Origin of the sequence: Desulfocicer vacuolatum DSM 3385 (assembly GCF_900176365.1) — a bacterium.
Taxonomy (GTDB): Bacteria; Desulfobacterota; Desulfobacteria; order Desulfobacterales; family Desulfobacteraceae; genus Desulfocicer; species Desulfocicer vacuolatum.
The window spans coordinates 1-57,671 of record NZ_FWXY01000012.1; the positions used below are offsets into that span (position 1 = coordinate 1).

54 protein-coding genes and 2 tRNA genes (1 of these 56 running past the window's edge) are annotated in these 57,671 nt (G+C 46.2%); 38 read left to right on the forward strand and 18 right to left on the reverse strand.

Going from position 1 to position 57,671, the window contains the following annotated elements:
• Positions 1-61: 61 nt before the first annotated feature.
• From B9A32_RS11630 to B9A32_RS11660, 7 genes are all read right to left on the reverse strand, one after another.
• Complete coding sequence (locus tag B9A32_RS11630; RefSeq protein WP_084069614.1) at positions 62-1,129, reverse strand: lysylphosphatidylglycerol synthase transmembrane domain-containing protein; 1,068 nt, start codon at positions 1,127-1,129, stop codon at positions 62-64.
• A gap of 39 nt (positions 1,130-1,168) precedes the next feature.
• Positions 1,169-2,575: a sigma-54-dependent transcriptional regulator gene (locus B9A32_RS11635; RefSeq protein WP_084069616.1), complete on the reverse strand. Its 1,407-nt coding sequence runs from the start codon at positions 2,573-2,575 to the stop codon at positions 1,169-1,171.
• A gap of 131 nt (positions 2,576-2,706) precedes the next feature.
• On the reverse strand, positions 2,707-3,999 hold the full coding sequence (locus tag B9A32_RS11640) for a dihydroorotase (RefSeq protein WP_084069617.1): 1,293 nt from the start codon (positions 3,997-3,999) through the stop codon (positions 2,707-2,709).
• Positions 3,983-4,921 (reverse strand): aspartate carbamoyltransferase catalytic subunit, encoded by a 939-nt coding sequence (locus B9A32_RS11645; RefSeq protein WP_084069619.1) that lies wholly within the window; start codon positions 4,919-4,921, stop codon positions 3,983-3,985. Before B9A32_RS11645 ends, B9A32_RS11640 begins: the two co-directional genes overlap by 17 nt.
• Positions 4,922-5,157: 236 nt before the next feature.
• Positions 5,158-5,811, reverse strand: coding sequence for a signal peptidase I (gene lepB, locus B9A32_RS11650; protein ID WP_232367139.1), 654 nt, complete (start codon positions 5,809-5,811; stop codon positions 5,158-5,160).
• A 20-nt stretch (positions 5,812-5,831) separates the two neighbouring features.
• Positions 5,832-6,992 (reverse strand): homocysteine biosynthesis protein, encoded by a 1,161-nt coding sequence (locus tag B9A32_RS11655; RefSeq protein WP_084069623.1) that lies wholly within the window; start codon positions 6,990-6,992, stop codon positions 5,832-5,834.
• A 111-nt stretch (positions 6,993-7,103) separates the two neighbouring features.
• Positions 7,104-8,480 (reverse strand): M23 family metallopeptidase, encoded by a 1,377-nt coding sequence (locus tag B9A32_RS11660; protein ID WP_084069624.1) that lies wholly within the window; start codon positions 8,478-8,480, stop codon positions 7,104-7,106.
• 231 nt (positions 8,481-8,711) lie between these two features.
• Between B9A32_RS11660 and kdsA the strand changes: the two genes are divergently transcribed.
• From kdsA to ahbD, 17 genes are all read left to right on the forward strand, one after another.
• Positions 8,712-9,521, forward strand: coding sequence for a 3-deoxy-8-phosphooctulonate synthase (kdsA, locus tag B9A32_RS11665; RefSeq protein ID WP_084069625.1), 810 nt, complete (start codon positions 8,712-8,714; stop codon positions 9,519-9,521).
• On the forward strand, positions 9,521-10,042 hold the full coding sequence (locus tag B9A32_RS11670) for a KdsC family phosphatase (RefSeq protein WP_332308511.1): 522 nt from the start codon (positions 9,521-9,523) through the stop codon (positions 10,040-10,042). Before kdsA ends, B9A32_RS11670 begins: the two co-directional genes overlap by 1 nt.
• Positions 10,009-10,602: an LPS export ABC transporter periplasmic protein LptC gene (gene lptC, locus B9A32_RS11675; RefSeq protein WP_084069626.1), complete on the forward strand. Its 594-nt coding sequence runs from the start codon at positions 10,009-10,011 to the stop codon at positions 10,600-10,602. The genes B9A32_RS11670 and lptC overlap by 34 nt, the downstream gene beginning before the upstream one ends.
• Before the next feature lie 105 nt (positions 10,603-10,707).
• Positions 10,708-11,268 (forward strand): LptA/OstA family protein, encoded by a 561-nt coding sequence (locus B9A32_RS11680; RefSeq protein WP_084069627.1) that lies wholly within the window; start codon positions 10,708-10,710, stop codon positions 11,266-11,268.
• Positions 11,269-11,270: 2 nt separating this feature from the next.
• Positions 11,271-11,993: an LPS export ABC transporter ATP-binding protein gene (lptB, locus tag B9A32_RS11685; protein ID WP_084069628.1), complete on the forward strand. Its 723-nt coding sequence runs from the start codon at positions 11,271-11,273 to the stop codon at positions 11,991-11,993.
• Position 11,994: 1 nt separating this feature from the next.
• Complete coding sequence (gene rpoN / locus B9A32_RS11690; RefSeq protein ID WP_084069629.1) at positions 11,995-13,431, forward strand: RNA polymerase factor sigma-54; 1,437 nt, start codon at positions 11,995-11,997, stop codon at positions 13,429-13,431.
• 12 nt (positions 13,432-13,443) lie between these two features.
• Positions 13,444-14,010 (forward strand): ribosome hibernation-promoting factor, HPF/YfiA family, encoded by a 567-nt coding sequence (gene hpf, locus B9A32_RS11695; RefSeq protein WP_084069630.1) that lies wholly within the window; start codon positions 13,444-13,446, stop codon positions 14,008-14,010.
• Between the two features lie 29 nt (positions 14,011-14,039).
• The gene (locus B9A32_RS11700; RefSeq protein ID WP_084069631.1) at positions 14,040-14,498 is read left to right on the forward strand and encodes a PTS sugar transporter subunit IIA; all 459 of its coding nucleotides are present in this window, start codon (positions 14,040-14,042) and stop codon (positions 14,496-14,498) included.
• 139 nt (positions 14,499-14,637) lie between these two features.
• A complete protein-coding gene (rapZ, locus tag B9A32_RS11705) occupies positions 14,638-15,519 on the forward strand; it encodes an RNase adapter RapZ (protein WP_084069632.1) in 882 nt (293 codons plus the stop codon).
• Positions 15,516-15,935, forward strand: coding sequence for a PTS sugar transporter subunit IIA (locus B9A32_RS11710; RefSeq protein WP_084069633.1), 420 nt, complete (start codon positions 15,516-15,518; stop codon positions 15,933-15,935). Before rapZ ends, B9A32_RS11710 begins: the two co-directional genes overlap by 4 nt.
• A gap of 49 nt (positions 15,936-15,984) precedes the next feature.
• Entirely contained in the window at positions 15,985-16,743 is a 759-nt protein-coding gene (tpiA, locus tag B9A32_RS11715) for a triose-phosphate isomerase (protein ID WP_084069634.1), read from the forward strand.
• Positions 16,744-16,749: 6 nt separating this feature from the next.
• A complete protein-coding gene (secG, locus tag B9A32_RS11720) occupies positions 16,750-17,055 on the forward strand; it encodes a preprotein translocase subunit SecG (RefSeq protein WP_084069635.1) in 306 nt (101 codons plus the stop codon).
• Positions 17,056-17,064: 9 nt separating this feature from the next.
• Positions 17,065-17,149: transfer RNA gene (locus B9A32_RS11725), tRNA-Leu, on the forward strand.
• A 152-nt stretch (positions 17,150-17,301) separates the two neighbouring features.
• Positions 17,302-19,047, forward strand: a complete 1,746-nt coding sequence (locus B9A32_RS11730) for an AAA family ATPase (protein ID WP_084069636.1) — start codon at positions 17,302-17,304, stop codon at positions 19,045-19,047.
• Complete coding sequence (gene ahbC / locus B9A32_RS11735; RefSeq protein ID WP_084069637.1) at positions 19,044-20,252, forward strand: 12,18-didecarboxysiroheme deacetylase; 1,209 nt, start codon at positions 19,044-19,046, stop codon at positions 20,250-20,252. The genes B9A32_RS11730 and ahbC overlap by 4 nt, the downstream gene beginning before the upstream one ends.
• Positions 20,253-20,254: 2 nt before the next feature.
• Positions 20,255-21,229 (forward strand): porphobilinogen synthase, encoded by a 975-nt coding sequence (hemB, locus tag B9A32_RS11740; RefSeq protein ID WP_084069638.1) that lies wholly within the window; start codon positions 20,255-20,257, stop codon positions 21,227-21,229.
• Positions 21,230-21,618: 389 nt separating this feature from the next.
• A complete protein-coding gene (gene ahbD / locus B9A32_RS11745; RefSeq protein ID WP_084069639.1) occupies positions 21,619-22,734 on the forward strand; it encodes a heme b synthase in 1,116 nt (371 codons plus the stop codon).
• A 108-nt stretch (positions 22,735-22,842) separates the two neighbouring features.
• Here ahbD and B9A32_RS11750 read toward each other — a convergent pair whose 3' ends face one another.
• The 4 genes from B9A32_RS11750 to B9A32_RS11765 form a co-directional block, all read right to left on the reverse strand.
• Positions 22,843-24,942, reverse strand: coding sequence for a 6-phosphofructokinase (locus B9A32_RS11750; RefSeq protein WP_084069640.1), 2,100 nt, complete (start codon positions 24,940-24,942; stop codon positions 22,843-22,845).
• 72 nt (positions 24,943-25,014) lie between these two features.
• Positions 25,015-25,746, reverse strand: coding sequence for an amino acid ABC transporter ATP-binding protein (locus tag B9A32_RS11755; protein WP_084069641.1), 732 nt, complete (start codon positions 25,744-25,746; stop codon positions 25,015-25,017).
• A complete protein-coding gene (locus B9A32_RS11760) occupies positions 25,743-26,756 on the reverse strand; it encodes an amino acid ABC transporter permease (RefSeq protein WP_084069642.1) in 1,014 nt (337 codons plus the stop codon). Before B9A32_RS11760 ends, B9A32_RS11755 begins: the two co-directional genes overlap by 4 nt.
• A 345-nt stretch (positions 26,757-27,101) precedes the next feature.
• Complete coding sequence (locus B9A32_RS11765) at positions 27,102-27,929, reverse strand: transporter substrate-binding domain-containing protein (protein ID WP_084069643.1); 828 nt, start codon at positions 27,927-27,929, stop codon at positions 27,102-27,104.
• A gap of 596 nt (positions 27,930-28,525) precedes the next feature.
• On the opposite strand from B9A32_RS11765, the gene ftsY reads away from it, so the two are divergent.
• On the forward strand, positions 28,526-29,434 hold the full coding sequence (gene ftsY / locus B9A32_RS11775; protein ID WP_139795807.1) for a signal recognition particle-docking protein FtsY: 909 nt from the start codon (positions 28,526-28,528) through the stop codon (positions 29,432-29,434).
• 162 nt (positions 29,435-29,596) lie between these two features.
• Positions 29,597-29,995: a YebG family protein gene (locus tag B9A32_RS11780; RefSeq protein WP_084069646.1), complete on the forward strand. Its 399-nt coding sequence runs from the start codon at positions 29,597-29,599 to the stop codon at positions 29,993-29,995.
• Positions 29,996-30,175: 180 nt separating this feature from the next.
• On the opposite strand, the gene B9A32_RS11785 is transcribed toward B9A32_RS11780, so the two are convergent.
• The 3 genes from B9A32_RS11785 to B9A32_RS11795 form a co-directional block, all read right to left on the reverse strand.
• A complete protein-coding gene (locus B9A32_RS11785) occupies positions 30,176-31,390 on the reverse strand; it encodes an acetate/propionate family kinase (RefSeq protein ID WP_084069647.1) in 1,215 nt (404 codons plus the stop codon).
• Between the two features lie 13 nt (positions 31,391-31,403).
• Entirely contained in the window at positions 31,404-32,114 is a 711-nt protein-coding gene (locus B9A32_RS11790) for a GntR family transcriptional regulator (RefSeq protein WP_084069648.1), read from the reverse strand.
• A gap of 391 nt (positions 32,115-32,505) precedes the next feature.
• Entirely contained in the window at positions 32,506-33,909 is a 1,404-nt protein-coding gene (locus B9A32_RS11795) for an aminotransferase family protein (RefSeq protein ID WP_084069649.1), read from the reverse strand.
• Positions 33,910-34,409: 500 nt separating this feature from the next.
• Between B9A32_RS11795 and B9A32_RS11800 the strand changes: the two genes are divergently transcribed.
• From B9A32_RS11800 to B9A32_RS11825, 6 genes are all read left to right on the forward strand, one after another.
• Positions 34,410-35,261 (forward strand): aminotransferase class IV, encoded by an 852-nt coding sequence (locus B9A32_RS11800; protein ID WP_084069650.1) that lies wholly within the window; start codon positions 34,410-34,412, stop codon positions 35,259-35,261.
• Positions 35,261-36,451 carry an alanine racemase gene (gene alr, locus B9A32_RS11805; RefSeq protein WP_139795808.1) on the forward strand — a complete coding sequence of 397 codons (1,191 nt, stop codon included), beginning with the start codon at positions 35,261-35,263 and terminating at the stop codon, positions 36,449-36,451. Before B9A32_RS11800 ends, alr begins: the two co-directional genes overlap by 1 nt.
• Entirely contained in the window at positions 36,432-37,748 is a 1,317-nt protein-coding gene (locus B9A32_RS11810) for a CapA family protein (RefSeq protein WP_170923802.1), read from the forward strand. The genes alr and B9A32_RS11810 overlap by 20 nt, the downstream gene beginning before the upstream one ends.
• Positions 37,745-38,659: an aspartate/glutamate racemase family protein gene (locus B9A32_RS11815; protein ID WP_084069652.1), complete on the forward strand. Its 915-nt coding sequence runs from the start codon at positions 37,745-37,747 to the stop codon at positions 38,657-38,659. Before B9A32_RS11810 ends, B9A32_RS11815 begins: the two co-directional genes overlap by 4 nt.
• Positions 38,660-38,680: 21 nt before the next feature.
• Positions 38,681-39,664 (forward strand): D-alanine--D-alanine ligase family protein, encoded by a 984-nt coding sequence (locus B9A32_RS11820; RefSeq protein WP_084069653.1) that lies wholly within the window; start codon positions 38,681-38,683, stop codon positions 39,662-39,664.
• Between the two features lie 288 nt (positions 39,665-39,952).
• Positions 39,953-40,768: an N-formylglutamate amidohydrolase gene (locus tag B9A32_RS11825; protein ID WP_084069654.1), complete on the forward strand. Its 816-nt coding sequence runs from the start codon at positions 39,953-39,955 to the stop codon at positions 40,766-40,768.
• Positions 40,769-41,105: 337 nt separating this feature from the next.
• Here B9A32_RS11825 and B9A32_RS11830 read toward each other — a convergent pair whose 3' ends face one another.
• Positions 41,106-41,729, reverse strand: a complete 624-nt coding sequence (locus B9A32_RS11830) for a hypothetical protein (protein ID WP_084069655.1) — start codon at positions 41,727-41,729, stop codon at positions 41,106-41,108.
• 893 nt (positions 41,730-42,622) lie between these two features.
• Between B9A32_RS11830 and B9A32_RS11835 the strand changes: the two genes are divergently transcribed.
• Both B9A32_RS11835 and ychF read left to right on the forward strand, forming a co-directional pair.
• Positions 42,623-42,720 (forward strand) — tRNA-Sec (locus tag B9A32_RS11835).
• Between the two features lie 482 nt (positions 42,721-43,202).
• Positions 43,203-44,300 (forward strand): redox-regulated ATPase YchF, encoded by a 1,098-nt coding sequence (ychF, locus tag B9A32_RS11840; protein WP_084069656.1) that lies wholly within the window; start codon positions 43,203-43,205, stop codon positions 44,298-44,300.
• A gap of 14 nt (positions 44,301-44,314) precedes the next feature.
• Here ychF and B9A32_RS11845 read toward each other — a convergent pair whose 3' ends face one another.
• Complete coding sequence (locus B9A32_RS11845) at positions 44,315-44,989, reverse strand: spermine/spermidine synthase domain-containing protein (RefSeq protein WP_084069657.1); 675 nt, start codon at positions 44,987-44,989, stop codon at positions 44,315-44,317.
• Positions 44,986-46,389 carry a 23S rRNA (uracil(1939)-C(5))-methyltransferase RlmD gene (gene rlmD, locus B9A32_RS11850; protein ID WP_084069658.1) on the reverse strand — a complete coding sequence of 468 codons (1,404 nt, stop codon included), beginning with the start codon at positions 46,387-46,389 and terminating at the stop codon, positions 44,986-44,988. Before rlmD ends, B9A32_RS11845 begins: the two co-directional genes overlap by 4 nt.
• A gap of 244 nt (positions 46,390-46,633) precedes the next feature.
• Between rlmD and B9A32_RS11855 the strand changes: the two genes are divergently transcribed.
• Complete coding sequence (locus tag B9A32_RS11855) at positions 46,634-47,374, forward strand: alpha/beta hydrolase (RefSeq protein WP_084069753.1); 741 nt, start codon at positions 46,634-46,636, stop codon at positions 47,372-47,374.
• Positions 47,375-47,445: 71 nt separating this feature from the next.
• On the opposite strand, the gene yedF is transcribed toward B9A32_RS11855, so the two are convergent.
• The gene (yedF, locus tag B9A32_RS11860; RefSeq protein ID WP_084069659.1) at positions 47,446-48,057 is read right to left on the reverse strand and encodes a sulfurtransferase-like selenium metabolism protein YedF; all 612 of its coding nucleotides are present in this window, start codon (positions 48,055-48,057) and stop codon (positions 47,446-47,448) included.
• A gap of 624 nt (positions 48,058-48,681) precedes the next feature.
• On the opposite strand from yedF, the gene B9A32_RS11870 reads away from it, so the two are divergent.
• The 10 genes from B9A32_RS11870 to B9A32_RS11915 all read left to right on the forward strand — a co-directional run.
• Entirely contained in the window at positions 48,682-49,473 is a 792-nt protein-coding gene (locus B9A32_RS11870) for a class I SAM-dependent methyltransferase (protein ID WP_084069661.1), read from the forward strand.
• On the forward strand, positions 49,454-50,452 hold the full coding sequence (gene amrS, locus B9A32_RS11875; protein ID WP_084069662.1) for an AmmeMemoRadiSam system radical SAM enzyme: 999 nt from the start codon (positions 49,454-49,456) through the stop codon (positions 50,450-50,452). Before B9A32_RS11870 ends, amrS begins: the two co-directional genes overlap by 20 nt.
• An 82-nt stretch (positions 50,453-50,534) precedes the next feature.
• The gene (locus tag B9A32_RS11880; protein WP_084069663.1) at positions 50,535-51,404 is read left to right on the forward strand and encodes a UbiA-like polyprenyltransferase; all 870 of its coding nucleotides are present in this window, start codon (positions 50,535-50,537) and stop codon (positions 51,402-51,404) included.
• Entirely contained in the window at positions 51,397-52,722 is a 1,326-nt protein-coding gene (locus B9A32_RS11885) for a CCA tRNA nucleotidyltransferase (protein ID WP_084069664.1), read from the forward strand. The genes B9A32_RS11880 and B9A32_RS11885 overlap by 8 nt, the downstream gene beginning before the upstream one ends.
• Before the next feature lie 142 nt (positions 52,723-52,864).
• Positions 52,865-53,101 (forward strand): hypothetical protein, encoded by a 237-nt coding sequence (locus B9A32_RS11890; RefSeq protein WP_084069665.1) that lies wholly within the window; start codon positions 52,865-52,867, stop codon positions 53,099-53,101.
• Between the two features lie 4 nt (positions 53,102-53,105).
• Complete coding sequence (locus B9A32_RS11895; RefSeq protein WP_084069666.1) at positions 53,106-53,606, forward strand: dihydrofolate reductase family protein; 501 nt, start codon at positions 53,106-53,108, stop codon at positions 53,604-53,606.
• A gap of 433 nt (positions 53,607-54,039) precedes the next feature.
• Positions 54,040-54,483, forward strand: a complete 444-nt coding sequence (locus B9A32_RS11900; protein ID WP_084069667.1) for a FecR family protein — start codon at positions 54,040-54,042, stop codon at positions 54,481-54,483.
• 110 nt (positions 54,484-54,593) lie between these two features.
• Complete coding sequence (locus tag B9A32_RS11905) at positions 54,594-55,088, forward strand: OmpA family protein (RefSeq protein WP_212637908.1); 495 nt, start codon at positions 54,594-54,596, stop codon at positions 55,086-55,088.
• Positions 55,089-55,360: 272 nt separating this feature from the next.
• The gene (locus tag B9A32_RS11910; RefSeq protein ID WP_212637909.1) at positions 55,361-57,274 is read left to right on the forward strand and encodes a CHASE2 domain-containing protein; all 1,914 of its coding nucleotides are present in this window, start codon (positions 55,361-55,363) and stop codon (positions 57,272-57,274) included.
• 95 nt (positions 57,275-57,369) lie between these two features.
• Positions 57,370-57,671: the 5' end (the start) of a cation diffusion facilitator family transporter gene (locus tag B9A32_RS11915; RefSeq protein ID WP_084069670.1), read on the forward strand. Its footprint extends 661 nt past the window's final position; 302 of the gene's 963 nt are visible here — the first part of the coding sequence; the start codon lies at positions 57,370-57,372; its stop codon lies off the right edge, out of view.

Sequence of the window (57,671 nt, forward strand, 5' to 3'; positions counted from 1 at the left end):
GCCTCTTTTGTTTTGATCGGATATACCATAAAATCACCTCAATGCCCCAGAGTTTAAATTTTCAATTGAGGCGACTTCTATCCTGACACAGGGGGATAATTAAAACAGAAAAAAAACCAACCACCATAACCGGAAAAATTTGCACAGCATGATTAACAAGCTGATATCCTGCCGCATCAGCCCCGGAAATATTAAACACCATCATGGCAAACATCCCACCGGCCTCCCACACCCCCCAATAACCGGGCACAGAAGGAATGGCAATAAAAAAAGAAATAACAACCATCACAAAGGCCAGCTCCACAATGCCAAGGGAAATTCCTGGCACGGCCTTGGCCACCACCCAGAAAGAACCCAACTGGACCAGCCATATGCCAAAAGACAATCCCATGACAGAAATAAAGGCCCTGGATGATTTTACGGCCTCAATTCCTGTGACAAAATGACGAATAAACAAGGTCAGAGGGTTGAACAAAAATAGTTCTAACATATCAGCTATTTTTTCAGGAAGGACGCAAACATATTTTAATGCACCGGCAATGAACATCTCAGGTATTTTTCTTGTACGTTTAAATGCCAGCAATAAAACCCCGCCCAGCAATACAAAAAAAAGTTTAATCATCCACCATGCAAGGCTGATCAATAAAGCAGCGTTAAGTTCATATTCACCAAAGCTATAGGATAAGCTCCTGGAAATGGGAATCCATGAAAGAAGTAAGGCAAAAAAAACAAGTAAGGTAAACAGGTCAAACAATCGTTCAAGAAGCACAGAAGATAAGGCACCGGCAAAAGAATGGGATGACCTCTGTGAAATGAGCACAGGACGTGTAACCTCACCAGCTCTTCCCGGTAAAACACAGTTTAACATAAATCCCGTCATCAAAACATGAAAACAGGTAGAGAATTTAACACCATGGGACAACAATATTTTCCAGCGTAAACTTCGTAAAACGCAGCTGAAAAGCACGATCAAGACAGCCCAGAATATATAATGGTAATTGACATGAGTGATTGTTGTTTTTAATTCAACCAGCGGAATATTCTTAAATGCCATTTGAAAGAAAAAAAAAGAAACAAGCAACCCGATGAAAAAAGAAATCGCTTTTTTAAATAAAGTATCAGACCTCAATTAAATGTGCCTAAAATCATTGATGAACCCCTGCTCCCATCAATCCTTCCCATCAGCATCCACCTGCTTACCAATCCGATATCGAATGGACCGCAAATTCATACCCAGCAATTCAGCAGCCCGGCTCTTATTACCCCCGGCAACCTCCATCGCCTTTCTTAAATAGGCCCCTTCAATGGCAAACAAAATTTCATCCAGATTCACCCCCTTGTCCACCTCCTCCAGATCAAACCGCCGCTCCTTAATGCCTTCTATCCACCGCCGCCGTTTATGGGTGGAAATGGTCAAACTTTCAGGCAAAATAATATTGGTGGAAGAGAGGGCCACACTGCGCTCAATTAAATTCTCAAGTTCCCGCACATTACCGGGAAAGGTATATTGATTCAAAAAATCAAGGGCATAGGAGGATATTCTGGAAATAACCTTGTTCATTTTTTTTGAATATTTTTCAATAAAATGATTGGCCAGAAGATTAATATCCCCGGCCCGGTCCCGCAAGGGGGGCACCTTAATGGGGATCACATTAAGCCGGAAAAAAAGATCTTCTCTGAAATTACCGTCAATCACCTCATTTTCCAGCTTTTTGTTGGTGGCGGAAATAATACGCACATCCACAGGAATTTCCGTGGTTCCCCCCACAGGCTTCACAGAGGTTTCCTGGACCACCCGCAACAACTTTACTTGGAGCATGGGAGTAAGCTCCCCGATTTCATCCAGAAAGATTGTTCCCTCATGGGCCGCTTCAAACAATCCTTTTTTATCGGACAATGCTCCGGTGAATGATCCCCGCATATGACCAAAAAATTCACTTTCAATAAGGGTCTCAGGAATACCGGCACAATTGACCACCACAAAGGGATGCTCTTTTCTGTCACTCAAATCATGGATGGCCCGGGCAATGAGTTCCTTTCCCGTGCCGCTTTCCCCGGAAATCAACACATTGGTTTTGGTGTCGGCAATCTGTCGGATTAAATCATAGATGCGCACCATGCCGGAGCTGTCCCCAATGATTTTTCCAAAATGAACAACACCTTTTTCTTTGGGAGATGCCTTTCCCCCAAGACATTCAGGACGTTTAAAGGCAAGCCCCTTTTCAATGGCAGCTTTGAGTTCTTTATTGTTAAACGGCTTGGGAACAAAATCAAAGGCCCCTTCATTCATGGCCTCCACTGCCACCTCGGTGGTGGAAAAGGCAGAAATCATGATCACCACAGTATCAGGATCTTTCTGTTTGGCCGCCCTTAAAATATCAAGCCCTGTGAGGTCCCCCAACCGGATATCACATAAAATCAGATCAAAACTTTTTTTCTTAATGATTTTAAGGGCCTGTTTTCCGTTATTGGCAAGGGAAACCCCGTACCCCTCCTGGCTGAGCATCACATCCAGAAGCTCTCGCATGCTCAATTCATCATCCACCACCAATATATTTGCGGAACAAGTGTTCATAAGTTTTTCAAATGGGGTCTGACCCCGCTAAGGGCTTATTATTAATAAAAGTTTGATTCAAAAAGCTTCGATTTTATCTCTTAAAATCCACTTTTGAGGATAAAAAACAGTATTTTAAGGATAATTACGGTTTAAAGCTCTTTTTCAAAGACCACCCTGCCCTGCACCAGTGTCATCCACGCCTCACCCTTGACATTAAAGCCCACAAAGGGCGTATTCACCCCCTTTGAAAAAAAGGTGTCCGGATCAATGGTGTGGTAGGCTTCCGGGTCAATAAGAGTTATATCCGCAGGGTTTCCGGGTTTCAGATCATTATCAATACCCAGTATAGCCGCCGGATTTTTGGACATTTTTTCAATTAACCGGGAAAGGGAAAGTTTCTCCTCCTGCACCAGTTCAAGGGACAGGGCAAGGGAGGTTTCAAGTCCCACAATACCAAAGGCGGCCCGGTCAAACTCCACCTCTTTTTCCAGGGGAGAATGGGGGGCATGATCCGTGGCAATGATATCCAGGGTACCGTCCACCAATCCTTCAATGATGGCCTGGCGGTCTTTTTCCGTTCTAAGGGGCGGATTCATCTTGGCATGGGTGTCATACTGGGCCACGGCCTCGTCGGTGAGGGTAAAATAGTGGGGCGCGGTTTCTGCTGTCACCTTCACCCCCCGGGCTTTGCCGTGGCGGATGGCATCCACAGATTCCTCACAGCTCACATGGGCAATGTGAACCCTGGCACCGGTGAGTTCAGCCAGGGCAATCTCCCGCATGACCATGGTGCTTTCCGCGGCATTGGGTATGCCTTTAATGCCCAGCCGGGTGGCGGTGATGCCTTCATTCATGGAACCTTCCCGGGCCAGGGACAGATCTTCGGAATGGGAAATCACAGGCAGGCCCAATCCATTGGCATATTCCATGGCCCGGCGCATCACCCTGGCATCGGCCACAGGTCGTCCGTCATCGGAAATGGCCACCATGCCCTTTTGTTTCATATCCCCATATTCGGCCAAGGTATCTCCTTCAAGGCCCCGGGTGATGGCACCCACGGGCAAAATGCGGCACAGACCAAGATCCCTGGCTTTATTCACAATGTAAGCTGTGACCTGGCTGTTATCATTCACAGGAGATGTATTGGGCATGGGACAGATGGTGGTAAAGCCTCCCCGCACGGCTGCCCTGGCACCGGTTTCAATGGTTTCCTTGTATTCATGGCCCGGTTCCCGCAGATGCACATGCAGATCAATGAGTCCGGGCACGGCAATCATGCCCGTGGCATCAATTTCCTTTATTTCATCTGTGTCCGTGGCATCAAGTTCTTTGTCAGGCTCAACCAATGCATCAATGAGCCCGTCCCGGATGATAATATCTTTATAATCGCCGTCCACATTACCCGGATCGACAATTTTTGCACCTTTAATCCTTGTCAGCATATTTCTTTCCCCCTGCCACCAGATAAAATACAGCCATGCGAAGGGCCACCCCGTTGGTGACCTGTTCCAAAATCACCGATCGTTCACCATCTGCCACAATATTGGCAATTTCCACACCTCTGTTCATGGGACCCGGATGCATGACAATGGCATCCATGCGGGCCCGGGCCAGTCGCTCCCGGGTAAGGCCGAATAAAGAAGCATATTCCCTTTCCGAAGGAAATAAAATATTTTCCTGGCGTTCCTTCTGGATGCGCAACATCATCACCACATCGGCATCTTCCACACAGGACTCAATGTCCGGTGCCACATGGCATCCAAGGGTTTCAATTCCCTTGGGAATCATGGTACCCGGGGCTGTGACATTCACTGTGGCCCCCATCTTGGTAAAACCGTTGATGTTGGACCGGGCCACCCGGCTGTGGGCAATGTCTCCGATGATGGCAATTTTAAGCCCTTCAATTTTTCCTTTTTTCTCCCGCACGGTCATCATGTCCAGCAACGACTGGGTGGGATGGGCATGGAGTCCGTCACCGGCATTGACCACAGAAGGAGCAAGCTTCCTGGCAATGAGCTGGGCCGCCCCGGATGAGGAGTGGCGCATGACAATGATGTCCGGACTCATGGATTCCAGGTTTTTTACTGTATCAATGAGGGTTTCTCCCTTTACAATGCTGCTGGAACCGGTGGAGATGGAAATAACATCGGCGCTGAGACGCTTGGCTGCAATGTCAAAGGAGAGTTTGGTGCGGGTGCTGGGTTCCTGGAAAAAAAGGACAATGGTTTTACCCCGCAGGGTGGGCACCTTTTTGACCGGGCGTTTATTAATCTCCTTCATACCCTCTGCCGTGTCCAAAATCATGGTGATGTCCTGGGGGGAAAGGGAGGAGATGTCCAGAAGATCTTTATGTTCAAATCGCATGCTATAATTGTTCCTATGTAACGATCCGTTGGATTATAATCTCAATTTTCGGGCTTCATTTCAAAGCCGGCATTTTTAAATGTACCGATGGGTTCAGTGTGCCCACGGGGTCAGGCTTTTGTTATTGATGTTATCGACCAAGGCCTTTGCCAGCGAAAAAAGCCTCGATAATGTCAATAACGAAAGCCTGACCCCACCACGAAATGCGAACACCGAAAGTTGAGTTATAATATTATTTATTTTAAAAAATGGCCCAGACGATTCCACCGGACACCAAATTCATCACTGTTCCAGGACCAGTAGATGATAAAGGCTTTTCCCTTCACTGCCTTGAGATCCACAAAGCCCCAGAATCGGCTGTCATGGCTGTTGTCCCGGTTGTCCCCCATGACAAAGAGTGAATTTTCCGGCACTGTTATTTTGGGCAGGTTATCCCGGGTGCTGAATTTGGGGGGAATCACATGGGGGTCTTTATAAATGGCAAAGGCGTGATGGTCCTGGAGCTGATCATTGACATACAGTTTTTTATTTTTAATTTCAACGGTATCTCCGCCAACTCCCACCACCCGCTTGATAAAATCCTTGTCCGGGTCTTCGGGATATTTAAACACCACAATATCCCCTCGCTTGGGATCTTTCAGGGGAATCAGGGTGTACCCGTCGGTGAAGGGGACCTTTATCCCATAGATGAACTTGCTCACCAGAATATGATCCCCGATGAGCAGGGTGTTTTTCATGGACCCCGAAGGAATTTTAAAGGCCTGCACCACAAAGGTCCGGATAAAAAGCGCCAGAACAATGGCAATGAGTATGGCTTCTACATTTTCCCGCAGGGCCCCTTTGTTTTTTTTATCCGCCCTGGTCAGTGGTGCACTGCTATGATTTTTCAATGGGATACACCCCTTTTAACTTAAAAAATGTGCTGGGGTTCTCCCAGGAGAAAGCTGCCGTTTTTAATGGATTCCTTGAGCAGCATGGCAATTTTACGGGCCTTAATCATACTGGACAGGGGAACCGTGGGGATCTCCTGGCCCTGGATCATGATGGTACCGCTTTTTAACTCTGCGTAACTGATCTGCCCATAACTTTTGGAAATGGCCTGGGGATAGTCATGTCCATAATCCACCACCTGGGTGAAAAGATCTTCATCTGCCACGGCAGTGAATTTTGCCATCTCTTCATTTAAAATGGGGATGGGAATACCAAGCCCCATGGAAAGAGACACACCGTATCCTCGGATGCTCTGGGCCACCAGCCATTCCGGTGACATCTCCTTTAGATTTCCCATGACAAAAAGGGTACCGGCCGGGGTCAAAGGCACACCGTTGAGGCCCCGCTGCACATCTGACTTATGCTGGGTACCGCTCCAGGACACATATCCTTGGGTTCCTCCAAGAAAAATCCTGGTACCGATGCCGATGGTCTTAAGATATGGGTCATTGAACAAAGGGCTCAACTGTCCGGCAGAGCAGTAGTTGGCATTGGCCATGTTCGGCTTCAAAGTTCCCATGTAGGTATATTTTGTCTTATCCGTGCGATTGATGGCACAATTATAATTTTGATATCCGTTTCTGGGATTGCACATGATGGCCTGGGGCATGTCTGCCAGGGTCATGGTCTTTTCAATTTTTCGATTGGGGTAGCAGTCTGTGCCATAGCTTTCCGCACGCACCTCAACTTTTTTACCCGACACCAGATCCTGGAGTACATGGGCACCGCCATAGTTAAATTCTCCGGGATGGATTTTATTTAAGGGATCATTAATGCTCACCTCAGTGGCTCCCAGAAAAGAGTCCACAGCTGCCACGCCGGAATAGGCAGGCACGTCATTAAACCAGGTTTTTGTGGTTCGCACCGAAGGGGTGGATTGACCGATGTTTAAAAATGCACCCGAGGAGCACATGGGAGCAAAGGTTCCCGTGGTCACCACATCCACCTGGGCCGCAGCCTCCACAGGCCCGTTCTCTTTGACAATACCGATGATCTCTTCTGCAGTCACCACAACGGCCTTGCCCGACTTTATTTTTTCATTAATTTCAGCATAGGTCTTATTGACCTTGAATTCTCCCATCTATACACCTGATCCTTGTTAATTTTTTTTTAAGAAAAACTCGGCAAAGCCAAGAGTTTGTAAGCTTTGTTGCGTGCAGACAAAGGTCTGAATACCATCGGCCCGTGGCGGTTATAATTGAGATTTTACATCGTCTATTTTATTGAAAATATTATTTTTTAACCATGAGATATCCCACCACTCCACGGGATTGACAAAAATATTATGCACAGCCACACCAAAATGAAGATGATCCCCTCCGGCAAGCCCGGTGGCGCCGGTGCGCCCGATGACATCTCCTTTGTTGACACGATCTCCCTTTTTCACTCCCATGGATGAAAGATGGGAGTAAATGGTGGCCACCCCCAGTCCATGGTCAATCATCACGATATTGCCAAAAATCCCCACATTGTCTGTGGACATTACAACACCGGCATTGGCAGCAGGAACCGGAGCCCGGGACACCGATGCCAGGTCTATGCCCATGTGATATTGTTTGTCAATGGTTTTGCCATTATACTTATAAGTTCTGTGATCTGCAAAGCTGGCGCGGTTGGCAGCCCCGGAAAGTCGTAAAAATTTTCCTTTCCATAAAAGGTCATGCTCAGAATCTTTCAACGGTGTCAGCACGGTTTCAATATTTTCTTTTCTCAGGGTCTGATTAATGTAAATAAACTTTTCAAGATCAGGGTTGGCTGTTTTTATAAAATCTGCTTCTTTTTCTCTGAGATCAAACTCCGGCATTTTCCGGGAAAGAAATTTTTCTGAGATATTAAGGGTATCCTTTTTAAACCGTTTTTCCCTGATATAATGGTAAAAACCTCTCTTGGCAATATTTCCGGCGGCATCAACGGCCTGGACAAACATGTCCGTTCCCGGGCCCTGGAGATGGCCCAGTGCAAAAAACACCGTGTACACATCAGGATCTTTAAACACACCGGAATAGCCGGGGAAATAATTATCTCCCACCCGGACCCCACTCTCAATACCGGGCTCAAAAAGACGATACACGGCAAGACCGGTTCCGCCTTTGGAAACATTGTGCACTTTGGTCAACACCTCAATGCGGGGGGGCTTTGTATCAATAATGACATTTTGTTCCTCAAAAGCCCTGTTTCCACGTTTCCAGCCGTTCCAGGAATGGTCCCAGGCCTCCACTGTTATGACGGCATTTCCATCCACCATACCGTATTTCCAGGACTCCACCGGCACGGTGAAGGTTTCTGTGTGTTCACCGGCGGCCATCAAAAGGGATTTATACCCCATAAAGGGATATTTTTTATCCAGAAGCACCTTTTTTTTGTCCCCCTGGGCAATGATGATTTTCACCTGTTTAAGTCCAGTGCCCCGATCGGTGATGGTGGCAGATATTTCATAGGACCGCTTTAAATAGGGGGAAGGCAAGGCCATGGATATATCTGGATCTTTTTGCTCAAATTCATTGAAAAGCAGCCAGCCACCGGGCAAAACCACAAAGAGAACAAATATAAAAAAAAGGAATTTCCTCATTAATAGAGCCTATTTTTTCAGTAAGTTAGCATTAAAACAAAAAAACTTGAATAAAATAGCAGCTCTGGCACAAGTTATCAAGGTCTTTTCCATTGTTGACTTTTCCCACCCGGAAATATAGATTTTAAAAAGTTAAACTCCACTTGATAATGATTTTTTATATTGTCATACATCCAGGCAATATGCCTGATCCACCACTTTAATTCTCCGAACATCATGGTGACACCCCCAATGAATCATTTTTTGCAAAATTTAAGTTTCCCCAAAAAACATTCTTTTTTTCTCATTGCCGGCCCCTGTGTCATTGAAGATTATGACACCACCTGCCAGGTGGCCCAAAGCCTGGCAGAAATCACCCACAGACTTAAAATCCCCTTTATTTTCAAGGCATCCTTTGACAAGGCCAATAGAACCGCCTTTGATGCGTTCCGGGGTCCCGGCATGGATGAAGGACTTGAAATTCTCAACAAAATCAAACAAAAATTCAACCTGAAGGTGATCTCAGATATTCACCTTCCTGACCAGGCACAAAAAGCGGCTGAAATTCTTGATTTTATACAAATTCCAGCCTTTTTGTGCCGTCAGACAGACCTCATTTTGGCCGCTGCCCGCACAGGCAGACCGGTGAACATTAAAAAAGGACAGTTTCTTGCTCCCTGGGACTGCAAAAATATCATAGAGAAAGCCAAATCCGCCGGATGCCGACAGGTGAGCATCACCGAACGGGGCACAAGTTTTGGGTACAATAACCTGGTGGTGGATTTCCGGGGCATTGAGATCATCCAGGCCATGGAGGTCCCTGTGATTTTTGATGCCACCCACAGTGTCCAGCTGCCCGGTGGCAAGGGAACAGCATCCGCCGGAGAGAGAAAATTTGCCCCCACCCTGGCCCGGGCAGCCATGGCCGCCGGGGCTGACGGCCTGTTCATTGAAACCCATCCCAATCCAGACAAAGCCTTGTGTGACGGCCCCAATTCCATCCCCCTCCAGGAGATGGAAGCGCTTTTGACATCCCTTATTAAAATCAAGGCGGCCCTGTGATGATGCCCACCGATAAAATGGCAGACATTCAACTGCTGCTGCTGGATGTGGATGGGGTATTGACCGACGGCAGTGTTATTTACGCAGACACAGGCGCTGAAATTAAAACCTTTAATGTCAGGGATGGATTGGGCCTGCGCCTTTTAATGAAGGCAGGGGTTCAGGTGGGTATCATCACCGGCAGACAGTCCAGGGCCCTTGACATGCGCTGCCGGGACCTGGGCATTGATCTTGTTTTCCAGGGAGTTAAAGACAAACTAAGGGTATTTAATACCATCCTTGCCAAGACAAAGATTTCAGCCGGACTCACCGCCTTCATGGGGGATGATCTGCCAGACCTTTCTGTTTATAATGCTGTGGGGCTTTTTCTCACGGTCAGCGATGCGCCCTTTGACCTCCTGTCCCGGGCCCATGGCATCACCACCGCCGGGGGGGGGCATGGCGCTGTGCGGGAGGTGTGTGAAGAAATCCTCAAGGCAAAGGGATTATGGGAAAAAACCGTGCAGGGATTTTTGACATGACATCGGGGCTCAAGGGAAGAAACAGACTTCTTTTTATCCTGGCCATTGCCATGGGCTGTGTGGTGGCGGCTCTTTTCTCCATCTATTTTGTCAACCGCATCACATCGAAAGAGCCCGTGGCAAAAAATATAACCATTGACTCCAAGACCTTGGTTGCCCTTGGTGCCATGCGCCAGACATCCACCCGAAACGGCATTAAAGAGTGGACCCTGGATGCCGAGTCTGCCCGCATCTTAAAAGAAAAAAACCTGGCAGTACTGGAGGACGTTTCTGTCTTTTTTTTCCTCACCAACGGTGAAAAAATTCACCTGACATCCAGATCCGGAACCATTGATACAAAGCAGCATGACATAAGCCTGTCCGACACGGTGGTGGTGCGGCACCTTGACCAGATTCTGGAAACTGACCGGTTGCAATATGAAAAGAAAAGACATATAATATATTCAATAACTCCGGTAACCATAACAACTCCCCGGGCAAAGCTCACAGCAGACCGATTAACCATGGATCTGAATGAAAATGTGGTGCAGCTTAAGGGTAATTTTGAAGGATTTTTTTAATGGGAGATGGCCAGACGGACGAGTGGTCCCACCCCGCACGCACACAGGGGAAAAATTTAAAAATATATCCCCGAAGCGAAAAACAATCCCATAAAAAGGCATGATTTGAAAAAAATATTTTTAACAACACTGGCTTTGACCTGGCTTTTGCCCAGCCTCATCTTTCCAGCCCGGATCACGGCAGCTGAAAAAACAGACCGGGTTCCCACAGAAAAAGTACACATCACCTCAGACACCATGACCTTTGATGATAAAAAATCCCAGGTGGCGTTCTCCGGTAATGTGGTGGCCACAAGGCTGGATGCCACCATACATGCAGATCACATCAAAGTAATGCTCTATTCCCAGGCAGAAAAAAAAAACCAAAGCACAAAAAAAGACGATCGACAACCCGATGACAATGTTAAAGAGCTTATTGCCTGGGGGAATGTCAAGGTAAACCAGAAAGATGCCACAGCAACGGCAGACAAAGCCGTATACAACACCGTCCAGAAAACCATCGTACTCACAGGGAAAGCCCCCACTGTGCTGTCAGGGGAAAATTATGTCACAGGAAAAAAAATAACCCTGTTCCAAGACTCCCGGCGGGTGGTGGTGGAGGGAGGCCCTGCCCGGCGGGTGGAGGCCTTTTTTGATTCCAGTGCACCCACACCGGAAACAAATTAATCATGCCGGAATTAACACTCCAACATCTGATAAAAATTTACAACGGCAGAACCGTTGTAAAAGACGTAAATATCTGTGTAAAACATGGAGAAGTAACAGGTTTGCTCGGTCCCAACGGTGCCGGAAAAACCACCACCTTTTATATGGCCGTGGGTTTGATAAAACCAGATGAAGGCAAGGTTTTCCTTGACCGGGAGGAAATTACAGACTATCCAATGTATATGAGAGCAAGAAACGGCATTGGTTATCTTCCCCAGGAAGCATCCATTTTCAGGAAACTCACCGTTCGGCAAAATATCAGTGCTGTGCTGGAGGTGTTACCGGATCCGCCCGCAGATATTGCAGGCAAAACCGATGCCCTCATGAAAGAACTGGGTATTTTCAACCTTGCCCGTCAAAAAGCAAGTGTCCTTTCCGGCGGAGAACGAAGAAGACTTGAAATTGCCAGGGTCCTTTCCACGGATCCCCTTTTTATATTGTTAGATGAACCCTTTGCAGGTATTGATCCCCTTGCTGTGGCAGATATCCAGAAGATCATTGTTCAGCTGACAAAAAAAGGTATCGGCGTATTAATTTCTGATCACAATGTGCGGGAGACACTGTGTGTGTGCAATACCGCATACATCATGAACGAGGGAACTGTGATAGAATCGGGCACTCCCGAAAAAATCACATCAAGCAAGTTGGCACGTAAAATCTATCTGGGAGATGACTTTAAACTCTGATATGGTACTTGGACTTCAACAAAATTTAACTTTGACCCAACAGTTGGTGATGACCCCCCAGTTGCAGCAGGCCATCAAACTGCTCCAGCTGTCCCGCCTGGAACTTGCCGGAATGATACAACAGGAAATGGAAGAAAATCCTGCCCTGGAAGAAGCAGTGGAGGATACTCCGGAAGAAAACCGGCAGGTGGAAAAAGAGGACCCTGCCCCAGCCACGGAAGAGGCGGTTAAAGAGGTTACCATAGATGAAAAGGTCCGGGACGACATTGACTGGGAAAGTTATATCAATGAGTATAACTCCACCGGTCGGGTTCACACGGAAAGAGATCATCAGGAGGCCCCCAACTACGAAGCATTCACCAGCCAGAAAACCACACTGGAAGCACACCTGCAGTGGCAGTTGCTCATGAACAGCCCCTCTGAAACAGAGGAACAGATTGGCAGTTTGATCATCGGCAATCTCAATATTGACGGTTATCTCAGGGCATCCATTGAAGAAATTGCCGAATCCGGAAAATTTGAACCGGACGTTGTGGAAACGGTTCTTGCAACCATGCAGACCTTTGATCCCCCCGGTGTGTGTGCAAGGGATCTTAAAGAGGCTTTACTCATCCAGGTCAAACGGCTGGGCATTGACAATCCCATCCTTGAAAGAATCATCTCAGAGCACATTAAAAACCTTGAAAATAAAAATTATAAAAAAATAGCAAGTTCCCTGAACATCTCCATTGAAAATGTAATTGCCTGCGTCAATGTAATTAAATATCTGGAGCCCAAACCTGGTCGTAAATTCTCCTCGGAGGAACCCCACTATATTCTGCCGGACATTTATGTGTACAAGGATGAAGATGATTATAAGGTTGTCATGAATGACGACGGCCTTCCCAAGCTTAAGATCAACCGTTATTATAAGGAATCCATCTCCAACGGTACGGAAATACCCAAGGATGCCAAGGCATATCTCCATGAAAAAATGCAAGCTGCCTCCTGGTTGATCAAAAGCATTCACCAGCGACAAAAAACCATCTATGCAGTGATGGAAAGCATCATCAAGTTTCAACGGGATTTCTTTGACCACGGCGTTGCCCACTTAAAGCCCATGATACTCAAAGACGTTGCAGAAGACATTGAAATGCACGAATCCACCATCAGCCGGGTGACCACCAATAAATATGCTTACACCCCCCAGGGAATGTTTGAACTGAAATATTTTTTCAACAGCTCCATTAAACGCACCAATGGCGATGCCATGGCCTCGGAAAGTGTCAAGGAAAAGATCAAAGACCTTGTGGCCAAAGAGGACCCAAAGCGTCCCTTGAGTGATAAAAAACTGGCAGCATTACTGAAAGAGGACAATATAACCATTGCCAGAAGAACCGTGGCAAAGTACAGGGAGATGCTCTACATTCTCCCTTCCAGCAAACGAAAACAATTTTAGGGAGGTAACACTATGAACACAGCCGTAACTTTCAAACGAATTGATCCTTCCGATGCGTTAAAGTCCTATGTTCAGAAAAAAATGGATCGCCTTGACAAAATGCTGGAAAACCCTGCAGAGGCAAGTGTGGTTCTTTCCGTGGAAAAAATCAGACATATTGCTGAAATCACCCTGATTTGTGACAAAATGAAACTTCATGCCAGGGAATCATCCGAAAACATGTACTCTTCCATTGACCTACTTGTGGATAAACTAAAGGCACAAATCAAAAAGAACAAAGAAAAAAGTCGACGTCACATGTCCGGCAATAAACAAAGCATCAAAGATGAAGACCTTGCCTTTGTGAGCCCGGCCATACCGGATCCCCAAAGCCCCGGCCCCGCACCGGAGGGTACCCCGGGTCCCGAAGTGGTGCTGGAATCCATCAATGTAAAACCCATGGATGTGGATGATGCTGTGACCCAGCTCACGGCAGGGGATGATGATTTCTTTGTTTTCAGCAATGCCCGGACAGAGCGCGTCAATGTCCTTTATCGACGCAATGATGGCAACCTGGGTCTTATACAGCCCCACAACTAACATTTTATATACTTCAGGTGTAACCCTACATGAAAATATCAGAGATTCTTCACAGATCTGCCATTATTGCAGATCTGAAATCCAATGACAAAAAAGGCGTACTGGAGGAACTCGCAGCCGCAGTGTCCGACATGGCGGAGACCGACAGCCAGCAGATCTTAAAGGTTTTGCTGGAACGGGAACAGCTCGGCAGCACGGGAATTGGAGGAGGCATTGGAATTCCCCACGGGAAACTCAATGCCATCAACTCCATTGTGGTGGGTTTTGGGCTCAGCCGTGGCGGCGTGGATTTTGACTCCCTGGACAACAAGCCGGTTCACATCTTTTTTTTGTTGATCACGCCGGAAAATTCCACCGGAAGCCACCTGAAGGTGCTGGCCCAGATTTCACGTCTGCTCAAACAGAGTGATTTCAAGGACCGTTTAATGAAAGCTGAAACTGTGGATGACATTGTCCAGATCATCCACGATGTGGATGATGAATTTTAAGCTAAATTGCATAAAAGCCGGAAAAACATCTTAATATGGTGTTTTTTTCGGTTTGCTTTAGTCCGGTTTTAACACAGGGCCTTAAAAACGCATTGCATGGGCTTTGATCGTCAGTCATCCATCCTCCGGGAGATCGTGCGTGAAAAATATAAAATTATTCATCATAACCGGCCTGTCCGGTTCTGGAAAAAGTACGGTCATGGCGGCACTGGAAGACGCAGAGTTCTATTGCGTTGACAACATGCCCATGGCGCTTTTGCCAAAATTTCTTGAACTGCCCATTCAAAACACCCCTGGAATCAAAGGATTTGCCTTTGTCATGGATATGAGGGCCAAAGATTTTCTCTCCCATTACACCGGCACCATGGAGGAACTCCGGAAAAACGGATTTAAACCGGAAACCATATTTCTTGAGGCAGACGAAGACGTACTGGTGAATCGATACAGCCAGACCCGGCGACACCATCCCGTGGACCACCACAAAACCCTCATCGCCAGCATCCGCTCCGAAAAAAAAGAGATGCTTGCCATAAGAAGTACTGCCGACATCATCATTGACACCTCCACCCTGAACGTCCATGAACTCAAGGCAAAAATAACGGCCCTTGCCCATAAGGAAGCCTCCGTGCAATCACAGATAAAAATCAATATTTTATCCTTTGGTTTTAAATACGGTCTCCCCAGGGAAGCAGATCTGGTGATGGACATGCGGTTTTTAAAAAATCCCTATTTTGTTCCTGAGCTCAAGGATCTGGATGGAGAAACCCATGGCGTGAAAAATTTTGTTCTAACCACAGAGGAAGCTGTTACGTTCTTTGAAAAATGCCGCAGCCTTCTTGATTTTCTCATCCCGTTGTATGAAAAGGAAGGAAAGGCATACCTGACCATTGCCATTGGATGTACCGGAGGAAGGCATCGCAGCGTTGCCATTGCCAGAAAACTGTTTGAATATCTGAACCGTAAAAAAAATAATATTGCCATCACACACAGAGACATCAACAGGGATATAATGAAAAAATGACAGGAATTCTTGTGATAACCCATGCACAATTAGGGCAATCCCTCATAGACACCCTTGAATTTATCATGGACATGAAATATGAAAATCTTGCCGCTGTATCCATTGATATCAAGGAAAATCCAGATACACTCCTGAAAAAAATAAAAAATGCCATTAAAAAGGTAAGACATGGCCAGGGGGTAATCATTTTTACGGATATGTTCGGCGGCACCCCTTCTAATCTGAGTTATTCCTTTTTGGAGGAAGACAAGGTTGAGGTGATGAGCGGGGTGAACCTGCCCATTTTAATGAAGGCCATGGAGATCAGGGAAAAAGCCCCGTTAAAAGAGACCGTCCAGAATCTTGTGGAATACGGTAAGCGAAGCATTTCCCAGGCCAGTGCCATCCTGAAGGGTGAAGAAAACAGACAACAATAAGCATTGATGGGCTTGAAAGAAAGTTGAGTTGAAAAGGAGTAAGTAAGAAATGAGCAGAAAAGCGTTGATTGCCGGAAACTGGAAAATGTTTAAAACTGGCTCACAGGCTGTGGCCACTGCCAAAAAACTGGCACAGCTGGTGGAAAATATGGATGACAGGGATATAATGATCGCCCCCACCCTGCTTTCTTTGCCCCTGGTCAGCCAGAACCTTGAGGGAACCCCGGTAAAAACCGGCGCACAAAATCTGTTCCATGAAAAGGAAGGGGCCTTCACAGGAGAAGTGTCTGCAGAGATGATCAAAGCTGCCGGTGCAGACTATGTCATCATTGGCCATTCAGAACGGCGTCAATACTTTCATGAAACAGACAACGGCATCAGCAAAAAAATCAAGGCCGCTTTTGACGCCCGTTTGACCCCCATTTTGTGCATTGGGGAAACCCATGAAGAAAAAAAAGAAGAAAAGACTTTTTATGTGCTTGACAAACAGATTCGAAATGGGTTAAAAGGGTTTCGTTCTGCTGATGAGTTGAGCGGACTTGTCATTGCCTACGAGCCTGTATGGGCCATAGGAACAGGCAATGTGGCAACGCCGGAAGATGTTGAAACAACCCATCAATATGTGCGATCTTTGATAATGGAAATTTTTGGAAAAGACCTTGCAAATGCCACCAGGATACTATATGGTGGTTCGGTCAAGCCGGACAACGTTTCTGTTTTAATGTCCATGCAAAACATTGACGGCGCTCTGGTTGGCGGAGCAAGTCTTGATGCTGACACTTTTATTAAGATAATTAAATTTGATTGATATAATATGACAACTGTAATTCTCTCAATCCATGTAATTGCCAGCGTTCTTTTGGTTCTCATTGTTCTTTTACAAACCGGTAAAGGTGCAGATATGGGGGCATCCTTTGGGGGCGGTTCCAGTCAGACACTGTTTGGAAGTTCCGGGCCGGCAACCATCTTGGGAAAAATAACCACTGCAGTTGCTGTAATTTTTATGCTGACATCCTTGACACTTGCCTACACAGCGGGTCATCGGGCAGATAAAACAATCATGTCAAATGTATCAGCACCCGCACAGACAGAAGCACCTGCTCAGACAGACAGTAATTAAAGGGATTATGCCGAAGTGGTGGAATAGGTAGACACGCACGCTTGAGGGGCGTGTGGGGCGACCCGTGGGAGTTCAAGTCTCCCCTTCGGCACCATATATTAAAAAGCCGCATACATTGATTGTATGCGGCTTTTTTTATTTGATTCACCTTTAAAAAAACATGGCCGGAGTATTCCGCCGCCCACAGTAGCCATATACTGATTTTCACCTTGATTTATACCTTTTTATGATTATAATTACTCAATTATGACTTCAATATATGAAAACACACCCGATCCCCAAAAAATAGAAAAAGAGCTTGGTGAATTTTTAAACAAAAAATTCGGTGGAAAAGTCAAAGTACTTTCTCCGTCCATGCTTCCCCAGGAAGACAAAACCGCTGCCGGTGCCGGTAAATTTAATACAAAAAAGGTGCTTGGCTTCAACCTCACCCCATGGGAATTGATCTCTTACCTGGATCAATATGTGGTGCGCCAAAAACAGGCCAAATCCATCCTTGCCACCAAAATATGCACCCACTTCAACCGAATCCGTCACCTCAATGAACACCCCGACTCCAGTGGCAGCATCACTGGAAATATCAAGGCAAATATTCTTATGCTGGGCCCCACCGGGGTGGGCAAGACCTATCTTGTAAAACTCATTGCCAAAAAAATCGGCGTGCCCTTTGTCAAGGGAGATGCCACCAAATTTTCTGAAACCGGTTATGTGGGCGGTGATGTGGAAGATCTCATCCGGGATCTTGTAAAAGAGGCCGATGATGACATTGAACTTGCCCAGTACGGCATCGTTTACATAGATGAAATTGATAAAATTGCTGCCACCCCCAATCTTCACGGTGCAGACGTTTCCCGGGCAGGGGTGCAGCGGGCGTTGCTCAAACCCATGGAGGAAACCGAAGTCAACCTCAAGGTTCCCCACGATCCCGTATCCATGATGCAGGAGCTGGACAGCTTCCAGAAAACCGGTAAACGAAGCAAAAAAAGTGTTAACACTGCCAATATTCTTTTCATTGTCAGCGGTGCTTTTTCCGGCCTGTCTGAAATTGTTCAAAAACGCATCACCCGCCAATCCATTGGTTTTGGCGCCAGCCTTCCCCGGGAAACCCCGGACAATGAACTCCTTGGAAAACTTAAAACAGAAGATCTGCTCAAATTCGGTTTTGAATCTGAATTCATTGGAAGATTGCCGGTGCGTTCAGTGCTGGACCCCCTGACCCAGGCGGATCTTTTTGCCATCTTGAGAATGCCCAACAACCCCGTCATACTGGGTAAACGACTGGACTTTGCCGCCTATGGCATAGAAGCGGTTTTCACTGAAGCTGCCCTGGAAGAATTTGCCGCCCTGGCATTTAAGGAGAACACCGGTGCAAGGGGGCTTGTCAGTGTCATTGAAGATGCTTTGATTCCATTTGAAGAAGCCCTGCCCTCCACCGGTATTCATCGTTTCACCATTACACCGGAGGTCATTTGTGCACCGGAAAAATCCCTTGGAAAACTGCTTTCCGGAAACCACGAAGAAACCTTTGCCCTGCTCCATGATGAGGCTCTGAAACAAACAAAAGCGTTTATACAAAAATATGTTGTTAAAAATAAAGACAATTTGAACCGCGCCCACGGCATGGAGCTTTCCTCCCGCACAAGTGAGCTCGTTGCAGAATATTTTTGCCGACACATCACCGAACTTGGAACAGCCGTTGAAAAGATAAAGACCCATTACGACAGTGTTAAACAAATGGAGCTGGATTTCTTTAAACAACATGAACTGAATCTGGTTTTTGAAGAAGACGCCATTGACTTTATCATGGAACAGTTCATTATACATGGGGTCACATCACAAGAGATCATGGATAAAATTTACGATGATTTTTACGATGGACTCAGCCTTATTTGTCAGAAATCTGAAAAAAACAGGTTTTACATTTCCAGACAGGCATTACTGGAACATGAAACCTTTCTGGAAAACCTCATTAAAAAAGAGATATCATCATGATTGGAATTTCAAAGCTGTACTGTGCCACTGTGGAACCTTCGGATACCCTTCGTTACTCCCGTCACTCGGGTCAGCTGCCCTCCCATCTGCTTCAGTTTTCTGCAGATAAAAAACCGGTGGTGGTGTGGAACATGACCCGGCGCTGTAATTTAAGGTGTGTACATTGCTATGCACAATCCGAGGACATCTCCTATGATAATGAATTAAACCACGAGCAAAGCCTTAAGATGATTGATGATCTGGCAGACTTTGGTGTGCCGGTGATTCTGTTTTCAGGTGGAGAACCCCTGGTGCATCCACGCCTTGCCGAGTATGCCGAGTATGCCGTTAAAAAAGGTATGAGAGCTGTTATTTCCACCAACGGTACCCTTATCACCGCAGAAAAGGCAAAGATTTTAAAAGAGATCGGGCTATCCTATGTGGGCATCAGTCTGGATGGACTGGAAGAGACCCATGACAAATTCAGGGGACTTAAAGGTTCTTTTAAAAAAGCCATGCAGGGTATTAAAAATTGCCAGGAAGCAGGCATCAAAGTGGGCCTTCGCTTTACCATTAACAAACGAAACGTCCATGAAATCCCCGGCATTTTTGATCTGCTTGAAAAATTGGAAATTCCCCGGGCCTGTTTTTATCACCTGGTCTATTCCGGCCGGGGCTCGGACATTGCAAAGGAAGATCTCAATCACCAGGAGACCCGGGAAACCCTGGATCTGATCATGGAAAGAACCCGGGATCTCCATGATCGAAATAAACCCAAAGAGATCCTCACCGTGGACAACCATGCCGATGGCCCCTACCTCTACATGAAATTGCTGGAAGAAGATCCGGAGCGGGCTGCTGAAGTACTGGAACTGTTGCAGATGAATGAGGGAAATAATTCCGGCCGAGGATTTGGATGCGTCAGCTGGGACGGAGAAGTACACCCCGATCAATTCTGGCGGGAAAAAAGCCTTGGCAACATCAAGGACCGACCCTTTTCCGAGATCTGGACCGATACCACCAATGAATTTCTCATGAAAATGAAGGATAAGAAAAGCCATGTGGGGGGCCGGTGCAAAGAGTGTCGATGGCTTTCCGTGTGTGCCGGTAATTTCAGGGCCCGGGCTGAATCCATCAAGGGTGATCCCTGGGATGAAGATCCTGCCTGTTACCTCACAGATGAAGAGATCAAAAAAACGGATAATGATACAAATAAGGAGGGATGATCATGTTGTTTCCTGAATACCGGCCCAGAAGATTAAGGGAAAAAGAATCCTTTCGAAGAATGATCCGGGAAACGGCCCTTTCCGTGGATGATTTTATTTTGCCCCTGTTTGCCGTTGAAGGCAAGGGAATCAAAAAACCCATTGAGCCCCTGCCGGGTCAGTTTCATCTCTCCTGCGACAACCTGGTAAAGGTGGTTAAGGAAGCTGCGGACCTCAACATTCCTGCGGTGATGCTCTTTGGCCTTCCCGGCAAAAAAGATCCCCTGGGCACCCAGGCCTATGCCGCGGACGGCATTGTTCAAAAGGCCATCAAAACCGTAAAGGATGCCCTGCCGGACATGACCGTATTAACGGATGTGTGTCTATGTCAATACACCGACCATGGCCATTGCGGCATGGTGGACAAGGGTACTGTGGACAATGATGCCACCCTGGATCTGTTGGCCAGAACCGCGTTGTCCCATGTAAAAGCCGGGGCCGACATGGTGGCCCCTTCGGATATGATGGACGGCCGCATTGCTGAAATCAGGGGAACCCTGGATGATGAAGGGTATTCCCACATTCCCATCATGTCCTATGCCGTGAAATACGCATCCTCCTTTTACGGTCCCTTTAGGAGTGCTGCTGACTCCACCCCCCAGTTCGGGGACAGAAGAAGTTATCAGATGGACCCTGCCAATGCCCTGGAAGCGGTGCGTGAAGCCACCATGGATGTGGAGGAAGGGGCTGATATCATCATGGTCAAACCTGCCCTGCCCTACCTTGATATCCTTGCACGGTTAAAACAGGAAATTGATCTTCCCCTGGCAGCCTACAATGTCAGTGGTGAATATGCCATGATCAAAGCCGCTGAAATGATGGGCTGGGTGGATGGCATCAAGGTGATCATGGAGACGCTTCTCTCCATTAAACGAGCCGGAGCCGACACCATTTTAACCTATGCTGCCATGGAAGCAGCCCGGGAGCTTGATAAATAAATGCCTTCTGGCCCCGATTTGTTCACAACAAAGCATAAATATCCGTATTTCATATAACCGCCACGGGCGGACCGTATTCTGATCCGGTTCCGCCCACAACAAAGCTTGAAATACACCTCTGATCTGCGGAGTATTTCATATAAGCGGGCATGTCCTGTCGGACACAACAAATATAGGGTCGTAGACGCGGAGCCAAATGGTATTATACCGCCGCCCCCCGACGGGCAATGGGCCCGGACCGGAACTGTAGACAGCTCAATTGTCCGTTTCCTATTGCCCGTCGGGGGGCGGCTCTGCCGAGGTTACCCAAAAGTTTTATTTTCTAATAAAAAAAATAAATTAAACAGGCCCAGGCAATTCAATGCCTGAAGGACTTGGAGGGAATACATATGAATCCAGACCATCCCCACGGTGGGGCTCATCCCCATGGAGGGCATCCCGGAGGCAATGGCAGTAAAAATGCCATTCGTTTGGTTGCCTGGGAGACCACAAGGCGCTGCAACCTTTCCTGCATCCATTGCCGGGCAGCAGCAGAAGACCATGCCTACGACAATGAGCTGAACACAAAAGCTGCCTTTACACTCATGGACCAGATCCGGGAAACCGGCCGGCCCATTATTATCCTCACCGGTGGAGAGCCCCTGCTCCGGGAGGATATCTTTGACATTGCCGCCTATGGCACAAAGATCGGGTTGCGCATGGTCATGGCGCCCAACGGCACATTGATCACCGCAGACAATGCCAGAAAAATGAAGGAATCCGGCATTAAACGCATCAGCATCAGCCTTGACGGCTCCACCGAGGAAGGCCATGACAATTTCAGGGGGGTCAAGGGCGCTTTTAAGGGCGCACTCCAGGGCATTGAGCATGCCAAATCCGTGGGACTGGAATTTCAGATCAACACCACCATCACCAAAACCAATCTGAAAGAAATCCCCAAAATCTTATCCCTGGCCGAATCCCTGGGGGCCGTGGCCCATCATATTTTTCTTTTGGTGCCAACGGGCCGGGGCAAGTACATCGTGGACCAGGAAATTGATGCCAGGGAGTATGAAAAGACCCTGAACTGGTTCTATGACCAGCGGGATAAAACCCCGTTGCAGTTAAAGGCCACCTGTGCTCCTCACTACTACCGGATTCTCCGTCAACGGGCCAAAGAAGAGGGCAAAAAAGTCACCTTTGAGTCCCACGGACTGGATGCCGTCACCCGGGGATGCCTTGCCGGCACCGGGTTTTGTTTCATCAGCCACACCGGTGAGGTGCAAACCTGCGGCTTTCTGGATGTACTTTGTGGAGACATCACAAAAAACACCTTTAAAGAGGTGTGGGAAAATTCCGAAGTATTTAACAAATTAAGGGAATTTGACAACCTGGACGGGAAATGCGGCATCTGCGAATATCGAAAGGTGTGCGGCGGATGCAGGGCCAGGGCCTTTGAAGCCACAGGCGATTATCTTGCAGAGGAACCCCTTTGCACCTATCAGCCTCCAGCTAAAAAAAGCTGATAACAGCTACTCAATCCTCAAATTTGAATTAAAAAACCGAAAATGCCCATGGGCATTTTTCGGTTTTTTAATGAAATCAGAATAAGGTCTCTGCCCATGGCAGTTATATCAGGGGAGGTCAACGGCGTTCAAGGTTAAGGTAATGGGACGATTGTCATCTCCATCCTCACTAAAGGCAATGGGACACGGTTTTCGATAATGATCTTCTCCCGGCCCTGCCGCAAGCCACTCCTCCCTGAGGTCCTTGACCACTTGAAAAGCCGTTGAATCAAGCTCCACAACACGCTTTTCCATGACCAGGGCCAACTTCCCCTTGCGCTCTTCCAGATGCATCAACCTGGCAATGGGAACGCCCAGGGGTTCCCAGGTGGACATGTCATGTTCCAGATTACGGATCACAGCCATCTGTCCGGTGGCCCCGTTGGCAATGAGACCAAAGGCAGTGAGCCCCAGATTATAAGTATAATTACAGTCAAACCGGGTGGGATTGCTTCCCCGGCCGTCATATCCGTAAAAATGATTCTGGGTTTTAAAGTTTGGAACTGATTTTTGATAAATTGTTTCAACAACACCGGGAATCTTTCCATCCGGTGAGAGCAAGCCGGCATCCTCCAGGGCAAGTTTCAATGTCTTCATGGAAATAATGGTGTGTTTCACCAACAAATGTGCTGTCCCACCATAATTTTTAAACAGCACCTCACCATACACATGGGCATCCAGACCCGCATCTGCCATAAACCTGCGGTAAACCAAAGGATCAATCCCCACCTTGTATGTCCCTTTTTCTTTAAGAATGTCCAGGTAGTCCTTCACCATATCCATGATGATTTTTTCTGTTTTCACCTGGGAAAACTGGAAATTGCCATGGGTATCCCGTTCCACCAGAAGCCCTTCCTGGAAAAAAGTGGGAAGATCGTTGAACAACTCATCATCCCTGGCATTCCAGATGGGGGACGCATCCTTGTCACTGATACCCCGGGACAGTCGCCTGAGATAATCGAGCTTGGCATCCAGGCTGGGAAAGGCGGCATGGAAATCAACATCATGGATATGGTTGTAATCACCAATAATGGTGTTCAGTTTGATAATAAAAATCTGAATTTCATTGATGAACTCCAGCACCCCTTCGGGAATAATCATCACCCCGTAATTTTTTCCATGGGCTGCCCGGCGTACGATCACATCACAGATAAGGCGTGACAGATGTCGCAGGGTAATACCATAGGCGGTGTAGTCCACAGTGCCTGCATTTTCCGCTGCCTTGATCCGTTCCTGATCCACATAATCGGCAAGGTCTTCTCCAATAAGGGTGATGTTGGCATGGGTCTGCAATGCCGATTCCAGGGCCAGGTGGCTTGCCACCCGCCCCATGACTTTACAGACATGCCAGTATTTAAGATCTGAACCGGCATCGGTGCAAAGATTACTGATATTCTGGGAAAAGGCCCGGGCTGCGCTGTGAAATCCAAAGGAAATGGCGCACAAAGTTTCTCCAGATTCCGCTGTTACCTGGATATCCCCATCAATGGTTTTGGGAATTCCCAGCACCTGAATGCCGTCGGCCTTAAGCTCCTGGGCCATGAAAGCGGCATTGGTGTTGGAATCATCCCCCCCCACAATGATCAGGGCATCCAGTCCCAGTTTTTTACAGGCTTGCCGGGAAAGCTTCATTTTTTCAGGGGAATCAATTTTACTTCTGCCGGTTTTGATCATGGTAAAGCCCCCCATATTTCGATGGGTATCCACAAGATCAGCCGTGATTTCAACATATCTATTTTCAAGGATACCGTCGGGTCCCAAAATAAATCCAAACACCTTTGAATGGGGATTGGCTTTTTTTGCGGCATCAAAAACACCGGCAATGGCATTGTGCCCCCCCGGTGCTGGTCCCCCTGAAAATACAATTCCAATATGGCGTTTTTTCCCATACAGGGTGTTGTGGGGATCATCTGGAGAGTCTGGGCCCTGCACCAGCTTCTGAACATGATTGTCTATGATGTCCGGCAATTCTTTCAAGGCCTCTTTGTTCAGGGAAAATTGATATTGCTCCTGGGGTTCCAGAGCAATGGACCGGCCGTTGAATACCTTGCAGGATCGTGGCTTATAGGATCGTCGGCTCTCCGTTTCTTTGCTGACATCTGCAATGACACGGGCAATTTCAGGCCGGTTCAAAAAAAGATCAAGGTCATTTTTTTTCATATGGGTCATGGAAAAATATCTCTTAATTGTATGAAAAATAAGGTGTTAGGGTTAAATATCCGGTTAAACATTTTCAACCGGTTACAAAATCTGTTTTAAAAAAAGTTTGGTACGGTCATGGCTGGGATTGGTAAAAAAGTGTTCCGGAGTTCCTTCTTCCACAATTTTACCGGCATCCATGAAGATAACACGATCGGCCACTTCCCTTGCAAATCCCATTTCATGGGTGACCACCGCCATGGTCATACCTTCCTTTGCAAGGGTTTTCATTACCTCCAATACCTCCCCGATCATCTCCGGGTCCAGGGCCGATGTGGGTTCATCAAAGAGCATGGCCTTGGGATTCATGGCCAGGGCCCTGGCAATGGCCACCCGCTGCTGCTGACCGCCGGACAGCTGATCTGGATAGACATTTTTCTTATCGGCAATGCCCACCTTGTCCAAAAGGGCCATGGTGATCTCTTCTGCTTCTTTTGAAGAGCGTTTTCGTACCACATTCTGGGCAAGATTAACATTATTTTTCACTGTTTTATGGGGAAACAGATTAAAGGACTGGAACACCATGCCCACTTCTGCCCGGACTTTATTAATGTCGGTCTTGGGATGGAGAATATCCACGCCATCAATGAGAATCTTACCTTTATCTGCTGTTTCCAGACGATTCAGGCATCGCAGAAAAGTACTTTTCCCTGATCCAGACGGCCCAATGACCACCACCACCTCTCCCCGGGCAATATTTTCAGAAACATCCACAAGGGCATCCACCCGGTGGGGAACCATAAACGTTTTTGATATATTTTTAACGTTGATCATGAATGGATCATCCTTTTCTCAAGATATTGTAACAGCATGGAAAGGGCAAAGGTCAATACAAGATAGAGTATGGCACAGACAAACCACAATTCAAAGGGCTGAAGACTTGTGGTAACCACCTCCCTTGTTGCCTTTGTCAATTCCCGGATGGCAATGATACCCAACAGGGATGAATCCTTGATAAGACTGATGAACTGACCCGCCAGGGGGGGAATAATTCTGATAAATGCCTGGGGAAGAATCACATGATACATACTCTGGGTATAGGTCATGCCAAGACTTCGGGAAGCTTCTGTCTGACCTTTATGGATGGACTGGATACCGGAACGAACAATTTCTGCCACATAGGCACCGGTAAAAGTGGCAAGGGATGCCACACCAAACCACAATGGCGGAATCTGGGACACACCATACTGGGCCAGCATGGTATTGACAAGGGTTCCCAGCACAAAATACCAGATAAAAATCTGAACCAGAAGCGGGGAACCACGCACCAGTTCTATGTAGGTGATGGAAAGCCATTTAAATGCCGGATTGGATGATATTCTGGCAAGTCCGGCCCCCAGTCCCAGAAAAATACCAAAAATAATGGCAATAAAACTGACTTTGAGGGTAAGCCACAGCCCCTGGAGTAAAATCCCCATGCGCCATTCACGGTAACTGCCCAATACATCGCCCTCAAACACAGTATCCCCTTCATAAAGTCTGACATCTTTGGAGGGATAGGCATAGTCAACACTGTCACCGTCATCACTGTTAATCCGAATGATGGTTCCATCGGTTGTTTCTTCAATGGCCTCAACAGAGCCTGCCACATCTGTCCGCACCTCTATCTCTTCATTGAAAAAAAAATACTGGGGCACACGGTACCACCGCCAGGTATAATCAATTTTAAGCGTACAGTAGTAAAGACTGCCAAGGCAGGTGAATATAACTAAAAAAAACACAACGACCCACATGTAGTAGGATCTTTTCTGTTGTTTTTGAAGTAAAGAGGAAGTGGATTCCATATGAGTCAAAACTCCCTTTATAAACCCAAATTTCAAAGCAGTTACCTTTGCATGGCATCATTGTTTGCCTTCTTGCGTTTTTCTCCATAACTTCCATGGACAAATTGTATCCTAATCCGATTCTGCCCACAACAAAAACAGAAATAATTCATAAATATTCGGAATATTTCATATAAAAGGCTGCCACAGAACACACTTTAAAAATTGCGTTGTAAATAAAATCAATGAATGTTGGACAAAGCAAGCCTGGACCACATGGATAGGCATACTTCAAAAATTAACATTGAGTGCACCTGTCCGGTGCACCCAATTTTTCAAGGGATACACATAGTGTTTAAACCGGTTTTACTGAACGTTTTTAATCCAATCTGTGGAACGAATCCATTTGTTATAAATTTTGTCATATCTTCCGTCGTTTTTCAATTGACGAAGGAAATTGTTAAGAAAATTCATGAAATCCGGATCCCCTTTGTTGATGGCCCAGGCAAGGGGTTCAAATGTAAAAGGTTCGTCAAGAAAAACGACCTTGCCCTCACCCTGGTTTGCCATGAAAACCACACAAAAGGGAAGATCGTAGACAAAGGCATCGGCCTTGCCGTTCATGACTTCCAAAGATGCTTCTGTTTCAGTTTCAAAAGATTTATAAGTACATTTTGGAATTTTTCTTTTAACGGCCATTTCTCCGGTGGTTCCAAGTTTGGAAGTGACAATGTACTTGGAGTTATTCAGATCTTTATAGGATTTTACCACGCCTTCGTGTTTTTTATTCAACAAAATGGTCTGCCCCACAATGATATAAGGATCGGCAAAGCTGACTTTAAGATTTCTTTCCTGGGTCACTGTCATACCAGAAGCAATGATATCAAATTTGTCTGTGATCAAAGAAGGAATAATGCCGTCCCAGGCTGTGTTAACAGGGACAAATTTAACGCCCATGGCTTTGGCCATTTCCTTTGTAATGTCAATGTCGAATCCCACAAAACGGCCCTTTTGGTCGGTCATTTCAAAGGGCATGTAACCTGCTTCAAAACCCACCCTGAGTTCACCTTTTTTGATAATTTTTTCCAAGGTTGATTTCTGGGCCAGTTCAATATCCGCTGCAAAAGAAGCGGTACCTGCAAAAAAGACCACTCCCACTATCAGCGACATTAAAACAGATAAACTCTTTTTCATGAAACATTCCTCCTTAAATTGGGGTTCAGTATGAAAGCCGTGCCCTTGGGGGACAAGACAAAAAAAACAGAAAAAACAGAAAAAAATCCTCAGGGGTTTAACCCCAAATGGTTTAAACTGATATTTTTATTCAGTCTGGCAGCGTTGAAAAACGTAAATACTCGGCTTGGTGATGTAAATATTTGGGCAATGCCCCATATTCACCTGTTTGGGACTGCATCGCATACCATTGTCAGGTGAGCAGGCCAAAACAGATAAAGCTTAGAATGCTGATCGGATATTCACTGGAAAACTTTTAAAAGTAAACTAAAAACCGGGGTTTCTGTCAAGAAAAACCTGATATCAGAAAGTTGCATCTGTTCTTTGGTATATCATGTTAAAATTTATTCTTTTCGTCGGACACGACGATTTGAATCTTTACGCCACTCATGATATGAAAATGGCGTGCATTTAATTTTTATAATCCACAGGTTCCCATGTAACATACTGCATGTGCTCTTTTAACTTCTTCTTGAGCACATTTATGGTGTGGTACCCCTGAAAATCTGTGCCGGATACGATAATCTTAGAATAAAAACTGTTTGGAGACATAAATATTGGGAATTTTTAACAGTCTGAAAAAAGGACTTACTAAAACCCGGGAAATCCTTCTCACCGACATAAACGATCTGTTTTCCCCGGAAAGGGCAATTGATGATGACCTCCTTGAAGAACTGGAGGAAATTTTGGTCATGTCAGATCTTGGTATGGATATAACCATGGAAATCATGGAAAAAATATCCAAAAAAGCCAAAAAACTAAAAACGGCAGATGAGCTTAAATCCATTCTCAAGGAAGAACTTAAATCTTTGTTTCCCCAGACCACATCCACAGAAACTGAAACCGCCTCCCCCGTTCCCCGGGTGATCATGGTGGTGGGGGTAAACGGCACGGGCAAAACCACCACCCTTGGGAAACTGGCGGTGAAACTCACGGGCCAGGGTCAAAAGGTTCTCATTGCCGCTGCCGACACCTTCCGGGCCGCTGCCGTTGAGCAGCTGCAAATATGGGCCAATCGCGCCCAGGTCAAAATGGTCAAGCACAGGGAAGGAGCAGATCCTGCAGCTGTGGCCTTTGATGCGGTGGAGGCTTCCATGGCCCGGGGAATTGATACCCTGCTCATAGACACGGCCGGACGGCTCCACACCCAAAAGAATCTCATGGAAGAGCTTAAAAAAATCAAGAGATCTGTGGGCAAGCGCCTGCCCGGTGCTCCCCATGAAGTATTAATGGTGCTGGATGCCACCACCGGACAAAACGCCCTGTCCCAGGCAAAACTATTTAATGATGCCGTGGGAATCACAGCCCTTGCCCTGACCAAACTTGACGGCACAGCCAAAGGCGGGGTGGTTGCCTCGGTGGCAAAAACCATGGATGTGCCATTAAAATACATTGGTGTGGGAGAAGGTATGGAAGATCTTCAGGATTTTGATGCCACCCTGTTTGTCAATGCACTTTTTGATTAGGTTGCCGGCAGAAAAGAATATACAGGGATGCACAGGATTCTTATTCGTATTCAAGGCGGGGTGTCCATGCATAGTGCTTCTATGTATGGACACCCCGACACGCAAGACGAAAAAAGCAGGCAGGTATATTCTTTGATAAAAATAGACTTAAAGGAGTAAGAAATGGCTGTCATCGTTAAATATGTCGTTGTCAGAGATGGAGACGAAAAAATGACATTTGCCACAAAAAAAGAGGCCGATGCCCACGATAAAATGCTGGATATCGCAGAGAACCTTTATCAATTTCTCAAAACCGAAAACATGGATCTTTCCGAAGAGCAAATTGACGATCTCTCCCTGTGTCTGGCAAAAAACAAAACTGTACTGCTCCAGCTTCTGAAGGGAGGAAAATACCCCCAACCGGCTAAAACCGGTGACACAAAAAAGGTAGAAACCGCCCCAACCGTGAAAAAGACAGGGAAAAAAGAGACAAAAAAGAGCAATGAATCGGTAAAAACCGATGAGGACACCGGGGGAAAAAAGAAGACAACAAAGACAGGTAAACAGAAAAAAAGCGCCTGACAAAACAAAATACCCCCAGCCAACGGCCGGGGGGTATCCATTTATTATGGGGTGATCATAAGCTGGGCCACTATACGTGAAATAAAATTTTACTAACTTCAAAGTGCTGTAATTACAGCTATTAATTTTTACCTCTAAAATTTTACTACAAAATGGCCCATGTTATGACCAAGCCCAATATTATTTCTTCTGCGCCTGGAGAATATCAACAACCTCCTGGGCAATCTGAAGTTCTTCATTGGTGGGAATTACCCAGATCTGAACCCGGCTTTCCGGCGTGTGCAATGCCTTGGGTTCTGAAATCCTGCCCCGGTTCTTTTCCAGATCCAGTTCCATGCCAAGCCCGGACAGATCGGCACATACCCCGGCCCTGACAATGTCATCATTTTCACCGATTCCGGCAGTGAAAATAATACCGTCCACCCGGCCAAGGGCAGCCATGTAGGCACCGATGTACTTTTTTACCTGGTAGGTAAACATGTCAACGGCAAGCTTTGCACGCTGATTTCCGTTTTCTCCGGCATCATGGATATCCCGCATGTCGTTCATGCCGCAAATACCCTTGAGACCACTTTTTTTGTTAAACAGCGTATCCATTTCATCAACGCCCATGCCGGTGTTTTCCATGACATAACGCTGGATGGCAGGATCGATGTCACCGGTGCGGGTTCCCATCATCACACCGGCAAGGGGGGTCATCCCCATGGAGGTATCTATGCACCGGCCTTTTTCCACAGCAGAAATGGAGCAGCCGTTGCCCAGGTGAACCGTGATGAGGTTCAGCTCATCAACGGGCTTATCCATGTGGACGGCAGCGGCCCGGGCCACATACTTATGGGAAGTGCCATGGAATCCATAGCGACGGACCCGCATTTTCTCATAGAATTCATAGGGTAAGGCGTAGAGAAATGCCTTGGCCGGCATGGTTTGATGAAACTCTGTGTCAAACACAGCAATATTGATAATCCCGGGGAACAAAGCCTCGGCAACGTCAATACCCATAAGATTTGGGGGATTGTGCAGCGGTGCCAGGGGATTATTTTTCTCAATGCTTTTTTTGATATCTGCATCAATGACAGTGGCGGCACGGAAATCCTCTCCACCCTGAACCACCCGGTGGCCGATGGCATTGATCTCATCCTTGTTTTTGATCACACCGGCATGTTCATCAATGATTAAATCAGCCACCAGGTGCATGGCATCTCGATGATCGGCTATTTTTTCTTCCCGAACAAATTTTTCCGGGGCCGCACCGGTGAGTTTTTTATGGGTAACCACCCCCAGCGTATCCCCGATTCTCTCCACGACCCCACCGGCCATGACCTTATTTTCCTGCATGTTAAGGAGTTGATATTTCAAGGAGGAGCTTCCGGCATTGATCACAAGTACAATCATTATATTTTCCTATTTATCTATGTTGATTATTTCGACTGGCTTTTTGATTAACAATGTCCCTGGTTTTCATGGCATGGAATTTTACAATATAGTCTTCCTGGGCTGCATAGGACCAGTGCACATCCACAAGCACAGAAGCCGCCCCTTCAGGGTCACCGTTTTTAAGACAATTGATAAAATCAACGTGTTCCCGGCAATTTCGCCGTTCCCATTCACGAATATAAATTTTGGTGGGAAAATCGTATAGATGCTGTTTCACCGGAAGAATGGTTTTTTTGATGAGCGCGTTGTCGGACAGTCCCACATAAACATTATGAAATTCAAGGTTGGATTGAAAAAAACATTCAAAATTGTTCTCTTCAATTTCCCGGAGCATCTTTTCATTGAGTGCTTCCATTTTTTCTATGTGGGCCGGAGTGATCATATCAAAACAATTCTTAACAATGGATGCTTCCAGTGCTCCCACCAGCTCGTAGGCATTTTTAACATCTGTCAGGGTCAATCCGTTCACCCTGACCCCCCGACGGGGTAATATGGTTACAAATCCTTCCAGCTCCAGAAGAATCAAGGCATCCCGCAACGGTGTCTTACTGATGCCCAGCTGTTCGGCAATTTTACCGATATTGATTGTGGAGCCAGGTAAAAACACACCGCGGTTCATCTGTTCCCGCAAATATTGATAGACCTGCTCACTTAAAGATAAAACTTTCAATTTCTGACTCATTTTTACATACCTAATGTTTTCTTTTTTTTATAAAAAACTCTTTCGTAAAACTGTAGAGAATTTCTATCTTTGTTGTGGGCAGAAGGCAGAACCGGGTCAGAATAAAATCTGACTGTGGCAGTTTATATGAAAAAAGATGCGGCAGTTAAATTCAAATACCAACATTGATTTTTCAACACTTATGAAAATCCATGATTCTGCGTCCGCCAAGGGATTATTGCAATTTTTGCCGTAGAAGGTAACTGACTGTATGGCTGCCGTCAAGGGGGGATTTGAAAAGAGTCACCCTTTTGGAGAAATGACAAGAGCCTGTTAAAAAGCCACAGGCTCTTGGAGAATCTTATGTTTAAGGGAATTTAACGCATGCAAATCCCCTTAAATCTTGCATGTATTAGCAGGAGAATGTTTTTTTGATGGCAGCTCTTACTGCAGCAACAATCTCATCCACCTCTTCTTTGGTGATGGTCAGGCAGGGGGCAAAGTTCATAATGGTGTTCATGCCGGGAAGGCTGGAATTGGTTCGACCCACAATAACGCCCTGGCCCATGACATTACCCATTAATGCGCCCATTTCACCCTCTGTGATGGGGGTGTTGCTTTCCTGATCTTTTACAAACTCAATGCCGCAAAAAAGGCCCACACCGCGAACATCACCCACCACGGGAAGATCTTTCAGGGTTTTGAGCTGTTCAAGGAGGTAAACACCGACCTCTTTACTGTTTTCCACCAGATTTTCATCTTCAATGATCCGGGTGCTTTCCAGGGCAGCAGTCATGGCAGAGGTACATCCACCATAAGTACTGATGTCACGGAAGTAGTTCATCCGGGTCTCGGCATTGGCAGGATCATTGAGGAAAATATCATAAATTTCCTGTTTTACAACAGTGGCGGACAATGCTTCATAGGAAGAGGCAAGGCCCTTGGCCATGGTGACCATGTCCGGGTCCACATCATAGTGGGAGTGTCCCCAGAATTCACCGGTACGACCGAATCCACACACAACTTCATCCATGATGAGCCACACACCGTATTTTTTACAGATATCCTGAACAATGGGATAATACTCTTTCACCGGAGGAAGAATACCGCCACCTGCGGTGATGGGCTCCACAATGAGTGCGCCCACGGTTTCAGGTCCTTCCTTGAGGATCACATCTTCAACGGCGTGGGCACATTCCATGTTACATTCAGGATAGGTCTTGTTATAGTTACATCGATAGCAAAGACACTGGGGCACTTCAACAAATCCGGGAACAAAGGGCCCAAAGTCATTTTTACGTTCAAACTGTCCTGTGGCGCTCAAAGCGGCAATGGTGGTGCCGTGATAGTCACGATCCCGGTAAAGAATTTTCTCTTTTCCCTTACGGGCAGGATCAATTTTTGATGCCTGACGCACAATTTTAAAGGCCTTTTCATTGGCCTCTGAACCGGAATTGGAAAAGTAAACCTTTTGAAGACGGGGAAGTTTTTCAAGAAGCTTGTTCGCAAACTTGATGGAAGGAACATTGCCGAACACACCGGCAAAATAAGGCATTTTTTTCAACTGGGCACAAACGGCCTCTGCAATGGAATCACGGCCATACCCCACCATAACACTCCACACACCACCGGAAGTGGCATCCAGGTACTCTTTGCCCCGGATATCAGTCACGCGTAACCCCTTACCTTCAACAATGATCATCTGCTCTTGCTGTTCAAAACATTTATGGGGTTTCAGGTGATGCCAAAGACTTTCTTTATCGCCTTTTACCATCTCTTCCACGTCATATTCAAGCCAGTCTGTTGTTGTTCCCATGCCACTCACTCCTTAATCTTAAAAATTTTATAATATGGCCTTTTAACCGTAATTCCCAGGGAATCACCCCAGGTTATCAATTCAATTGAGCATGCATAAAATCAATTCGTTTTAATAATTTAAAACGATCTGATGTCTAAAATATCAGACATCAGATTCATGTCAAGAAAATTCTTGCATTTAGACATAAAAAATATTATTGGTCAAAATAAAACCGATATGGTATACGATTATAATAAATATCATCCATTAAAATAAAAAGGCAGCCAAACAGATCTTATTTTGATAAAAGCCACCCAGTGACAAGAAAAGATGCCCGGTCCCGACAATAAAGTCATTGTCAAATAAGAATACCGGGATGCCCATGGTTTTTATTCATATTCAAGGCAGGTTTTCCATGCCCCACGGTTCTATGTATGGAACGGCCAACCCGGAAAACAGATAAAAACCAAGCAGACTCTTTGACACAAACAGTTTAAAATAAGGAGACAACAAGACACATGGATATCTATTACATTGACGGACAATTCATTGAAGAAGACAAGGCAACCCTGTCAGCCAAAGACATCACCGTACTCAGGGGGTTTGGCGTATTTGATTTTCTGATCACCTACAACAAACGTCCCTTTTATCTGGAGGCTCATGTGGCCCGCCTTGAGAACTCTGCCAAAAAAATCGGATTAACCCTCCGGCATACCAACGCTGAAATCTGTGACATTGTCCACCGGGCCATTGGAAAAAACCCCCACCATGATGAGTCCAATATCCGCATTGTCTACACCGGCGGTATCAGCCCCGACGGTGTAACCCCCCGGGGAAATGGCAAACTCATGGTCATGGTCACGCCCAAATATGTACTTCCGGAATGGTGGTACACGGACGGAGCCGCTGTCATCACCGTGGAAATGGAACGCTTCATTCCCGAATCCAAGAGCACCAACTATCTTTCTGCTGTATTTGCCCAGCAGGAAGCCCATAAAAAGGGAGCCATTGAAGCCATTTATGTGGACCGTGAAAACCGGGTTCTGGAGGGCACCACCACCAATTTATTTGCTTTTAAAGGCAATACCGTCATCACCCCCCCCGATGCCATGTTACCCGGCATCACCCGCAGTGTTGTCCTGGAATTGATCAAAGAGAAGTTCACCCTGGAAATGCGTCACATTGACATGGCAGAACTTAAAGAGATGGATGAAATTTTCATCACTGCTTCCAACAAAGAGATTGTTCCTGTGATAAAAATAAATGACATGGTTGTGGCAGATGGAAAACCCGGCAAAAAGACCCGACAGGTCATGGCTCTTTTTAGAGATTACACCACAGCCTATGGACAACAGAGAAAGGCGTCCTGATGTCTCCTCGTAACACCGCATTTTTGCCCCAGACAGCCATGAATGTAGATCTTTCGGCACTGAGCCACAACCTTAGAGAACTTCGAAAAAAAACGCCCGGGTCCACAAGAATCATGGCGGTGATAAAGGCCGATGCCTATGGGCACGGTGCCGTGGCGGTTGCCAGAGCCATCCTTGACCAAGGCGTTTCATTTCTTTGCGTCTCCAGAATTTCCGAAGCTGTGGAGTTAAGAAACGCTGCAATTGATGCCCCCATCCTGCTCTTTGGGAATGCCCTGCCCTCCCAGGTGCCCTATATGATCCAAAATAATATAAGGGCCACTGTGGCCTCACTGGATTTTGCCCAAATGATCTCCCGGGAGGCTGTCAAGTGCGGCGGAACCATCAAGGTTCACATCAAGGTGGACACAGGCATGGGACGTCTGGGGATTTTGCCCTCGGCTCTTTCCGTAAAACCCCTTGTGAACGGCCAAGGCCCGGCCGAGGAAGAAATTGCGTCCATTTCCCGGCTGCAGTGCCTGGATCTGGAGGGTATTTACACCCATTTTGCCAATGCTGACAGCCGAGACAAGACACACACCATGGGCCAGATAGATCTTTTCTCAAACCTCATAGAACGTCTTGAAATCCGAAACATTTGTCCACCCCTTCGCCATTCTGCCAACAGCGCCGCCATCCTTGAGCTTCCCGGTGCCCACTATAATATGGTCCGGGCCGGCATTGCCCTTTATGGGCTCTGGCCTTCTGATGAAGTGGATCATGGTATGGCACAATTAAAGCCGGTGATGTCCATCACATCCACCATCATTCATCTAAAAAAAGTACCCCGCAATTTTAAAATCAGCTATGGCAGTACACACGTCACCCCCGAAGAAACAATTATTGCCACTGTTCCCATTGGGTATGCAGATGGCTATAACCGTCTGCTCTCCTCCAGGGGACAAATGATTGTAAAAGGCATAAAAGTTCCGGTGGTGGGCCGGGTGTGCATGGATTTCACAATGATTGATGTGGGGACAGTTCCCAATGTACAGGTGGGCGAGAAAGTCACCGTCCTTGGCCATCAGGGAAATGTCAGGGTCAGTGCCGATGACATTGCCCGGCTGTGCAACACCATTAATTATGAAGTGGTGGCATCCCTCAACCGGAGAATACCCATCAGATACATCCATGGAAAGGAGAATAGATAAGTTGACAGCGCTTCCCTTTATAAATTGGGAAACAGGGACAATCACCCTGCCCCATTCCAGTAAAAATTCAGATTTTAATCCAGCCGCCCCCACCTCACAAGTAATGATTGCCGGTGACTGGGCTCCCATTCGGCATTTTGCTCCCATTGTTGCAAATAATCCGGTATCTATTTATGGCGATGTCTATCCCCTGCTCACAGCATCTGATCTTTCCATTGTGAACCTGGAAGCCCCCTTAAGTGATTATGGGCTGCCCATATGGAAAAGCGGGGCTGTATTCAAGGGCGAAAAATGCCATGTAAAAGGACTCACAAGCGTTCCCTTTGATGTGGTGACCCTGGCCAACAATCATATGTTTGACTTTGACCGGGAGGCTTTCCAGGACACACTGGACACCCTGGATGAAAACAATATCAAACATCTGGGGGCCGGAAACACCCTTGAGGATGCCCGGAGACCGCTCATTATGAAGGTGAATGATCTCGTCATCGGCCTTGTCAATTTCAGTGAAGGAGAAGATCTGAAAGGGGCTGAAGAGCAAAAACCCGGTGTCATGGGCTGGGATCTGGACGGTGTGGAGAAAACCATAAAAGAATTAAAAGGCAAGGTTGATTTTATCATTGCCATCAGCCATTGCGGCATTGAATATATCCCTTTTCCACCGCCCTATGTGACCCGGGCGTTCCAGCGCATGGCCGATGCCGGAGCCGACATGGTCATCGGGCATCACCCCCACGTACCCCAGGGGATTTGTGTACACAATGGGGTTCCCATCTGCTACAGCCTGGGCAATTTTGTGTTTTTCCAGGACACCCCTTTGATACACCGGAAACAGGGCTACATGGTAAAAGCAATTTTACAGAAAAATCAGCCACCGGCCCTGGAATTGATTCCCTATGAAATCCATACAAAGGGAATATCATTATTAAATGGCGCTGTGCGGGAAAGATTTTTTTCCGAATTAAAGGAAATATCAATGCCCCTTGACACCCAAAAGGGCATTGAAGATGCCTGGCACGGTTTTCTCCACCACTACGGCACAAAGGGATTTGTCAAAGAAATTGAAATGCTCATGAACCGCATGGAGGAAGAACCGGAAAAAGGTGCGGCCATGTTCAGAAATCGCTTAACCACCCTACAGCATTTCCACCACTGGAAGGATGCCTTGACCCGCATGATAGACGGAACCATAGATCATTCCCCCCAATGGGCAAGGGACCTTACCCACCAATGGCTCACCCGGACCCTGGACGATGCAAAAAAAGCCGTGGATAACATTCAGGAAAAAAAACAATGAGTCGGACACAGGAGATAAAGAAGCGGGCACACACCATTTTGGTCACAGACTCAGGATTGGGGGGATTGTCGGTGTTCACGGAAATTGCCAACCGGCTCAAGGCCGGTTCTCCCTGGCAGCGGGTCAATCTTGTCTATTTCAATGCATGGCCGGAGGTGGACCGCGGGTATAATCATTTACCGGACATGGATACCAAGGCCCGGGTATTTCACAATGCCATGACGGCCATGGCAGTCCATGAACCGGACCGGATCTTTATTGCCTGTAACACCCTTTCGGTGATTTATCCCCTGACCCGTTTCAGCACAGAAACCCATATTGAAGTCACCGGCATTGTGGATGACGGGGCTGCCATGATCCACCAAGAGCTTGTCAACACCCCGGACAGCCGGGTGATCATTTTTGGCACCCCCACCACCACCTCGGCCCGGTCCCACGAAATTCGGCTTAAAAAAATGGGTATTAAAAAAAATCGCATCATCAACCAAGGTTGCATAAATCTGGCTGGAAAAATTGAAAGGAACCCCTACAGCGATATTGTTCCGGAAATGATTGACGACAATGTCAAGCAGGCTGCAGCCAAGATGGAAACCATCCAAGGCCGAGTGTTTGCGGCCCTTTGCTGCACCCATTTCGGGTATTGCCGGGATCTTTTCGTGGCAGCCGTTAAAAAGTATATCACCGATGATGTGGTTATCCTCAATCCCAACAAAGCCATGGCCCATCGGGCCCTGGCCCATGGAGCCCCTGTGACGAATCATCCGGACATTTCCATGCACATTGTATCGCGGATTCCCTGGGAAACGAGTCGCATTGATGCTTACAGTCGCATGTTAAAAGATATTTCCCCGGAAACAGTGGATGCCCTGGGCAGATATGAGCTGAACCCGGAATTGTTTGACATAATATAAAAAAAATGGAGATTAACAATAATGAAAAAAGTACTTATCATCACCGGTCCTGCCGGTGATGCCCAAGGCTGGGGCGATCTTTCCGTCACCCGGGAGGTATGCAAAGCCATTAACCATGGAGACAACAGCGCTGAAATCGCTTTTGTCAACGATATGACACAATTTTACAAAGCCATTGAAGAAAAAGAGTATGACATCATCTGGAGCTGCCTTTATTACATCAACAGCAAATCAGATACCATTGGTTTAAATGAAGATGGTCAATGGTTTGCCGATATCTTTGATGAAAGAAAAATTCCTTACATTGGCCCCAATGCCGCCACCATGAAGGCATTGATCAATAAAACCGCCACCCATGACATCCTCACAGCCAAGGGCATCTCCGTGCCTTATCACTATCAGATTGACCGCAACGACGGGTTGCCGGATTTAACCTATCCCGCCTTTGTAAAACCAAGCTTTGAGTCCAGGTCTGTTGGTATCAGTGATGACAGCGTGGTCAATTCCGAAGCTGAACTGAAAAAAAGGGTGGCTCACATCCACGACACCTATGATCAGCCCGCCCTGGTTGAAGAGTATCTTCCCGGCGATGAGTACACGGTTTTAATGTTGGGCAATGGCGAACATCAAGAGTTTTTACCCGGTCAGGTGCTGGTAGACCCCTCACTTTTCGGCAAATACCCCATACTCAGAAGTGACCTGAGAGGAGTGGGTGCCACCAAAATCAGACCTGCCGGTGAATATTCAGACCCGGCAAATGAACTGTGCCTCCAGGCCATGGAGGCCCTTAACTGTCTGGATCATGTGCGGGCTGACATGCGTATGGATGCCAATGGGGTTCTTAAAATCATCGAAGTCAACGGCATTCCAGGATTAAAGCCCATCAAAAGCTGGAGTCCCCAGATGTTCACCATGCACCACCCCTCTGGTGATGAAACCCGGGATTACATAAAACTGGTGAATCACATTGTTACTTCTGCACTGGCACGGTTTAACCTCATGTAAGACAACCTGCCCCCTTTCATTCAATCGCCACAAGGTAGCATGGGGGAATTCATGATAATAAAACTGCTCACTTTTGCATGGAGAACTCCGGATAGCCGCCATGAAGTTTATTCATATTGAGTAGTGCAACGTCAAATCTTAATTTTAGGATAACTGCTTCTGAACAGGCCGGAGTCACACCGGTCTGGAAGATGTATCATCCTAAATATTAGCCTTGACTATGCAGTAGATTGTTTTCCATGAACTCCCTAATAAGCTAAAATTGAAAATAATATCAGGAAAAATACCATGCCTCTGCCTTTTATCGATTCAATCAAAAAACAAATTTCCCAACAGGACCACATTTATGGGACAGACTCCTCCCGGGGATTTGCCTATGACTTTGATTTTTCCACTCCCGTCATTGCCACGGCCATCCATGCAGGCCACCATGTCCGGGATGAGTTAATCCCTTTTATGGAAATTCCCCGGGAACAGCGACTGTTTGAAGAAGACACCGCCACAGAAAAAATGATTCAAAGGCTTCCCAATACCATATGGGCTCTGGAATCCCGGGCGGTGTACGATTTAAATCGATCCCCGGATATGGCACTGCCCCTGACCCCGGAAAAATTCTGGGGTATCAAAGTATATAAAAAACACCCCCCCCCGGAAATGAACAAAAAAAGTCTGGAATCCCACGCCCGATTCTACGATTTCATGGGAACCGTTATTTCACACATGCTGGACAAGTTTAATATCTGCATTGTTCTGGACATCCACTCTTACAATATTTCCCGCCAGATAGAAAAAGGATTTGCATCCCCCCCTGTATTTAACCTGGGGACAGAATCCATTGACCGCTCCAAATGGAAAGAACAAATCCAGGCCTGGCTGATGGCCCTTGAAACAATCTCCCTGCCCCGGGAAATAACCACCACCGTGTCAGAAAATGAAGTTTTTTCGGGTAAAGGATATTTGTGTCAATGTTTGAGTACATGGGATGACCGTATCCTGGTATTGCCCACGGAAGTGGCCAAGGTGTACATGGATGAACATACAGGAAAGGTGTACGATGATGTTATTGGGGCCCTTGCAAATGAATTTCATAGAATCATTCACTGAATTAAGAATATTTACAAGAACCATTGATGCCATATCATTATTACAACGACTATTTTATCACTCTCCTTTATAGACATCTTATATAAATGAATGGCGTTCAAATGCCACCCATTTATGCAAATTTCGAGGCTTGGTCATAACGTGGGCCATTTTGTAGTGAAATTTTAGGGGTAAAAAAATAATGACTTTAATCACGGTGCGTTGCGGTCAATAGAATTGTATTTCACGTATAGTGGCCCAGCTTATGATCAAGCCCAAATTTCGTATCTTTGGACATGCAAGGGGAAACAATTCATAAAAAGGGCTGATTCAATGCCGATTTTGCATATGTCAAGTATTAATCAATGGGCACCAATACTTTTTTAAGGCCCCATCCTATAGGGTGGGGCTCCTTGCATGAAAGTGTCAAATATTGATTTATTCCTCCCCTCTTTTTCACATATAGAAAAAAGTTATCCTCGTTGATGAGATGAATATATTGGCTTTTTACAAGATGTGGCAGGCTGGAGGAAACATTTTTGAAGAAATAACCCTTTCGAGTGTATTCAGCATAGGTAGCATTATTGATTTTAACATATTTGTGCTTTGAGGCTTCATCGTAATAAACGCTCCCCATTGCCTTAGGCAAAGTGGTTGTATTGCCAAACGTGGTAGCACTTTTATAGAATGAATTTTGAATTATCTGATCGGCTCTGGCAATGTCATACCCTGCCTTGGCCCTGGCAATATCCTCGATGATCATATCTCTGTTAGAAATAATAAATATCAAAATCTTTTTGCAATCCATACGACCTGTATCCCCCATATTTATGTTCGGAAATTCGGCCATGACAGAATAAAATTGTGTCAGGCAAAGGACAGCGTTGGATGCCGCAGATATGTCAATATCGTCATCGCTCCAGGCATTCCCTGCGAGGAAAAGAGATAACATGAGTGCTGTTAAAAATTTAAATACTTTCATAATCCCCTCCTATAAGTTTGATGGAATAAAAAACTTAACAGTTGTATTGCAATTCGGCATCCCCCTTTCCAAGCATGCCATGGGAAATTGAACCCAGGGAACTGTGGTCTGTTGGGTTGACATATCACATCCGTGCCGATCATTTTGGGAGAAACAGAAGAAAAATCAGCAATAATTGATGAACCTGTAAAAAGTCGGCTTATGATTTTTCAACCACACAATATGGCATTCAAGCCCACCATAGATACAACATAATGTGGTTGAGACTCGAACTCTGGACTCTTTACGGGACCATCATAATTGATGCTAAAAAATATAAACTCTCATGAAAAAAAAGAAGGGAAGAGGACAAGAGGGCAGTAAAAACAATTCTGAAAAATATCGAAAAAAATTGAAATCAGCAACGTGATCTGGAATGTATGCTCGAAAATCATAATGACAAATTACCAGATTTTGCTATTTAAATCAAACACTAAAGTCCATGGAACACCGCAACAACTCGGCCATTAAATAAGGCGCAAACCACAAATTTTCACCTCTGACCCGGGGGGGAACCCGGGAAACTCATTCTGGGTCAGCAGCAACTCACCAACTAAAATTTCCTGATTTTCATCAGTCTATTGATTGTTTATAATGCTGAATTATCGCAAGGTCGAGTTTAATTTTCATAGAATTTGCCATGGAAACAGCAAAACCTCATTTTATTCTTCCTGCCCGCACAAATCCCAGTTATAGGCAAATACTTTATAATTTCAAGGCTATACAGAACTCAACTCAAAGCAACTATAAAATAAAAAGCAGAAAATTTTAGACCACCAATATCCCCATCAAAATCAACAAAAGGCTTGACAATCAAGGCTCATTGGGTATAGAAAAGGGCATCTTTTCACCACGGAAGTGCGCGGCTTACTGGTGAGGCCCTCGGACTTCAAATCCGATGTGGGGCGCTAAAACCGTCCCGGGTGGGTTCGATTCCCATGCACTTCCGCCATCCATATTAATAAAATCAGCAACTTATATTTAAAAAAGCGTACAAAAATACATCCAAATCCAGAATGATTCATCCTGGGCCTGGATAAATTTTATGGCTCTAAAATTAATTTTTTACCCGATTTTATTTTGATAATCCCAATCCCTTCGCCGTCCAACTGAGGCATGCGTCCTGCATAAAGTTGAATACGATCTGACCAACAAGCTTTTCATTATCTGGAGATCTACCAGCGCAAGAATGCTGGTTAGCATCACCAGACCCCATAAAAGCCACATCACCCCAATAAAATTTTTTTTATGATCTTGGCAGACTGTTCTTGATCAATTCTTAAAAAAATCTTTACATGGGCCTATTCAATCTGGTAAAAGATTCGATTTTATTTAAAAATTTTCCCACCCCAGAGACGAGGCATGGGGGGATTAGAACATCCCCATAAAAAATATTTATCACTCCCAATTAAAAGGCTCAGGAGTTATTCCCAAATGAAAATTGGAATTGTCGGGTTGCCCAATGTTGGCAAATCCACCTTGTTTAATGCGCTGACCAAAGCCGGTGCCGAGGCCAGTAATTACCCGTTTTGCACCATTGAACCCAACGTTGGCATTGTTAAAGTTCCGGATAAACGCCTTGATGTTCTGGCAAACCTGGGCAGATCAAACAAAATCATTCCCACAGTCATAGAGTTTGTTGACATTGCAGGCCTGGTAAAAGGTGCCTCCAGGGGCGAAGGCCTTGGGAACATGTTTCTGGGACACATCCGGGGGGTGGAGGCCATCGCCCACGTGGTTCGCTGCTTTGATGATGACAATATCACCCATGTTCACGGTGGAATAGACCCAGTGGGAGATGTGGAAACCATCAACCTGGAATTAATTTTATCTGACCTTGAGCTGGCTGAAAAAAGAATTGCCACAGAGGAAAAAAAGGCAAAAAGCCAGGATAAAGATGCAAAAACAAAACTCAGCGGACTTTTAAAAATAAAAGCGGTGCTTGAGGATGAGAAACCTGTCAGAACAGCGAATCTCACAGACCGGGAAAAACTGCTGATTTCCCGGGAAACCCAGTTCCTCACCAATAAAAAAGTGATTTATGTTGCCAATGTGGGTGAGGAGGAAGTTGGAGATGCAGAAAATAGCCCCCATGTACAGGAATTAAAAGCCTATGCTGATCTCAACGGAGACGGGCTGGTATGTGTGTCTGCAAAAATAGAGTCTGAACTTTCTGAAATGGATGAGGATGAAGCAGAAATTTTCCTGGGGGATTTGGGTTTAAAAGAGTCGGGCTTTGCACGTCTTGCCCGGGAAGCCTATTCTCTTTTGGATTTAATCTCTTTTCTCACCACCGGAGAAAAAGAAACCCGGGCCTGGACCATTAAAAAAGGCACCAAAGCTCCCCAGGCCGCCGCCGTGATTCACACTGATTTTGAAAAACATTTTATCCGGGCAGAGGTTGTTCCCTACGAAGATCTGGTGGCATCAGGCTCATGGGCATCGGCAAGGGAGAATGGTAAATTAAGAACCGAAGGCAAAGGCTATGTATTCCAGGATGGTGAAGTCACCGTGTTTTTAACCAGTGCCTAAGTGTCAAGACTCAATCACCGGGCAGTGGCAATCCAAATGGTGTGTTTCCCCCCTTTATTGTTGGGTCTGGCAGAAACAGTATGCACTTTTGGATCAAATCCTGCCAGCTTTAACCGTTGGGTAAAGGGTGCGCAGTCTTTGGCAGACCACACGGCAAGGACGCCACCGGGGGCAAGGCGCCCCTTGAGCATACCAAGCCCGGCCTTATTGTAGAGGTTATTATTGCCTGTCTGGGTCAATCCTTCAGGCCCATTGTCCACATCCAGAATAATGGCATCAAAATATTGATTACCATTATTAAGAAAAGGGATGATGTCCTGGGTCACGATCTCCACCCGTTGATCCGTTACAGCATGATCGCACAGATGCCCCAGGAACGCATCATGCCATTGAACCATGGCAGGTAAAAGCTCCACCTGGATTACTCTGGCATCGGATTCCAAATGATTCAGGGCCGATGCCAGGGTAAATCCCATGCCCAGCCCCCCAATCACCACCTTTGCGCCCCGGCGATGGGAAATGAGATTGCAGGCCAGTTTTGCCAGCACTTTTTCCGATGAGAACATGCGGCTGTTCATCAACTCCTGCCCATCCACCCGGATGGAAAATTCCTGACCCCGCCGGAGCAGAATCACCTCATTTTTACCATCCGGTGTGGGGGCTACGTCCAGTTGTTTCCAGGGAATCATGAAGCTCCTTTTGATTTTAACTCAAGCAGTGCCACAGACTCAATGTGAAAGGTGTGGGGAAACATATCCACGGGCTGCACCTCAAGCACATTGTAGTGTTCCTTGAGCATGAAAAGATCCCGGGCCAATGTGGCGGGATTGCACGACACATACACAATCTTCACAGGGGCAATGTTAATCACCTGGTCCACCACGTCCTTGTGCATGCCCACCCGGGGAGGATCAATGATCATCACATCACACCGTTTGTCAATTTCCGGCAGAACCGTCTTGATATCACCCACATGAAATGTGCAGTTTTCAATGCCGTTTAATGTGGCATTTCTACCGGCATCTGCCACAGCGCTTTCCACAATTTCTATGCCGGTGACCCGGGCCGCATCCCTGGAGAGCCAGATGGGGATGGTGCCGGTGCCGGAGTAAAGATCAATGACATGCTCGGTGCCGGTGAGGGCCGCATAGTGAGACACAAGGGAATAAAGTTTTTCCGCCCCCCTGGTATTGGTCTGAAAAAAGGAGTTGGCTGACACTTCAAAGGTGAAATCGCCCAGTTTTTCCCGGATACAGCGGTCTCCAGCCAGCACCTTTTCGTAATCCCCCGTGGCAATGCCTGCCTTTTTTGCCGTTACATTATTCACCACCGAGGTAATCTCAGGATACTTTGCCATGAGTTGTTGTGCCAGGGGAATGAGAACCTCGTCGTTTTCTTCCTTTGTCACAAGGTTCACCATCCAGTGTCCATGGGCACTGGAACTTCTTAACATCACAAACCGCCAGAATCCCCGGTGGGTGGTTAAACCGTAGGCAGGCAGATCCGAGGCCTTTATATATTCACGGATATCGTTTAACATTTCATTGCCCGGGTCCGGTTGAATGTGGCATTTATCAATGTCAATGACATGGGCAAAGGTTCCCGGCACATGGAGCCCCAGACCAAACCCCTTTACAATGTCTGGATCTTCCAGCTCCTCCGGGGTGAGCCAGCGTCGATCGGTGCAGGAGAACTCCATTTTATTTCGAAATCCAAAAATCTTATCCGAGGGCACCACATCCTTCACCGGGATATCTTTTAAAAGTGCAATGTGCTCCAGGGATTCAACCACATGATTTTTTTTATATTCCAGCTGTTTTTCATAGGGAAGGGACTGCCATCGACAGCCGCCGCAATATCCTGCATACTCACAGGGAGCATCTTTACGCAGGGGCGAAGGCTCAATGAGATCAATTAACTTTCCTTCGGCATATTTTTTCTTCTTTTTGGTGATTCTGACAAGGGCTTTATCCCCTGGAAGCGTTCTGTCCACAAAAACGGGAAATCCATCGGGTTTGGCAATTCCCTTTCCCCCAAATGCCAGATCAATGATTTCAAGTTCTGCTGTTTTTCTCTTTTTTATGGCCATGTCTCTTTTTTAAGCCCCATTTTATGGATGGAAAAATAAAAAGAACATCCTGGGTGATACAACCGGAATATTCTTTTTTTACCTGTTTAATGACAATCCAGCAATTCTAATATATATCCAGAGATACCAGATATAACCCCTTTTTCCTTAGAATTTTCGAGTCTTTGGGCTTTGACGGAAACAGCCAGCAAGAATTACTGATAAAAGCTTGAAATTATAAAGCATGTGTGCCATAAAAACAAGCATGAAAATATTATCTGTTGAATTCATGAGTCAAAATAAAAAAATCTTGGGGAAGCTCCATCTCCCGGATGTTGAAAATCCCCCTGTGGTGGTGGGCTCCCATGGCCTTGAAGGGTCCATGGAATCGGCCAAACAGACCATTTTATCCCGGATACTCCCGGACATGGGTGTGGCTTTTTTACGATTTGATCACCGGGGATGCGGGAAAAGTGAAGGCAATTTTATTACAGACACCTCCCTGGAGGCCCGGGTTCAGGACATGATCCATGCAGTGGATTACCTGTGGGCCCTTAAAAAAACCCGGAAGGAATTGATGCTGTTTGGCAGCAGCTTGGGGGGAGCCACCTGCATTGCCGCCTGGAAAAAACTCCTGGATCTGGGGGTTGAGCCCCAAGGGGCTGTGGTGTGTGCTGCTCCGGTGGACAGCAGTACCATAACAATAATACCCACCCAAGCCACCCCGGATCGCCCGGCCCTGCCCTTGAGCTTTTTCAAAGAAAATCTTTTGTTTAATTTAAGTGATGACCTGCCCCTGATGCACCATGTATTGATCTTCCATGGTGATCACGATGGGGTGGTTCCCGTTGAAAACGGCCGGGAGATCCACAGCAAAGCCGGTGAGCCCAAAAAAATGATTATCCACCGCAACGGAGACCACCAGATGTCAGAAAAATCCCACCAGAAAGAATTTGAAAAAGAAGTCAAACTATGGGTCAAGGCATGTTTTAAATCCACAAAATAGATACATTCATTTTTTGAAAATCAAGGTCTGCCTGGGACAATTTTTTTATATGAAAGGTCCGCCCGTGACGGTTATAAAGAAATGACTTTATCCGCAAGCTGCATGGCCGTGATGATATCCAGCATATTGGTGGTCTGTCCCACTTTCTTTTTTTCCAGAATATCAAAATGATTCAAACAGGTACCACACACCAAAATGGTGATGCCCTGCTCTTCCAGGGCCATGAGATCAGGAAGAAGTTCCGCCCCTTCAGTGGCAAAATAAACACCACCGTTAACAAAAATTAAACGCCACAGATCATCCCCCATCTCTTTCAGGGTTCTGATGTAGCTCATCATTAATTTTTTCCCCAGCTCGTCATCCCCCTGGCCAATGGTCCGGGAACCGATCATGACAACCATTTTCTGTGTATCGCCGGTTTCAGCAGAAGCATTTATATCTGTTTCCGGCTGATTTTCGCCATCATTTTCTTTTTTAACCCCTTCCACCGTGGAATTTACACCATGGGAGTCCACAGACACTTGAAAACCCTGATAGGTGAGAAAACGACTGACATTTTCCACGGCAGCATCATTGTCCACCTGGACCTGAACCATATCTACATCTGGGTTTTCAATGACTGCTTTGGTTTTTAATACCGGTTCCGGGCATGCAAGCCCCCGGGCGTCAACTTTATATATCATTCTTAATCTCTCTTATATTTAATATAAGTTTAAAAATCATAAAATTGCTAAAGCAAAAACATACCAAATTGTAAAAACAATCCAATTTCCAAAAAATATGAAAAAGCAAATAAACCGATATGTTTTTTGGCCGTAACATACTGAAATCCGCCACTCCAAATGGAAAGCCAAAGCCAGCGGCTGATTGGTAAAAAGGATAGGTGTCCCCCAATGGGTTGTCAAATTGAATTTATCAATATTGCGCTGCTGAGCAATAAGAATATCCGATAATAACAAACCAAAGGTATCCATCAAAGGAACAGGCAGAACATCAAAAAGACAAGATCCATTAACAGGAATATGAATTCACCATTTATCATAAACTCAACTTTCGGGCTTCATTTCAAAGCCGGCATTTTTAAATGTACCGATGGGCTCAGTGTGCCGAGGGGGTCAGGCTTTTGTTATTGATGTTATCGACCAAGGCCTTTGCCAACGAAAAAAGCCTCGATAATGTCAATAACGAAAGCCTGACCCCACCACGAAATGCGAACACCGAAAGTTGAGTCATAAATAAAATTAAATTTATGGCGGTCTCTCCAGAATCCACTTGAATCTTACCCTGGTTCAGCTTACAATATTTATATGGGATATATATTTGATTTTAATGATACAAACGCATACAAGGCATGGTGCAACAAAGCTGGGCAGATTCATGATTTTAAGCTCCAGACAGCATTAATGATGAAGATGCTCTCTCCCCTGCCCGACAGAAGTGTGCTGGACATCGGGTGCGGTGACGGAAGATGCTTTGCCCCCCTGGGAGACCATGGGCTCCAAGTCACCGGTGTGGACCCCTCCCCCTATATGCTTGATCTTGCCATGGATCAAGTTAAAGGCCGTGTGGAACTGCACAGGGGCTTTGCCGAAGACCTTCCCTTTGAAGACAATACCTTTAATTATTCCATTCTGATGAACAGCCTGGAATTCATGGACCGTCCTGCCAAGGCCATAGAAGAGGCATGCCGGGTAACCCGTGATAAAATTTTCATTGGGGTATTTAATAGATATGCCCCCCTTAACATCCTCCGCAGGGCAAAGGGCCTTTTTTGTAATCACACCCTTTCCCACGCCCGTTTTTTTGGCATATGGGAACTTAAAAAAATCATACATGCCATCATGGGGCCTGTCCCCGTCTCCTGGAACACCACCCTGCTGTTTCCCTTTTCCCGGAGTCGTCCGGTGGCATATCTTGAAAAATGCGCTGTTATCCAAAAATCCCCTTGGGGAACCATTGTGGGTATGACCATCATCCCCATTCCCAGATTTCGGACCCGTCCCCTCTCCTTGAGAATCCACAGCCGCAGAACCTGCGGCCCTGTGACCGGGTTTGCCCGGGAAAGAACACCGGAGAAACATGAAGACACTTTTATATGAAAAATTATCCCGAAACCGGGTAAAATGCGAGACTTGCCACCACTATTGTGTCATTGCCCCGGGGGAGCGGGGAAGATGCGGGGTAAGGGAAAACAAAAACGGTACACTCTATACCCTTGTGTACCCTTTTATTGTGGCAAGGGGCATTGACCCTGTGGAAAAAAAGCCTTTTTTCCATATCAAACCCGGATCATCATCGTTTTCCATTGCATCGGCAGGATGTAACTTCACCTGCACATTCTGCCAGAATGCCCATATTTCCAAATTTCCTTCCCCGGCCCGAAACATGGAAACAACACCCAAAGAGCTGGTGAACCAGGCCCTTTACAACGGCTGCCAAAGCATTGCCTGCACCTACACAGAACCCACTGTCTATTTTGAACTGGCCCTGGAAACCGCCATGCTTGCCAAAGAAAAGGGACTTCTCAACCTTTTTGTCACCAACGCTTACATGTCACCCCAAGTGATTCATAAAATGGCCCCTTATGTGGATGGTGCCAATGTTGATCTGAAAGCCTTTAATGATAATTTTTATAGAACCGTCTGCGGGGGGAGACTTGAGCCTGTCAAACAAAATATTATCCTCATGAAATCCCTTGGCATACTGGTGGAGGTAACCACCCTGATCATTCCCGGGTACAACGATGACCGGGATGAAATCATTTCAATGGCCGCCTTTATCGCAGAAAAACTTGGGAATGAAACCCCCTGGCACATCAGCCGTTTTTTTCCCTGCCACGGCATGGATCACGTTCCGGTCACCCCGGATGCAACCCTTGAAATGGCATTGCAGGCAGGAAAGGACGCCGGACTTCAATATGTGTACATAGGCAATGCCCCGAGCCTTGGCCGGGAAGATACCTGTTGCCATAACTGCGGTGAAATTGTTATTAAACGCCTTGCCTACAAAACCGAAAACCGTATGACCACCGCCGGGAAATGCCCCCTTTGCAACACCGGGGTCCATGGAATTTTTTAATTATTCCAACCATAAATATGGGGCACTGCCCAAGCATTTACATTACCAAGCCGAATATTTACTTTCACCCAAGGAAAAATAAATGTTTTCAAGAACAAAAAATAAAATTCTAATCTACGGAAAAATGATAAAATTTTCACACACTGTTTTTGCCCTGCCCTTTGCCCTTTCTGCTGTGGTCATGGCCTGGCGTGACCATGAGCCGGACATGGCAGATCTGTTCTGGATTGTTGTGGCCATGGTGGGGGCAAGGTCCGCTGCCATGGGATTCAATCGCATTGTGGATGCCGCCCTGGACGGAAAAAACCCCCGCACCGCCGTCCGGGAGATCCCGTCAGGCCTTTTGTCCGGCAAAGAGGCTGTCACCTTTGTATGGGCATCAGCCGGGCTTTTTGTGTTTGCGGCAGCCATGCTGGGAACACTTTGTTTCTGGCTCTCCTTTCCGGTTCTGTTTTTTCTTTTGTTCTACTCCTATACCAAACGTTTCACCATGTATTGCCACATCTATCTTGGTTTTGCCATCTCACTTGCCCCCTTAGGGGCATGGGTTGCCGTCACAGGCACTTTGTCTGCCCCACCTGTTTTTCTGACCCTGGCACTGATGACTTACATTGCCGGGTTTGATATTCTTTATGCTTGCCAGGACATTGAGTTTGACCGGGACCAAGGGCTTTTTTCCCTGCCGGCACTTCTTGGACCCCAAAATGCCATGATGATTTCTTCCATCCTCCATGTTGCCACCATAATATTCCTGGGAGCCATGACCGTCACCTTTGGTATGCATCCTGTTTTTTTATTTTTCCTTGGCATCATTGCCATACTCTTGATCATTGAACATAAATTGGTGCAACCTGACAATCTGTCCCAGATCAACATTGCCTTTTTCCACATGAACAGTCTTGTCTCCATTCTTCTTGTTGTGGGTGTTGTCACGGAGGCCCTGGTTGGATAAAAAAAAAATTCTCCTGCGCCCATCGGCAACGGTTAAAAACATTATTTCCACCCTGTCCCGTACCGGTTTTAAAACTTTTTTTGTGGGAGGGGCCGTTCGGGACCTGCTGCTGGGTAAATCCCCGGCTGATTATGACATTGTCACCAACTGCCCCCTGCCCACCCTTGAAAGCATTTTTCACAAAGAAAAAATCAAGGTGGCCGGAAAGACCTTTCCCGTACTTCTCATCAATGATGTGGAGGTGGCCCCCCCAAGATACCGGGACCATGACGCACACTTTCCGGAAACCGACCTTGGGGCAAGGGACTTCACCATCAACAGCATGGCCTTGGCCCCTGACAGTGGCCATGTCATTGACCCCTTTGACGGAAAAAAAGATCTGGAAAACAAAATTATCCGTTTCACCCGGAATCCTGCCCGGAGAATCGAGGAAGACCCTGTGAGAATGGTTCGGGCCTGTAGATTCAAGGCAGCCATCAAAGGAAACTTTTCCCCAAAAACCCTGCTGGCAATTAAAAAGAATGCCGTCCTTATCTCCACCGCATCAGCCCCCGAAAGGCTGCGCCTTGAAATCATGAAGGCCATGTCCCTACCCCAACCGTCCGCTTTTTTCCTGGCACTGAGGGAAGCGGATTTGCTGCAACACCTGCTTCCCTGCCTGGATCGATGTGTGGATCTTGACGGGGGGCCCCACCACGGAGAAACAGTTTTTGAGCATTGTCTCATGGTGGGTGATGCCCTCTCCCCCCGGGACCCTTTGCTGCGGCTTGCAGGCTTTCTCCATGACGCAGGTAAATTTGATGCAGCCTGCATGGAAAACAATTTATTGACCTTCAAAGGTCATGAAACCATGAAAGATGCCGTTTTAAGGGATCTTGAAACCCTGCGGTTCAGTACCCGGGAAATCGCCTTTGTGGATGCCATGATAAGTGTTCACATGCGGCCCCTCACCCAAGAAAGCACCCCCAGGGCAGTGAGACGATTATTGGCGTTTCTTGAAGCCCACCACGTCTCTTACCAGAATTTTATGAAAATGCGCATTGCTGACAAAGCAGCCAACCGGGCCAAAAAGCCCTATACACTCTCTGAAATAAGAATCAGGCTGCAAAAAATATATGATGCCCAGGCAGCGAATCAACATCAAAAGTTTACCCAAAATACCCTTGCCATTAACGGAAATGACGTTATGCGCCTTTTGGACTGTGATCCGGGTCGAAAAATCGGACACATCCTGGACCACCTGTTTGAACAGGTGCTGGATGATCCATCTTTAAATACCCCGGAAAAATTAAAAGGCATGGTTCTTGATTTTATTTAGAAAACCCGGTATTTTTTTTATATGAAATACTCCGCAAATCAGGGATGTATTTCAAGCTTTGTTGTGGGCAGAGCCGGATCTAAATAAGGTCTGCTCGTGACAGTTATTTACAGTTACCAGACATCCCAAAGAGAGGAATTTTATGTCTCATACCGTAACACTTTTTAAACCCTGTGAACTGCAACCAGGCGATAAAATCAGGATCGTCGGCTCCAAAAGAGGTGGAGACTGGGAGGTCATTAAGGTGGGTGATATTAAAATGACCTTGAGATGCCCTGTGTCAGGAAAAGAGATGACATGGGACCGCTTCTGCTATTTCATGGATAAAAAGAAAAATGAACCCTGGCCCCTGAACTCACCACTGGACAAAAAGGAATAATTTCATGAAAGTTATTCTGGTAATGGCCACCACCCTGGACGGCAAAATCGGCCGTCATGCCGCAGACCCCGTGGACTGGACCGGATCTGCAGACAAAAAATATTTTGTACAGGTGACCCGGAGGGCCGGGGTGATGATCATGGGAAATAATACCTTTAACACCATTGGAAGACCCCTCCCCGGCAGAAAAAACATTGTCATGACCCGCACCCTTGAAGGAAAAAAAAACAAGGAAAATCTGATTTTCACAAATTGCTCTCCTGAGAAAATACTCCAGGAGCTTGAGACCCAGGGGCGCCGGGAGGTGGCTTTGATCGGAGGAGCCCAGATCAATTCATTATTTGCCCGGCAAGGACTCATCCATGAGGTACACCTCACCATTGCCCCCCGTCTGTTTGGCCAGGGATTATCTCTTTTCAATGAATCGTGTGATTTAAATTTAAAACTGATAAGCATGGATTCCCTTGGGAGACATACCCTGCTTTTAAAATACGATGTTGCCTGAATGTGTGAACTGCTTGAGTACTCTTCCACTTTCCCGCCTTGGTCACAATCTGATTTGTTTATCGTAATTGGCGGGAGCAATGGGATCAAGCTTTTGCTATTGTGGCGTAAGTATTTTCAGGTTCCATGTTTTTTTATATGAAATACTCCGCAACCCCGGGGAGTATTTCTAACTTTGTTGTGGGCGGAACCGAATCAGAATACGGTCCGCCCGTGGCGGTTATATGAAACACCCCGGAAACCAGGGGTGTATTTCAAGCTTTATTGTGGGCAGGCCGAGGTCAGAATAAAGTCTGCCCATGGCAGTTTATAAAAAATTTGTATTTAAAAATGAATCTCAACAAGAATGCCAATAACGCACCCCTGACTCCACGTTGACAGAAAACGCTAAATTGAAAACCACTGAGTGCTTTAATTCAAAAAAAGGATTCATAATGAAACCTATCACAGCCATATGCGTCATTCTTTTATTCATGTGGGCGACCCCATGCCTGGCAACAACCCTTCAACCCTGTGGGAGCTTTAAAACAGTTTCCGGAAAGGTATTGATCCAGCGACAGCAAAATACAATCACCGCAGCCACAGGAGAGCGGCTTTATCCCCGGGATCAAATTCAATCGGGAAAAGACGGCTCTGCCAGTATTGTACTCCAGGATAACACCATCATTTGCGTGGGACCGGACAGCACCATGAACATGGAAAAATTTATTTTCAACCCCAGCATGTATGAATATTCCCTGGCAACCCGCATGATAAAGGGCACGTTCCTGTTTCTGTCTGGCATCATCGCAAAAATAGCCCCTGATAATGTTAAAATTCAAACCCCAGACGGTACCATTGCTGTTCGGGGAACCCGCTTTCTGGTAGAGGTGTTATGACTTCAACAAAAATAAGAACAATCCTTTTTACAATGGTAGTGGCCTTTCTGTTTACAGGCTGCTCATGCAAAAAAACCACGGTAATTTTACTGTCGGATCATGATAATAACGTGGGGCAGGTAAAAATAACAAACGCACATGGAAGCATAGTTCTTGACCAGGCAAATCATGGGGTTTCATTACGAAAACAGTATCGACCTAAGCATACCGTTGCCATTGCTGAAAATAAAATCAAGGACCGTTTTGGATCAGTTCTGGCCGTAGAACCTGAGCTGCCAGCAAAATTCATTCTTTATTTTAAAAACGGGTCTGATGTTCTCACAAATAAATCCTTGGCCCGTATACCCGACATTGTGAATGAGATTAAACAACGATCGTCCATGGATATCAGCGTAGCAGGACACTGCGACCGCATGGGCAATGAAGACGTCAACATTGCACTTTCCTTAAAAAGAAGCCATCGAGTTTTAAATATTCTCCTGGATCAAGGCATTGATTCACAATTCATCCAAACCAGTTCACACGGAGAAGGGAACCCCCTTATTTTTACACCAGACAATGTGGCAGAACCCAGGAATCGACGAGTTGAAGTCATTGTCAAATAAACATTTTGAAAAACGCGGTTTTTCAGTAGCATACTGATTAACCGGATTGGGAAAGTACAAATATCCATGGGACTTGTCTCCCGGGCATCCACATGCACATCATCAATATTTCTATTGAAACAAATACAAAATACATTTAAACCAAAACAAAAAATCTACAAAGGTACCTATCTTTTGTGAAAAAAAACAGTTCATATAAAAACACATTGCAATTCCCGGATCAGGGGAAAAAAACCATTTTTAAAACGGGTTGTTTTCTCACCTTTTTTTTTATGCTTTTTTTTCTGTACCATCCTGCCTTTGTTACTTTTCTGGATCAAAAACTTTATGATGCCATACATTCTTCTCTCACCCACCGGGGTACCCCTCAACCGGTGATAGTGGATATTGATGACCAGAGCCTTGAAACCCATGGACAGTGGCCTTGGTCCCGGGATCTACTGGCAAGCCTTTGCACCGTCATCCTCCAGGCATCTCCCCAAGCTGTGGGAATAGATATTTTGCTGTCGGAACCGGACAGAACGTCCATACATCTGGCATTAAAAACCCTTAAAAAACGTTCGGGCATAACCATTCCCCTTGAGACAGCATCCGATACGATGTTTGACAATGACTTAAACCTTGCCCGAGTATTACAAAAAGGACCTTTTATCCTGGCCTGTAAATTTCTCAGGCAAAAGGGAAATTCTTTACCCCCAGCTCTTTTACCCCTGGATGCAACGATGATTTCCCAGGACATCTCCACAGATAGCCTTCAACGCTTTCCTCCATGGAAGGGTATTCTCTCGCCCCTGCCCCGGTTTTTAAAGGCCTCCCAGGGAAGCGGATTTGTCAACGCCCTTTCCGACAGCGATGGTATTATCCGAAAAATTCCTTTAATTACAGCATACAAAGGCAAATTTTATCCCAATCTCTCCCTGGCCACCCTCATGCTGGCCATTGGTGCTAATAAAGTTTTCATAAAAAATGATTCCACAGGTATCACATCTATATCCATTAAAAATTTCACCATACCTGTGTCATCCCAGGGGCAAATGCTGCTTCATTTCCGTAAAACATCCTCCCCTTTCATCACACTATCCGCAGGTGATCTTCTTCAAGGTAAAATCAACCCTGATATTATGAAAAATCGAATTGTTTTAATAGGAACATCGGCATCGGGCCTCGGAGATAATCACAGCACGCCCCTGGATCAATACTTTTTGGGTGTGGGGGTTCACGCCACTGCAATGGATAATATCTTAAACCAGAACATCCTCTCCCGCCCCTCCTGGGCCATGGGTATGGAGTGGGCTCTGGTTTTCCTTACGGGTCTCATTTCCACCTTGATGCTCGTCTATCTCAATTCATGGTTTTGCACCTTTACATTAATCGTGATGACAATATCCTTCTGGTTTATGGAACTGCTGTTTCTACAAAAAATGCATATTTTTATCTCAGTAACCTACCCATTCATTACCCTGTTTGTAAATTTTTTACTGTTAAGTGTTTTTCGGTTTCGCATGGAAGAAAAAAAAATGATCCAGAGAACCAAAGACATGGTGGCTGCCCAGAATCTCACTATTATCGGCATTACCTCCCTTGCCGCCACAAGAGACAAAGAGACCGGGATGCACATCCGACGTACCAGCATTTTTGTTAAAATACTTGCCAATAGATTACGCCGGGCCCCTGGCTATAAAAATCGTCTGAACAATCACACCATAGAAATGATGTTCAAATCTGCCCCCATGCACGACATTGGCAAGGTGGGGGTGCCCGATGCTGTTCTTCTTAAACCGGGCAAACTAACAGAAAATGAATTCAAAGAAATCCAAAAACATACTGAACATGGCTGGCATGCCCTTGAAGATGCAGAAAAAATCTCGGGAATTCACGAAGAAACCTCTTTTTTAAAAGTTTCCAAAGAAATCATTCGATGTCACCATGAAAAGTGGGATGGTTCAGGATACAACCAAGGACTAAAAGGAGAAGAGATTCCCCTATCTGCACGCCTTATGGCTGTGGCAGATGTCTATGACGCCCTAACCTCCAAACGGGTATATAAAGACTCATTTGATCACACCAAGGCACGGGACATCATTGTTGAAGGCAGGGGAAGTCATTTTGACCCCGATGTGGTGGATGCTTTTCTTGAAGAACAGGAAAAATTTAAAAAAGTTGCCATTGAAATGGCTGACAAATAATACCTAAATAATAGAAAAAGTAGCCAACTGCTCCCGATACAACAAACTGAAAATCCGAAATCTAAATTAATACAAACGCACCTTAAAACAAATAAATGCCCACGTATCAAACAAAGGAGCACAACATCAATAAAGAGCAAAAAAAAACAAGACAAAAAAAAGCCATGCTCACTGTAAATGTGGGGCTGGTGGCGAATACACTCCTTGCCCTCTTAAAAACCACCATCGGGATCATGGCCCATAGTCCGGCCCTTCTGGCAGACGGCATTAACTCCACTTCAGATGTGGCTTACGGCATTGCTGTTAATATATTCATGCGGCTTTCGGGAAAACCTGCCGACAATGAACATCCCTATGGGCATGAGCAACTTGAAAGCATCGCCGCTGTGGTGGTGGG

Excerpts from the sequence above, each read along its gene's own strand:
- B9A32_RS11645 (WP_084069619.1), bottom strand. The coding sequence starts at position 4,921 with ATGCGATTTGAACATAAAGATCTTCTGGACATCTCCTCCCTTTCCCCC.
- B9A32_RS11730 (WP_084069636.1), top strand. The coding sequence starts at position 17,302 with ATGACTTCAATATATGAAAACACACCCGATCCCCAAAAAATAGAAAAA.
- lptC (WP_084069626.1), top strand. The coding sequence starts at position 10,009 with ATGGGAAAAAACCGTGCAGGGATTTTTGACATGACATCGGGGCTCAAG.
- B9A32_RS11655 (WP_084069623.1), bottom strand. The coding sequence starts at position 6,992 with ATGGGAGAATTCAAGGTCAATAAGACCTATGCTGAAATTAATGAAAAA.
- B9A32_RS11800 (WP_084069650.1), top strand. The coding sequence starts at position 34,410 with ATGGATATCTATTACATTGACGGACAATTCATTGAAGAAGACAAGGCA.
- B9A32_RS11815 (WP_084069652.1), top strand. The coding sequence starts at position 37,745 with ATGAGTCGGACACAGGAGATAAAGAAGCGGGCACACACCATTTTGGTC.
- lptB (WP_084069628.1), top strand. The coding sequence starts at position 11,271 with ATGCCGGAATTAACACTCCAACATCTGATAAAAATTTACAACGGCAGA.
- B9A32_RS11660 (WP_084069624.1), bottom strand. The coding sequence starts at position 8,480 with ATGAGGAAATTCCTTTTTTTTATATTTGTTCTCTTTGTGGTTTTGCCC.
- rpoN (WP_084069629.1), top strand. The coding sequence starts at position 11,995 with ATGGTACTTGGACTTCAACAAAATTTAACTTTGACCCAACAGTTGGTG.
- B9A32_RS11845 (WP_084069657.1), bottom strand. The coding sequence starts at position 44,989 with ATGATTCCCTGGAAACAACTGGACGTAGCCCCCACACCGGATGGTAAA.
- B9A32_RS11785 (WP_084069647.1), bottom strand. The coding sequence starts at position 31,390 with ATGATTGTACTTGTGATCAATGCCGGAAGCTCCTCCTTGAAATATCAA.
- B9A32_RS11820 (WP_084069653.1), top strand. The coding sequence starts at position 38,681 with ATGAAAAAAGTACTTATCATCACCGGTCCTGCCGGTGATGCCCAAGGC.
- B9A32_RS11870 (WP_084069661.1), top strand. The coding sequence starts at position 48,682 with ATGGGATATATATTTGATTTTAATGATACAAACGCATACAAGGCATGG.
- B9A32_RS11855 (WP_084069753.1), top strand. The coding sequence starts at position 46,634 with ATGAAAATATTATCTGTTGAATTCATGAGTCAAAATAAAAAAATCTTG.
- B9A32_RS11635 (WP_084069616.1), bottom strand. The coding sequence starts at position 2,575 with ATGAACACTTGTTCCGCAAATATATTGGTGGTGGATGATGAATTGAGC.
- B9A32_RS11825 (WP_084069654.1), top strand. The coding sequence starts at position 39,953 with ATGCCTCTGCCTTTTATCGATTCAATCAAAAAACAAATTTCCCAACAG.
- B9A32_RS11795 (WP_084069649.1), bottom strand. The coding sequence starts at position 33,909 with ATGGGAACAACAACAGACTGGCTTGAATATGACGTGGAAGAGATGGTA.
- rlmD (WP_084069658.1), bottom strand. The coding sequence starts at position 46,389 with ATGGCCATAAAAAAGAGAAAAACAGCAGAACTTGAAATCATTGATCTG.
- kdsA (WP_084069625.1), top strand. The coding sequence starts at position 8,712 with ATGAATCATTTTTTGCAAAATTTAAGTTTCCCCAAAAAACATTCTTTT.
- B9A32_RS11640 (WP_084069617.1), bottom strand. The coding sequence starts at position 3,999 with ATGCTGACAAGGATTAAAGGTGCAAAAATTGTCGATCCGGGTAATGTG.
- B9A32_RS11895 (WP_084069666.1), top strand. The coding sequence starts at position 53,106 with ATGAAAGTTATTCTGGTAATGGCCACCACCCTGGACGGCAAAATCGGC.
- yedF (WP_084069659.1), bottom strand. The coding sequence starts at position 48,057 with ATGATATATAAAGTTGACGCCCGGGGGCTTGCATGCCCGGAACCGGTA.
- B9A32_RS11670 (WP_332308511.1), top strand. The coding sequence starts at position 9,521 with ATGATGCCCACCGATAAAATGGCAGACATTCAACTGCTGCTGCTGGAT.
- B9A32_RS11710 (WP_084069633.1), top strand. The coding sequence starts at position 15,516 with ATGACAGGAATTCTTGTGATAACCCATGCACAATTAGGGCAATCCCTC.
- B9A32_RS11750 (WP_084069640.1), bottom strand. The coding sequence starts at position 24,942 with ATGACCCATATGAAAAAAAATGACCTTGATCTTTTTTTGAACCGGCCT.
- ahbD (WP_084069639.1), top strand. The coding sequence starts at position 21,619 with ATGAATCCAGACCATCCCCACGGTGGGGCTCATCCCCATGGAGGGCAT.
- B9A32_RS11700 (WP_084069631.1), top strand. The coding sequence starts at position 14,040 with ATGAAAATATCAGAGATTCTTCACAGATCTGCCATTATTGCAGATCTG.
- hemB (WP_084069638.1), top strand. The coding sequence starts at position 20,255 with ATGTTGTTTCCTGAATACCGGCCCAGAAGATTAAGGGAAAAAGAATCC.
- B9A32_RS11780 (WP_084069646.1), top strand. The coding sequence starts at position 29,597 with ATGGCTGTCATCGTTAAATATGTCGTTGTCAGAGATGGAGACGAAAAA.
- B9A32_RS11810 (WP_170923802.1), top strand. The coding sequence starts at position 36,432 with ATGGAAAGGAGAATAGATAAGTTGACAGCGCTTCCCTTTATAAATTGG.
- B9A32_RS11830 (WP_084069655.1), bottom strand. The coding sequence starts at position 41,729 with ATGAAAGTATTTAAATTTTTAACAGCACTCATGTTATCTCTTTTCCTC.
- B9A32_RS11765 (WP_084069643.1), bottom strand. The coding sequence starts at position 27,929 with ATGAAAAAGAGTTTATCTGTTTTAATGTCGCTGATAGTGGGAGTGGTC.
- amrS (WP_084069662.1), top strand. The coding sequence starts at position 49,454 with ATGAAGACACTTTTATATGAAAAATTATCCCGAAACCGGGTAAAATGC.
- B9A32_RS11880 (WP_084069663.1), top strand. The coding sequence starts at position 50,535 with ATGTTTTCAAGAACAAAAAATAAAATTCTAATCTACGGAAAAATGATA.
- B9A32_RS11755 (WP_084069641.1), bottom strand. The coding sequence starts at position 25,746 with ATGATCAACGTTAAAAATATATCAAAAACGTTTATGGTTCCCCACCGG.
- alr (WP_139795808.1), top strand. The coding sequence starts at position 35,261 with ATGTCTCCTCGTAACACCGCATTTTTGCCCCAGACAGCCATGAATGTA.
- secG (WP_084069635.1), top strand. The coding sequence starts at position 16,750 with ATGACAACTGTAATTCTCTCAATCCATGTAATTGCCAGCGTTCTTTTG.
- tpiA (WP_084069634.1), top strand. The coding sequence starts at position 15,985 with ATGAGCAGAAAAGCGTTGATTGCCGGAAACTGGAAAATGTTTAAAACT.
- ychF (WP_084069656.1), top strand. The coding sequence starts at position 43,203 with ATGAAAATTGGAATTGTCGGGTTGCCCAATGTTGGCAAATCCACCTTG.
- hpf (WP_084069630.1), top strand. The coding sequence starts at position 13,444 with ATGAACACAGCCGTAACTTTCAAACGAATTGATCCTTCCGATGCGTTA.
- B9A32_RS11790 (WP_084069648.1), bottom strand. The coding sequence starts at position 32,114 with ATGAGTCAGAAATTGAAAGTTTTATCTTTAAGTGAGCAGGTCTATCAA.
- B9A32_RS11900 (WP_084069667.1), top strand. The coding sequence starts at position 54,040 with ATGAAACCTATCACAGCCATATGCGTCATTCTTTTATTCATGTGGGCG.
- B9A32_RS11890 (WP_084069665.1), top strand. The coding sequence starts at position 52,865 with ATGTCTCATACCGTAACACTTTTTAAACCCTGTGAACTGCAACCAGGC.
- ahbC (WP_084069637.1), top strand. The coding sequence starts at position 19,044 with ATGATTGGAATTTCAAAGCTGTACTGTGCCACTGTGGAACCTTCGGAT.
- B9A32_RS11760 (WP_084069642.1), bottom strand. The coding sequence starts at position 26,756 with ATGGAATCCACTTCCTCTTTACTTCAAAAACAACAGAAAAGATCCTAC.
- B9A32_RS11910 (WP_212637909.1), top strand. The coding sequence starts at position 55,361 with ATGCTTTTTTTTCTGTACCATCCTGCCTTTGTTACTTTTCTGGATCAA.